This window comes from Paenibacillus alkalitolerans (genome assembly GCF_016482785.1).
GTDB classification, from domain to species: domain Bacteria; phylum Bacillota; class Bacilli; order Paenibacillales; family YIM-B00363; genus Paenibacillus_AE; species Paenibacillus_AE alkalitolerans.
In genome coordinates this window covers 57,672-101,585 of the sequence record NZ_JAEMXM010000020.1, presented here as the reverse complement: position 1 = coordinate 101,585, position 43,914 = coordinate 57,672, and the positions used below count along the sequence as shown (strand labels likewise).

Genomic DNA, 43,914 nt, shown 5'->3' with positions numbered 1-43,914 from the left:
CGGTGTTGTTTCAAAGTGAAACACGGTGATGCACGGATGAAACATGTTGTTAACTCTGTAACCGGATAAAGTTTCAGCTGCATGGGCGGATAAGCATCTTCTGACTCTGCAGCCGAGCAAATAGTTCCGCTGCACGAGCGGGTGAAGATAAAGAACCTCCAGTCCCGCTAATCAAAGGCGGTTTTGGAGGTTCTGCTCATTAACCGTAATGCAGGTAATCGTGTTAATCGTCGTTCTGACCGGCGAAGATCATTACAAACTTAATCAGCTCCAGGAGCGAGATTAAAGCGGCGGCGACGTACGTTAATGCGGCGGCGTTCAATACTTTTGCCACGCCCCGTTCTTCTTCGTTGCTGATGAAGCCTTCGGAAACCATCAGCTCGCGCGCCCGGGAGCTTGCGTTGAATTCGACCGGAAGCGTCACGAGTTGGAACGCGACCGCAGCCGAGAAGAAGATGATGCCGGCGAGAATGAGTCCGGACAACGACATGAGGAAGCCGGCAATCAACATTATCGGCGCCAACCCGGAAGCAAAGCTTACAAGCGGGAACATCCGGTGGCGAAGCACGAGCATAGGATACGCAAACTTATGTTGGATGGCATGGCCGACTTCATGGCACGCAACGGACACGGCGGAGATGGAGCTGTAATCGTATACCGGCTCGGACAATCGCACTACGCGGTGAATCGGGTCGTAATGATCCGTGAGTCTGCCGCGCACGCGTTCGATTGCGACATCGTGCAGACCGTTATGGTCCAACATGCGGCGAGCCGCTTCGTACCCCGTAATTCCGCTGTTTACGGAAACTTCCGTCCACTTGTTGAATGTGCCCTTTACTCGGAACTGAGCCCAGAGCGCTACTCCGAATGCGATGAAGATCAGAAAATCCATGGGGTGAAACAATATCATGGTGACTATCCCTCCGTATTAATTTAGTTATACCAATGGGCCTTTACCCAATAAAAACAACAACGCTTCAATACATGCCGCGGTCTGCGGGGACAGCGATTTCAACAAACTGCGCGCCTGGTTCGGCTTTAAACTCTCGATGATCGGCGCGATTTCTTTCGCTTCCTGTTCCAACTGCCGCATATGCAGCTGCAGCGCGGAAAGCCGTTCGGTCATTCCTTCGTCGGCCGTCACTTTGCCCAGCTGCGCGAGGTGCTCCTTTATTTCTTCTAACGTAAGCTTTTGCCGTTTCAACCATTCAATACGTTTAATGCGCTGTAAAGTTTCAATTCCATACAGACGGTAATTGGTGTTTGAACGTTTGGCCGGATGGATGAGTCCGAGTTTGGTATAATAATCGATTGTACGGGGACTGACCTCGGACAACGTCGCTAACTCGCCGATTTTATAAAGCTTCGTATCCCCCACCGCCGATTCACCTCACAAAGAAGTTATTCGTTCTTTCACTTTAACATAAGAATTTATAATTTTTCAGACGTAAAAAGGTAAATTCTTATGTTGCAAGAAAAACTTCCTCTAAAGGACGTACCCGCTTCAATGAATTACTTCGATAGAAGTTTTTCTTAACGATAAAGAATTTATAAGTTTTCTGCTTCAGCAGGAAATGAGTAAATTCTTTACCAAGAAAAACTTCCTCTAAAGGACGTACCCGCTTCAATGAATTACTTCGATNCACTTTAACATAAGAATTTATAATTTTTCAGACGTAAAAAGGTAAATTCTTATGTTGCAAGAAAAACTTCCTCTAAAGGACGTACCCGCTTCAATGAATTACTTCGATAGAAGTTTTTCTTAACGATAAAGAATTTATAAGTTTTCTGCTTCAGCAGGAAATGAGTAAATTCTTTACCAAGAAAAACTTCCTCTTACTCGCGGTCGCTCATCCTTGAATTACTTCGATAGAAGTTTTTCTTATATAATGATAGCGAATCCGAAACCATACAGTCAAACGTTACACTGCAAGATTGTATGTTAGATTTTTTCACACAGTTCTTGAAAACCCGCTCCTCCTTATTCTCATGTTACTTTATTAATGCTGGTATGTTATAGCAAGAAAAAAACTGTTGTCAAATTGACATGGCCTGATTATAATGACATTAAGCATTTCACGTTGTGTTAAGTAACTTAACGCAAGATAATTCAGGGGGAGTGGTCACGAGTGTTAAAAAAGGTACTTCTTGCGGCAGCCGTATTCACGATGTTGTTCCCGACACTGGCTTTTGCATCTGAAGGGCCGTCGGCGGCAACGCTGAATATGGGGTTGAACGCAATTTGGGTCATGCTGGCGTTTATCCTCGTATTCTTGATGCAGGGCGGATTTATTTTATTGGAAACAGGTTCGACACGAATGAAAAACGCCGGCCATGTGGCTGGTAAGACGATTTTCACGGTAGGACTTTGTACCTTGGTATTCTGGGCGGTAGGTTACGGTCTTATCTACGGAACAGGTTTTGCGGAAAGCGGATTGAACGCCTTCATCGGTTGGGGCGACTTCTTCTATGCGCCGCCGGTATCCGCTGAAGAAGGGCTTCCTTCTACGATTAACTTCTTGTTCCAGCTTGCATTTGCCGCGGTTTCTCTCTCCATCGCATGGGGCGGTTTCGCGGAACGCGCCAAATTGTCGGTTTACGTAGTGTTCTCGGTATTGTTTACCGCACTTATTTATCCTGTAATTGCGCACTGGATTTGGGGCGGCGGTTGGTTGTTCGGCCACAAGCAAGACTTTGCGGGCTCCACGGTGGTTCACTTGACGGGCGCTTGCGCTGCATTGGCGGCAACGATCTTGCTTAAGCCGCGGATCGGGAAATATAATAAAGACGGCACGGCCAATGAAATTTTGGGACACAACCAAGTGTTCACAGCTCTCGGCGTATTGTTGCTTTGGGTAGGCTGGTTCGGATTCAACGCGGGCAGCACGCTCGGCGTAGGCGACGGGTTCTTCGGTTACGTAGGGTTCACGACAATGATCGCCACTGCGGGCGGTGCCGTTGCATCGCTGTTCATCTCTTGGATGCTTTCCGGCAAAGGCGACATCACTACGATGCTGAACGGTTCTCTTGCAGGTCTCGTAGCAATCACGGCGTCCTGTGCATTCGTTGAACCTTGGGCCGCAGTAGTGATCGGTTTGGTTGCAGGATTGCTGGTTTACGGCAGCATGAAGTTTTTCGAAAAGATGAAAATCGACGATCCGATTTACGCTCTTTCCGTGCACGGTGCGGCAGGTATTTGGGGCACGCTCTCCAACGGCATCTTCGCATCGCCCGAGCTTGTTGAGAAAGTGGGCATCGGCGAGGCGGGATTGATCTATACCGGCAGCTTGAATCAATTGTGGGTTCAATTTTACGGTGTTGCCTCTTCCGGACTTTACGCATTCGTAGTATCCTTCATCCTGCTCGCGATTATCAAAGCCGTTATCGGGCTTCGCGTAACGGAAGAACAAGAAATTATCGGCCTCGATTTGAGCGAACACGGTGCGTACGGATATCCGGAGCACATGAGTAAGCAAGGATCGATCGGAAGCTAATCGATACAACAATTAAGGAGATGGCGTCGTGGAACAACGTTGGGACGAGTTTGAGCGGCGGATTGAGATGTCGAACGGGACGGACCAATTATGCCAGCTCAGAAGCGAGTTCCACGGTTCCTTCGGCGCCTCTTTCATGACCGAGGATATCGAGAACTCGATGGAGCGGTTGAACGCTATCCATGATGCGTTCATAAGAAAAGCCGTTTATTTAGCGGAACAATCTGTCGGATGGAAAGAAGGAGACCGCGATAAAGCGGTCTCTTACGTGTTGCTGTTATTCGGAAGCGGCGGCAGGCAAGAGCAAACCTTCTCCAGCGATCAAGATAACGGCATTGTGTATGAGGCCGCGCCGGGAGTTGCCCATGAAGTGGCGGAACAATATGTGGCTGAACTCGGCGACGCTATTCAACGCCAATTGGAAGCGATCGGCTACCCGCCTTGTGACGGCAACGTCCTGGGAAGCAATGTGTTCTGGAGAAGAACAACATCCGGATGGGGGGCGACTTTGAGGGAATGGGCGGAGCTGCGGAGCTTCGAGACGGTCCGCAACCTGCTGATCGCGGCGGACGCAAGACCCGCAAGCGGAAATTCGGAACTTGCAAACCGGTTTATATCGGAATATTCGGCCATGGTGCAGGAATATCACAGGGTCCTTCTGCCGCGAATGCTGGAGAGCACGTTGCGCCATAAAGTGCTTATAGGCGTGCTCGGAAATTTATTGACGGAACGGTACGGCGCCGATTCGGGCGGGATCGATATCAAATACGGTATATATATTCCGATGGTCAACGGAATCCGTTTGCTGGCTTTGCAAGAAGGTATTGAAGCGACATCGACACTGAAACGCATTCGTGAATTGAAGCGCCGCGGGGCCATACGTTCCGTAACTGCGGACGATTGGGAATCCGCATTTCTTTCCGTTCTTTCGTTTCGTACCATGGTGCCTACACAATCGGAACATGGCTTCTACACGAACCGCGGCAAAATGCCGGCGAAATTGTTAACGAAGCAAGTCAAGAAAGAACTAAAGCGAACGCTGCGCATTGGCGCCCAATTGCAAAAGCAAGTCAAGCGGGCGTTCGGTTCGGAGGGTCGATTATGAAACCGCCCAAACGGCCTGAAATGGGAATTTGGTCTTTATATAAGATGGGTGGTCTGACTCCTGCGTTGAACTCAATGATCAACCCGCAAAACGCGCAGCAGATGGCATTCATTCGTCATGTCATGAAACAACAGCGCAACGATTTTATTATGGAAGAGCCGTTATCCGGGTTGGATGTCGTTGTGTTTGATTTGGAGACGACCGGATTTCATCCGAACGGCGGAGACGAAATATTATCGTTCGGCGCGGTTGCGGTGAAGGGAGACCAACTTCAAGAAGAAGAGACGTTTTACACCGTTGTGGATCCGGGGCGAGGCATTCCCGGTCACATTGTGGAGCTGACGGGAATCGACGAAGCCGCGGTTGCCGGCGCCCCGTCGGTGATGGAGGGGCTAAAGAGCTTTTTCGAATTTGTGAATAAACGAATGTTGGTTGCCCACGCGTCCGGTCATGACAAAAAGTTTTTAAACGCGGCATTGTGGAGAACGTCCAAAGTACACATGACGCATCGTGTGTTGGATACGATGATGATCGCCAAATGGCTTGAGCCGGACCGCACCGACTACTCGCTGGACGCATTGATCGCCGCGCACGGGATACCCGCGGGAAAGAGGCATCATGCGCTTGAGGACTCGCTCATGACGGCGCGGCTGTGGGTATCGTTCATGCGCCGCATACAAGAGCGCAACATTCATACGTTGGGCGACTTGTACGCGTATTTAAGCCAAGGCTAATACGAAGAACCTCCCGGACATGCTGAGAACCGAAACATCAGCCGCCGGGAGGTTTCGTTGTTTAACCGGATTTCGCAAGATTTTTCTCCGGCTTGATCAAAAAGAACACAAGCCCTAAGGCAATTCCGGATAAGACGGATAACAAAATGAACACAATGTTGTCGCTCTTCTCCATTAACCAACCGATCAGCGGCGGACCGGCGGCTACGCCCAAGAAACGCAAGCTGTTGTAAATGGAAGTAATCATGCCGCGCTGGCTTTTATCGACCGAGCCTGTGATCATCGTGTTCAGGCAAGGCAGCAGCAAGCCCGTTCCCACGCTGCTAAGCGTGATCAACGCCATAAAAATGTACAGCTGATTTTTGTTGAACACCAACGTCAAGCCTAATGCGACGGTTGCCAGAGCAAGCCCTATATTCATTAACCAACGCATAAGCAAGCCGTTCTTCTTAATGACGCTTCCGGTCGTATACGATGTGATGACAAGACCGGCGAGAGGGATGGCCAGCACGAGCCCTTTCATGACTCCGTCTATGTTGTATGGCGGATTCTCCAATATTTCGGACAAATAAAACAATATCCCGAATAACGTAAACAAGCCCAAGCTGCCGACTAAGAAAGATGTGATGAGCCAGCGGCCTTTTTTCTTCAAGATTTGACCGATGGTTTGCAAATATTTGCCGAGCGGTTGTTTTTCCGTTGATTTACGCTCCGGCTCCTTGATTAGAAAAATGACGGCCAACAACGACAAGGCGCAAAAAAACGGAAACGCAAAAAATGCGGCATACCACACGATGAGCGCAAGTGCGGAGCCGAGTATCGGCGAGATGACTTTCCCCGTGCCGTTGGATGCCTCGGTCAAACCGAGCACCTGGCTTTCCGTTCCGCCTTTGTACAAGTCTCCGACGAGAGCCATCGCGATCGGCGCGGTTCCGGCCGCGCCCAAACCTTGCAGAGCGCGGGCTCCGATCACGATCGGGTACGATTCCCAAACGGCGCCGAACCCTGCGAGAATGCCCGCCCCGCCGTATACGATCAGCGAAGGAATGATAATCGCCTTGCGCCCGAACTGGTCGGATAAGTACCCCACAACAGGTATAAAAATACCCGCTGTAACGGAAAATAAAGTAATTACGAGACTGCTTTGCATTTTGGTAATCCCAAGCTTTTCCTGCATTTCCGGAAGTACCGGAACAAGCATGGAATTTCCGAGAACGAGGACGAGCGGGATGGAAGCGATGGCGATAAACTCCCAAATCCGCCGGCCTGAGGCTTCCTTTTTTCCGTCTCCTTCCTGATTTGTTTCCGAGCGTGCTTCCCGGGAGTGATCTTCCATATCGCTTTCGAACGATATGTTCAGCTTGCGCGATTTCGTCTTCTCCAAGTGTAATCGACTCCTCTGAAGGTCTACAAATAATGTTCCCTTAGAGAAGACGTACATACGATGTAACGTGTTGGAAAAAACCGAACGGCAACGGGGTTGAGAAATGAAGCGGGAAATGGGTACAATAGAAAGAAGGAAAAGGAGTCTGGCATAATGAAAAAAACAGTCGTCATTTTCATAATGGTATTGGCGCTCGCGGGCATTGCGCTCGTTCAACAGTTCGCGACCGCCCGTATTTCCGCACTGCCGACGGAGGAAGCTCCGAAAGTCGGATACTTGGCCCCCGCATTCGAATTGTCGACGTTGGACGGCGGCGTCTTAGGCGTAAACCGCGGGAAGAGGGAGAAGGCGCTCCTGATCAATTTCTGGGCGTCTTGGTGCGATCCGTGCAGGCTGGAAGCGCCGTTCTTGGCGCAGCTGCATGAAAAGTACGGAGATAAGCTCGATATTTACGGTGTAAATGGACTTGAGTACGACGATTTAAACAGCGTTCGCGCGTTCGTGAAACAGTACGATCACCGCTTTCCCGTGTTGTTGGACCGGAAAAGCGACGTATTCGATCTTTATAAAGTGCCCGGTTATCCGACCAGCTTCCTCGTTGACCGGAACGGGGTCGTCAAGGATGTTGTGATCGGGCTGCCGGACCACGGGGAATTTGAGAAGAAAATCCGGAAGCTGATTGATTAGATTACGATGCGCTTGGACAGACAATAAGCTCAAAAATTAACCTTATTTGCAGGAATAAGGTTAATTTTTGAGCTTATTTCAAATCCGGCAACCTGTTTTTATGGCCAATACAGAGGAATAGGCGCAAATATTGACCTTAACTCCTTCAATACATACCGAAGTCCTTGTGATAAGGTCAAATATTGATCTTATTCACATGAATAGGGTCAATATTTGACTATTCATGTGAGCTGTCATTTTGTTAGTGATTCACAATGCCGACGCGGTCCCGGGAATCGTCATTCGGTTCCGTGACGACCGCTTCTTTGCCGAGTATGGCGTAGCGCAAGCTGTCGACCAACGCTTCCCAGCTCGCTTCGATGACGTTCTCGCTGACGCCGACGGTGCTCCAAGTCGCGTCATAGTCGGACGATTCGATCAACACCCGAACCTTCGCGGCTGTTGCGTCCTGATCGTTGATCACTCGCACTTTATAATCCGTCAGGTGAATGTTCCGGATATCGGGGAAATACTTTTCAAGCGCCTTGCGAAGCGCATTGTCGAGCGCATTGACAGGGCCGTTTCCTTCCGCGGCGGTATACACGGTCTCCCCGTTCACATTAATTTTCAAGATGGCTTCCGACACGACGGGATTGTCGCCCGATTTCTCCATCAACAATTTAAACGATTCCAACGTGAATATATCTTCCTGCTGCCCGATCGAACGGCGAATCAACAGCTCCAGCGAAGCGTCGGCGCCTTCGAAATGGTATCCTTGATGCTCCATCTCTTTAATGGTCCCGATGAGCCGTTTGGTTGCGTCATTTTGCAGATCGAAATCAAGTCCCATCTCCTGCGCCTTAAACAACAAATTGCTTTGTCCGGCAAGCTCCGAGACGAGGACGCGCTGGCGGTTGCCCACCAATTCCGGTACGATGTGCTCGTACGTCTTGGAATGGCGAAGCACGGCCGATACGTGGATGCCGCCTTTGTGCGCGAATGCGGCGCTGCCGACATAGGGCTGGTTCACCGGCAGATGAACGTTGGCGATTTCGCTTACGAACCGTGCCGTATTCGTCAGCGATTGCAGCTGCTCCGGAGTAACGACGTTGTAGCCGAGCTTCAACTGCAGGTTCGGAATGACCGAGCAAAGATTGGCGTTACCGCACCGTTCGCCGAGACCGTTGAAGGTGCCCTGCACTTGACGCGCGCCAGCCTGTACAGCGGCCAACGAGTTGGCGACGCCCAATTCGCAGTCGTTATGCGCGTGAATGCCGATCGGAGCGGCGACGTTCGCAATAACATCAGCCACGATCGCCGACACTTCACCGGGCAAGGAGCCGCCGTTCGTATCGCAAAGCACGATCCAATCGGCACCCGCGGCTTCCGCGCGCTTAATCGTAGCCAGGGCGTATTCGCGGTTTTCTTTGTAGCCGTCGAAGAAATGCTCGGCATCGTAAATAACCTCCAATCCGCTGCTTTTCAAATAACGGACGGAATCGAAAATCATGCTTAAATTTTCTTCCAGCGTGGTTTGCAGCGCGGTCGTCACATGGAAATCCCACGATTTCCCGAATATTGTCGCAACGCTGACACCGGACTCGATAATGGCATTTAAATTCACATCGTCTTCCGGAGCGACGCCTTTGCGGCGGGTGCTGCCGAAAGCGGTGATTTTCGCGTGTTTCAAAGGGAGCTTCGCGGCGCGGCGGAAAAACTCGATGTCTTTCCCGTTGCTTCCAGGCCATCCGCCTTCAATATAATGAATGCCCAATTCGTCCAACTTGACGGCGATTTTCAACTTGTCTTCGACGCTTAGACTGATTCCTTCCCCTTGTGTTCCGTCTCGTAACGTCGTATCAAATATGGTAACGTGTTGCGGCATCCCTGCTTCCTCCCATAACAAAGAATTCTCTCTATAAGAATATTCCTAATATTATAGCACGGGAACGCTTGCAGTAGAACCGGGTATTGCAAACATTTTGTGTAACCCCGCCCGTTGTCTTGACCTGCTACTGTGCGCCTAGTATGCTTGAAGCATGCACTTATATATATAGTAGTGGAGGAATGAGTACCATGCCAAGCCAACCTCAAAAACATCTTGATCCGGTGCCTAACCCGCATCCGGACCGCGAATATGAAGTGGAAATCGAATGCCCCGAATTCACCGCGATATGTCCCGTGACGGGCCAGCCGGATTTCGGAACGATTACGTTCAAATACGTGCCCGGACCGTACATTTGCGAATTAAAGTCGCTCAAGCTTTATATTTGGAGTTTCCGCGACGAGGGACATTTCCATGAAGACATCACGAACCGCATGCTGAAGGATTTCGTTGAACAAATCAAGCCGAGAAAGCTGTCGGTAACCGGTAAGTTCAACGTGCGCGGGGGCATTTACACGACTGTAAGAGCCGAATACGCACAGGAAAAATAAGAAAAACTTGTTCGAAGTACATGCAAGGAAGCCAGACCGCGATTAAAGGAAGTTTTTCTTGCAACATAAGAATTTGGTTTTCCGTGCCGGAATATTATTGATTCTTATGTTTAGATCCGTCCGAACCGGAGGGTGTGAGTATGAAAGGAGAAGGCGGCAGCAAATACGAAGCGTCCGGGAGCGCGTACCCGAAGAGCGGCAGAGTGGTGCTTCATATCGATATGAACGCATTTTATTGCTCGGTGCACGAGTCCGCGGAGCCGGACAAATACCGCGGCAAACCGCTGGCGGTGGCCGGAAGCGTCGAGCTGCGCAAAGGGATCGTCGTTACGTCCTCGTATCCCGCTCGCGCGCGCGGCGTGCGGACCGGCATGACCGTTCGCGAAGCGCAGCGGCTTTGTCCCGGACTCATCTTGCTGAAGCCCGACTTCGAATTGTACCGCCGGTTTTCTCTCCGCTTTCTTGAAATCGCGGGAGATTACTCGCCGCTTGTGGAGCCCGTATCGATTGACGAATGTTATGTCGACATATCGGGCTCCAAGTCCTTCGGCACGCCTCTGGAAATCGCAACGGAAATACAAAGACGCATCCGCGAAGAGCTCGGATTGCCGTGCTCGATCGGAGTCGCGCCGAACAAGCTGCTTGCCAAGACGGCGTCGGACATGAAGAAGCCGAACGGGCTTACCGTGCTCCGGCTGCGCGACGTGCCCGCCGTGCTGTGGCCGCGGCCGTGCGCCGAGCTGTACGGCATCGGCGCCAAAACAGCCGCAAAGCTGGAGCGGCTCAACATACGCACGCTCGGCGAGCTTGCGGGAAGCGACGAGCGGCTGCTCGCCGATCAGTTCGGCGTAACGGGCAGCTGGCTCAAGCGCGCCGCGAACGGTTGGGACGAGTCTCCCGTAGTTGCGGAACGCGAGCAAGCGAAATCGGTCGGACATACAGTGACTCTGCCTCAAGACGTTACCGATCCCGACGAGGTGAAGAGAGTGCTGCTCAATTCGCCGCAAAGGTCTCTTCGCATCCACCGTTCAAATTACGATCCGCAAGCCCGACATGCGTACGATCACACGCTCGCAAACACTTCCTGCCCATACGGACGATATGAAGGAAGTGTACAAAGCGGCGTGCAGTCTGTACGACCGTCATTGGCCGGACCGAAAGCCGATCCGGCTGCTTGGCGTCGCCTGCCAAAACTTGCGCGCTAAGAAAGAGACGCCTCTGCAGATGGATTTGTTCGATTTCGAAGAGCAGCCGCGCAAGGAACAGCTTAATTCCATAATGGACCGCATCCGCGACAAATTCGGGGAGAACGCCATATTGACGGCGGGCATGCTCGGGGACGACCCGTCCACGCGAATCCGAAACTATAAAGAGCGCGGCACCTCTTTGCAAATGGACCATCTCGAAAGGAACGATATATGATGACATTTCCACGAGTTGGACGAATGTTTTGATAACCCTAGAATTTATAAGTTTCCGAAAGGAAACGTTAATTCTAGGGTTGCAAGAAAAACTTCCGCTTTATGACGTACCCGCTTCCTTGAATGTACTTCGATGGAAGTTTTTCTTACTTTCTCTTAGGCAAACTGGGTGTGCAGTCTTAATTTTCGCCGGGTTTTCGGCATTCCGTTTGAATTTTCGCGATGGTTGTATTATGATGAATCGTGAGGATTTGCAACCAAGGGATGAAATTTAGAGGAGGAAATTATTCATGGCCAAGTATACGTGGGTAGATAAAGAAACTTGCATCGCTTGCGGCGCTTGCGGAGCGACTGCGCCTGATATCTACGACTACGACGACGAAGGTTTGGCGGAAGTCATCTATGAAGGCGACGGCAACCGCGGCGTAACCGAAATTCCGGAAGATTTGTACGACGATCTTCAAGACGCTTCCGACGGATGCCCGACGGATTCCATCAAAATTCAAGACAACCCGTTTGAAGTCTAATCGACATCTAAGACACAGCGCCTTCTCCCGAAATACCGGGGGAGGGTTTTTTGTTGTCTTTATTGTTGAGAAAACAATACTTTCGGACTAAACCTGCTCCCTGCATGTCATTGACAATTGCGGGGAGCCTTTTTTCGACATTTTTTTTATTTTCCTCATATATTTTTTGTTGTTTTTAACCATTTTTCAACTTACTATGGTAATGTTGGATTATTCGTCCTACTACGGAGGAACTAATGAAAAGCATACGCCTTTACGCTTTGACCGTTAATGCTGTGGTCGTAGCACTAAGCTTGTGTCTTATTCTCTTAAACGTATTGGAACCGCTTAAAAACGCCCTGTACGATTTCGATTTGGAGCGGACGAATTCCGGTGCGCCGGATGAACGGATTATCGTCGTGGCAATCGACGAATATTCGATCGAAGCGATCGGGCAGTTTCCATGGCCGCGCGAAATTTACGGCGCTTTGATAGAAAGTATGAATCAATCCGGAACCGAACCAAGCGTCATCGGCTTCGATATATTGTTCGATACGCAAAGCTCCCCCGGAAGCGACGCGGCGTTCGCCGATGCGCTGTCCCGTTATGACAACGTCATTTTGCCGTCTACGGCGGTGACGGAGAACGAGCTGAGCCGAACGACAACGGTGGAAGCGGACGGACTCATTCCGGCGCATGACGTTATCCATCCGATTCCGGCGTTCTATGAAAATACGCATCACGCTCACATCAACGCGGTGCTGGATACGGATAAAGTTATCCGCCGCACGTGGCTGCAGCTGCAAACGCCCGAAGACGGCGTATTGAACTCGTTAGCGTTCCAAGCGGCCAAGATGGCCGGAGCGGACGTCGATCACTACTTGAACTATCATCCGCAAACGGAAATATGGATCGATTACGAAGCGGAGTCGTACGATTTCTTGACGGTTCCGTTCGTTGACGTTCTGAACGGAAATTTCCCGCCCGAAAACTTCAAGGATGCCATTGTGCTTGTCGGGTTCACGGCGATCGGCCTCTCAACGGACGACATCGGCTCGGTGCCGATCGAGACAGAGATGAAGCTCGTCTACGCCCACGCGAACATCATCAACCAGCTCCTCAACAATACATACATAACATACTATCCGGATTGGGTTGTCCTCGTTGTAAGCTTGGTTTTGCTGGCAGCAGTCGTGTTTATTACTTGGCGGTTCAAAACCGTCGCCAGCTTATCCGCCGTACTTGCGGGCAGCATAGCGATTATAGCCGGCCAGCACTATCTGTTCCGCGGCACGAACATTTTCATAGACACGGTCCATCCCGCAGCCGTTATGTTCCTTGCTTACATATCCAACATCGCGGTGAAGGCGTATTTCGAGACAAAGCATAAAAATTTCATCACAAAGCAATTCGGGCGGTACATCTCTCCGGATTTGGTGAAAGAAATCGCCAGCAGCGAGCAAGAGATCCAACTCGGCGGCATCAATAAAGAGCTTTCGGTTCTATTCCTCGACATCCGCGGCTTTACGACACTTTCGGAAAAATTGAAGCCTGAAGAAGTCGTCGACTTCCTTAACAGCATGTTCAACCTCATAACGGAAAAATGTCTCGAAAACAAAGGGACGATCGACAAATTTATCGGCGATGCGGCCATGCTGATGTTCAACGCGCCGCTCGATTTGCCGAACCATGAATACTGTGCGGTAAAGACGGCTTATGACATTCAGAAGGGGATGGAGGAGGTACGGCGGAACATTTTCGAAAAATTCGGGGTTACCGTCAATGTCGGCATCGGCATCAATACGGGCGAGGTGGTCGTCGGCAATATCGGCTCGTACATCCGCGTCGATTATACGGCGATCGGCGATAACGTCAACATAGCGGCGCGAATCGAATCCAACACCGTTGCGGGTCAGATTCTCGTTTCGGAAACCACCTACGAGCGCACGAAAGATTTGTTCGAGTATAACTGCGTCGGGGAACGGATGATGAAGGGCAAGACGGTTGCGGTGAAGCTGTATGAGGTATTGGGTTTGAAAAATGACGCTGCGGCAGCGGAGGCTGCGGCGGGTCGGCAATGAATACTCCCACCACTTACAGAAGTGGGAGTCCTCTCGGCTGATTATGATAGATAGGAGACGTAAATAGAATGAAGAATCTCAAGAAATTAAGTGCGTTAATCGTTGCCGCATCGTTGGCGGCCGGCTCTTCCAACGTATTTGCAGCCTCTCCCGGCGAAGGTCTTCGCGGAGCGGACGGCGGAATATTGTCGCAAGTCACGACATATGCCGGCAGCGGCGAATTTGCGGAGGCGAACGGAGCGGCGTTGTCCGCATCGTTTCGCGCGCCGGAACGGATCGCGGTTGCCAAAGACGGAACGGTGTATGTGAGCGATACGGTCAATCACATTATTCGCAAAGTAAAAGACGGCCAGGTGACGACTTACGCGGGAATTACGCTTACGAGAGACGAAGCGGGACTGCCCGAAGGCACGCTCGTTGACGGCAAAGCGGAGGCGTCCCTATTCCAGAAGCCTGCAGGACTTGCATTGGATGCTCACGGCAACTTGTATGTCGCCGACTCCGGAAACCACGCGATCCGCAAAATTTCCGTTGACGGAACCGTAACTACGGTTGCCGGCAACGGTGTGTTGGGCACAGTGGACGGCAAAGGCGCCGAAGCCCGCTTCTTCGGGCCGCAGGATGTCGCGGTTGCGGCAGACGGAACGATATACGTTGCGGACTCGCTCAACCATCTAATTCGTAAAATTGACGCAGACGGAACGGTCTCCACATTGAATGCGGCTTCGACACGCGCGGTGGAGGTTGTACCCGGCGCCGTCGAAGCGGCAGGCGATTATAAGGACGGGGCGTTGGATCAAGCGAAGTTTAACGAGCCTTCGTCCATCGAGTTGGATGCCAAAGGCAATTTGTACGTAAGCGATAGCGGCAACGGGTTGATCCGGTACATAGATGTCGCTGCCAATACGGTAACGACGGTAGCGGGCACCGTGCGGAATCCGATGTACGAGAAGGGTAAGCTATACTCGGCGGATGGGTATAAGGACGGCAGTGCGCTTACGGCGGAGTTTCATTTTCCCAAGGGCATTGCGCTTACCAAAGAAGGCGGCCTTGTCATCGCGGACACATTGAATCATGCAGTGCGTTACCTGCACAATGGTACAGTGACAACGCTGGCCGGCAGCACGTCGGGCGATTTCGGCAAGACGAACGGCATCGAAGGAAACAATTTGCTGCATGCGCCGTCCGATGTGGCCGTGCTGTCGAACGATGATATTTTGATTGGGGACAGCTACAACAATGCAGTTCGGTTATACGCATTGTACAGACAACCTGACGGATTGAAAAATGACGGCACGATTCACGTTACGTTCAACGGGGCGCTTCTACAGTTCGATACACAGCCGGAAATTGCGGATAACCGGACGATGGTGCCGTTGTCCGTTGTCGGAAAGTCATTCGGATATGAAGTGAGCTTCGATAAAGGCGTCATCCGGATGAAGAAGAACGGTACGACATTGGAGCTCGTTCCGGGCAAGACGGAGATAAGAACGCAAGTTGGCGACGGCGAAGCGGAGGTAAGGGCGATCGATGCGGCTCCTTACATTAAAGGGGAAAGAACCTATGTGCCGATCCGTTTCTTCAGCGAAGAGTTCGGTCTTGACGTGGAGTGGGACAAATCGACCCGGACGGTCATTCTTCGAGAGAAAACGTTGTAGGAAACCATAGGGATTGAAACGGGAGAGGGAGTAGTAAGGTGAAAAAGGCACGTAATTCGCTCTTAAGAGTGTTATCTCAGATTGTATGTGCTGCAATGGTTATGAGTTTGGCGCTCAATTCATTCACGGAGTTCGCAGCGGCGGCCAGCGACAGTTCCCGCATCGCGCAAATCGTTAGTCTGACGGGCGATGTATTTGTGAAGAAATCGGGCGGTTCGAAAGAGTTTAAGGCATACAAAAGCATGGCGCTGAATCAAGGGGATCATTTGAGAACCGGCAAGGGTTCCAGCGTAGTGTTAAAAGTGTTGGACCATGAGGACGAAGTAACGGTGGGCGCGAATGCATCGTTATATTTGTCAAAGTTAAAGTCCAGCGACGGCGGCAAAAAAACGAACTTGTCCGTATGGTCCGGTTCCGCTTACGTGAAGGCGGGCAAGCTGAAAGATAAGGATACGTTCGAAATCGAGACACCGACGGCAGTCATGGGCGTCAGGGGTACGAACTACATATTCAGCGTGGATCCGCGGTCGCTGTCTACGAATATTGTAGTCGCTTCAGGAATCGTAAGCGCAACGACAGCCGAGTCTGATGAGGAGACGCCCGAACAAACGGTACTTATCTATCCCGCGCAGCAAGTAGACTTTGTTTTCAATACGGAAAGCAATAGGGTGCAATCCGCGGTTTCCATCGTGGATCCGGCACAATTAGTGAGTTCGGTCAGCCCTTCGGTAACGGCGGCGCTGCTGCAGAATGCGGCTGACATTAACGCTGAGAACCAAGAACTATTGGCGAGCTTGAATAACGGACAAGCCAATCTCCAGCTTGGCGTGACGAATAGTCAAGAGTTCGACCTTTACGCCGGCAACGTCGGGCGACTTGCCGATGTAATTGCGACGCAAGCGGTGCAGCAAGGCGTACTTTCGCCGCAGCAAGTCAGTCAGATTTCTCAGCAAACCGGCGTTACGTTAAGTACGATTGCTGCTCCGCTCGATTTAACGCAGCTGCAGCAACAGCAGGCGCAGCAGGCGAAGCAGCTGCAGCAGCAAATGATGCAGCAGCAAGAGCTCCTGCAGCAATTTTTGCAGCAGCTTCAGCAGCAAAATTCGGAGCTGCTGAATCAGGCCGCTTCCCAGAAGCAAATGCAGCAGCAGCAAAACGCGGCGGCGTTGAAACAGCAGCAGCAAGCCGCGGAGCAAAGCTATCTCAACGGCTTGTCGGATGCGGAAAAGCAGCAGTTTAATCAGAATAAGGAACAGTTGAATCCGCCGTCGTCACAACAGCCGAATACGGGAGGAAATACCGGAGCGCCGCCTGTCAATGCGCCGCCGGAAGTCGAGTTGTTGTCCTCCGGCAGTGTAACCATCGGGTCTGACGTTTCGGCAAAGAGCAATGAGCTTGGCACATTGTACTTGGTGAAAGAAGGCACAAGTGCCGGGAAGGACGCTTTTGAAGCGGCAATAGCGGCTCATCGCGGTTCGAAGGCAGCCGTGACCGCTCCTGCGCAAAGCGTGTCGCTCCCGACATCAGGTTTAGAAGCAGGTAAATACGTTGTTTATGCGGTGGACAATCAGGGTGCGATCTCGAGCGCATCGCCTTCGATTTCTTTGATCGAGGCTAACGTTCCGCCGGTCGTGGAAGTATTGTCTTCTGCGAATGTAACGATCGGGTCTATTGTGCTTGCAAATAGCAATAAAGCGGGAACATTGTACTTGGTTCCTGTTGGTACAAGCGCGAATTTGGATGCTCTAAATGCGGCCGTAAGCCAAGGAACTGCGGTTAAGTCGACGGTTGTTTCTCCAAATACGAATGTAGAGATCGCAACGGCGGGACTTGCTCCCGGACAGTACGTCGTTTATGCGGTCGACAACTTCGGAGCCCTTTCTGCAAAATCGTTCGAAATAACGCTGCACATTGCTGAGCCTGGCCAACCTTTAAGTATTGCTTTTACGGATATGAATCCTATGAAAGAGCAAATATCGGGTGAAATATCCATTCATCGTGCAGCGGATGAAACAAACGTAACCGCCTACTCTGTGTATTGGGGAAACGCTCAAGGAAACATCATGGTTTCAACGCCGATAATTACTGTTAATAAGCCTAGTGAAAGTGGAGCTCTCATAGTTGCACATATATCAAATATTACAATTCCTTCAGGCGCGGAGAAGTTGTTGGCGTACTCTTTTAATGGTTCCGTGCGTTCTAATGCAGGTTCCGCTGTCAAGCTGATAGACGACGTGCCTCCGGTCGTATCGGTGACGTCAACCGGAACGGTAACCATCGGCACTTCGGTCACTGCGCGAAGCAATGAGATAGGTTCCTTATATTTAGCAGCTGAAGGAATCGGCGCAACATTGCCGGAACTTCATGCGGCAGTAATCGAAGGGAAGGCGAATATGGCAGCGGTCCTTGCGGCTGACACCGATGTAACGATTTCGACGACGGGACTGGTTGAAGGGCATTATGTCGTTTATGCTGTTGACGTACATGGAGGTATTTCCGCCAAATCGCCGGTGCTGTCGTTACAGTTGCCTGTCCCGACGGTTTTATATCTCGGCTATTCGCCGATTGCGGTCGGACAAGATTGGCATGTCAAAGCATCCGGCACTGATAAGTTATATATAGTAAACAAACAATACTTGACGGATCATAATGTCCAATCTCCGACCGCAGAAAATCTTGACAGTTATGTTGCAAACGGCGGGGCAATTTCTTACCGGACCACAGCTGAAGGCGTTCAGAGTATTCCTGGCTCCGCTATCTCTTCATTGGCTACAGGTGACTACGTTATTTTTGCAGTAAAAGGTACAAAAGTTTCGGAACCGACTCAGGCGATTTCATTAGTAAGCGCTGAATCGATAGGAGGATATATTTCCGGAACAATCAACCTTCCGAAAGCGGTAAGTTCAGAGGTCTTGGTGATGGTTGAAACGGCTTATGAGGTATCATCCAGCTATACTATTTTACGGTTTGTTCCTAACGACACGTCCGAGACTTACACTTTGCCGGTGCCGTTAGGCGATATGGCTTATGAAGTAAGATATCATTTGATAACAATAAATAGTGAAACATCAAGCTGGCTTAGCGATGGTTCCATCGGATATCATTACGCCGGCGTCGAAAATGCCGACGCGACGATTGAACAGGCGGTTCGTATCAGCGGCTTGTTAAGCTTTAACGCATCGAATCGCAATACGACTCAAGAATATACCGTACAAATTACGGCAATCCCGATGGATGGCAGTCTTGGAATAATTGCGCCGGTACAGTTGAAGATGCAGCCCGGCAGCAGCAGTTTATATTCAATAAACGTACCGGCTGGAACTTATCAAATTAGGTATAGCATAGTAGAAGAGACTGGGAGCGGTTATTTCTACTTGAAGGATTTCCCTTATTACACTAAGGATTATCATTGGGCGGGGAAAATTACCGCATTGTCTGACCAGACCGTCAACTTGTTTATCCCGCCGTACCAAAAGGATATAACGGGGATAACATCTTATGCAGGTTCTCCGATCTCCGTAAGTGTCGGTTGGAGTAATGCGCGCCCGCAATTTGGCACAGATATGGAATACAAAATTAAACTGTATGATGTTCAGAACACTACCGTCACGCTTGCGACCTATACGTTTATCCCGGCGGATCAAGCTCAAATGGATTATTCGCTGGATATCCAGCCTTCGCAGCTTCTTGCTTCAGAGCGCCAATACCTGTTGGCGGTGGAAGGTTATAAGAGCAGCGATCCATATAAAGAGGTGCCTGTCGCTATCGGGTGGGCCACATTGTATACGTATAAGTTTGCAGAAATTCAAGGTGTGAACGTATATGCAGAAAGCGCAATAGTTGCATGGTATTCAACACAGAATGCCGTTTCATATCGTGTTGAAGCGTTATCGACGGAAGCCGGCAGCGAAGGAACGGTGGTTTCGAGCGGGGAAACAAGCGGCTTGAGTTACGAGCTTACCGGGTTGACGCCGATAAATACTTATAATATCAGACTGAGCGCGTTAGGTGCAGCGGGGACCGTTCTTGCAACGGACATCAAAACAGTCACGATGTATCCAAAAGTGTCCGGTTTCGCGTTCGATAGTGCTACCAAGACGTTCAGTTGGGATTATTACCCTGACGCAAGCAGTTATTCGGTGTATATAAGCGGACCTGACTTTTCCAATGCTTTTTGGATTACCGGAACTTCACTTTCGGTATCATCTTTAACCGCAGGCAATGTTTATAGCGCGACGATCAGAGCACTGGATGCATCAAACAATAATTTAGCATTTCATAAAATAACGTTTACAGTTGCTCCTTTATTGCAATAAAACTAAAAATAGCCGCTCAATTTTCGGATGCAGCACCGAACTGAGCGGCTTTTCTTGTACGTGTTTTTTGACCCTCAATTATTCGTAAACACAATGAGTGCGCCGAGAATGACGATCAACACGCCGAGAGCGATAGCGGCGATTTGCAGCGCTTTTTTGTTGCCTTCCTTATTCTTCTGCGTTTTGCGGGCGGGGGGAGTCGTTTTCCATTTGGCCATACATATCATCTCTCCGTAAAATACAAAATAATTTCTTGGCACACTCTATTGTAAACGTTTCAATTCCTCCCTTCAACGGCTTGTTTTTTGGGGCGGCACACCATTTTGAGGGAACGCTCTTTCTTTTTCATGGAAAAACTTTTACACTTGTACTATTGACTGCTTATTGTTGAAACGGGGAAAACATTCATGCTTTACACACGAATTGCGAAGCCGCTGCTGTTCCGGATGGATCCGGAGCGCGCGCATCACCTTACGATCGGCGGCTTAAGCCGCGCCGCCCGCATACCGGGAACGCTCGCGGCGATTCGCGCGATTTGCGGAGTTCCGCCGATGCCGGAACTTGAAACCGAGCTGTGCGGGCTGCGCTTCCCGCACCCGATCGGCTTGTCGGCCGGGCTCGACAAGAACGGCGCGGCGGCGGACGGCTTCGCCGCGATCGGCTTCGGCTTCGTGGAGGTCGGCACCGTAACGCCGAAGCCGCAGCCGGGCAACGACACGCCCCGGCTGTTCCGCCTCCCGGCGGACGAAGCCCTCATCAACCGGATGGGCTTCAATAACGTGGGGGCGGAAGCGATGGCGCGCAACCTGGAGCGCTCCAGCTTGCCTGTGCCGCTGTTCGTCAACATCGGCAAAAACAAAACGACGCCCAACGAGCTGGCGCACGAGGATTATACGGCGAATCTGCGCATCCTGTACGACTGCGGCGACGCGTTCGTAGTCAACGTCAGCTCGCCGAACACGCCGGGGCTGCGGAACCTGCAGCACGGCGACGAGATGCTTAAACTGCTCGAAGCGGTGCTGCGGGAGCGCGCCGAGCTGGCCGCGCAAAAACCGCATACTCCGCTGAAGCCGGTATTCGTGAAGATTGCGCCGGACCTGACGGAGGAAGAGCTCGCAAGCACCGTCCAAGCGGTGCAGACGGCAGGCGTCGACGGCATCATCGCCACAAACACGACGCTTTCGCGCGACGGCTTGACGCATCCTAACGCGAGCGAAGCGGGAGGCCTGAGCGGCAAACCATTGAAACAACGTTCTACCGAAATTATCCGCCAAGTGTACCGCCTCACCGGCGGAACGCTCCCGATCATCGGTTCCGGGGGAATTTTTACGGCGGATGACGCATATGAAAAGATACGGGCCGGGGCATCACTGGTGCAAGTGTACACGGCGCTTATATACGAAGGTCCGGGGCTTGTACGCGCTATTGCGGAAGGCCTCCATAACCGAGTAAAAGCAGACGGATACAAGCGCCTGTCGGAAGCGGTGGGGCGCGACGCATAAGTGCTGAAACTCCCGGCCGCAGCGACACAGTTTGACGGCTATTGGAGGGTTACGGCAATGGACGGAAGAGACTGGGGCAAATTTCTGATTCCGTACGAGCAAGCGGTGGAAGAATTGAAGGTGAAATTCAAGGCGATGCGCGTGGAGATGAAGAAGCGCGAGGAATATTCGCCGATCGAGTTCGTCACCGGCCGCGTGAAGAAGGTTTCAAGCATTCTCGACAAGGCCAAAAGACTTGATGTGCCGATGGACAAAATCGAAGAAGGCATCGAAGATATCGCGGGCATACGGATCATGTGCCAATTCGTCGAAGATATCGAGCAGATGGCCGAATTTATCCGCGAGCGGAAAGACATGAAGGTTGTGTACGAGAAAGACTATATCCGCAACAACAAGCCTAGCGGATACCGCAGTTATCATATGATCTTGGAGTATCCCGTGCAGACGGCCCTCGGAATGAAAGCGATACTCGCCGAAATCCAAATCCGGACGCTCGCGATGAACTTCTGGGCGACGATCGAGCACTCGCTAAGCTATAAGTTTAAGAGCAATTTGCCGGAGCACATCCAAGACCGCCTGCAAAACGCCGCCGAAGCCGCCTTCCGCCTCGATGAGGAAATGTCGTCGATCCGAGAAGAAATCGTGGAGGCGCAGAAGCTGTTCGAGGATCAATCGGCGCTCGTGACGCAAGTGTTAAACGATATTCAAGAGATGTATTTTTATAACATGGCGAAAGAAGCCCAACAGTTCCAAGTGCGGTTTAACGAGCTGTGGGGATTGGAGGATGCAAGGCTGTTAAGAGAGCTATCCGTGGAAATTCAATCCGCCCTTGCGATCGCCAAGAAAGAGAGAGGCTCAACGTGACTAATTCCCGCTATGACCCGTTATATGTGGCATTCGTTTACTATTTTAATGTGGAAAGGGATTACTTCGAATGCCACGAGGTGATGGAGGCTTTGTGGTTGGAAGAGGGGCGCGATCCGCTCTATCAAGGCTTGCTGCAGGTGGCCGTGGGGCTGCATCATCACCGGAACGGCAACATCGACGGCGGGGTTAAGCTGCTGACGGCGGCGATCGCCAAGCTGGATAACCGGGAACCGCTCGTTCTCGGCATTAACCTCGCACAGCTGTTGGCCGACACTAAAGAGCATCTGGCGAAGCTTGAGCGGCATCATGAGAAGGCGTTTCCTTTTCGCGATTTGGACATAAGCATCGTCGATCCGGACTTGGCGCAGCTTGTCGCTTCATTCCGGCCGGACGCCGATCACGGCGAATAAATACGACTGCCCTCCCAACACATACGTTGGAGAGGGCAGTTTATTTTTTTTTTTTGAACAAATTGAGCTAATCTCGATCATTGTCCCAACCTAAATGGAAATTTTGTCCTTCATACATAATATCCCATTTTCTGAGCACGTTATTATCACCAACCACTAAAAAGGAGATAATTCCGATGTTACAGGACGCGCCATCCTTGCACCCTGGAGGAAACATACCTCAGAATTTATTTCAGATTCCGTATGCTCCTCCTGACTATCGGTTCAACGTACGTAAGGAAACGCTTTACATGAGGGACATCATCTTTAATAAAAGAGGTTTCCTCGATGGCTATGGCTATATCGTTGATTACAGGAATAAACTCCCGACATCACTTGGCGAAGCAACTTTATTTACTGCAATCGCGGCAGTGGCGTTAGCAACCGGGAACTACAGCCAAGATACCTGGGAGTCAATTAACGCAAACAAGAAACTCAAAGCATTATTATGGACTCTAAAAGAACAAAGTTGGGGAAATGAAGATGTTGGCTTTAAAAAGCATCCGATCCGCCATCCATTAAAACAGGAGTTCTCAAAAAATCATGATTTCCTACGAGTGAGCCCGCTGACGAAAGATAGCTTTGGAGCTATAGTAGCGGCATGTTATTACAGCTACATATGTCCAAATAGTGATGATGAGGTACGAACGATTGCTCGTGATTTAATTAAAAAATGGGGAGATTATTTAAACGATCCGCAATCCCAGTGGAGGACACACTATAACTACATACCAGGTGAATTTGAATTTGATACAATTGGCGGGAAAAAATACTATAAGCACATTTTTGAGGAGGACGGAGGACGGGTCATGTTTAAGGGCCCGGAGTCTTTCCAATTATTGCCTCACGAGATTATAGCTTTACAAAACGTTGCGGAAACAATGGGTATCTGGACAAATCGTTGGAACATTTGGTTACGAGGCATGCTTCCCGATCTCAAGAAGACGATTTATGATATCGCTGCTCCCTATTTTGCAGAGTTTGCAGCAAATGGTCTCGAATATGTACTGGAGAAATTAGTGTTTGAATATCCCTATAGCATTCAATTAGGTCCCGATAATTGGAAACAAGGAAAAGTGGAAGGAGTCTTTAAGGTCGGTGTGCCGGCAAATCAACGCAGAGCAGTTGTGGATAGATTCAAGATGTTGGTAATAAAGTACATCCGCCATAGTGTTTTACTTGACGATTATAGAACTTCTCAAGCGGTATACTTCTTAGAACAAATGATTGAAAAGGTTCTTGGTTCTTTTGCAATCCTGCAACGAGACAAATGGCGATCGATACTGAACCTGGCTATGAGACGCGTACTCCCTTGGTTAGACGGTTCAATTTGGGTTGAAGCCGTTACTTTCTTGGGAACTCAACAGTTGCTCAAAGCAACGGGCGAGAGTGAGATTAGTTATACAGTCTGGTCCTTTGCCGTGGAGTGCGAGACTCGGTTCGAATTAAGGCCCCTTTTGAATCCATCCGTACAAGAATTTTTTCAGTATTTGAAGTTTGTCGGGAATCCGAACGGTCTATGGGCGTGGTTATCCGATGATGTATTCACATTACGCCAACAACTCACACGATTTGAAACTCATGATACTTGGCACTGGTGGGAGTTTGCTTATGGGCCAACTAAATATAATGACTGGGTGGATAAACCGGATCGGGAATCTCCCGATGGCAGGGAATCCTCTCGCCTCGATTACTTGGTTCTGGACGGACTGGCGGAGAAAGGTTCTCCGCTAAGACCAACAACGATCATCATTCCGGATGACTGGTTGCACATGTTTATGCGATCAGCAAGAGATGCACTGCTTGAGTTTTTGAAGGGTATAAAGGATGACTTCCGTGATCTTGGCATTTATGCTAGAAAGACAGTAAACCATGCTGGGGAGACCCTGAGGGAAATATGGAACGACTCCCTCGAATATACATCTGAATTATTTCGATTCAAGCAATTAGTTAGTAAAGCCGTGTTGGATCGCGCAGGGAAATTCCTGTATAAATTCAATATACTCCCGAACGGACAAATGGTTGTTGAGCATTGGAATAAAATTGAAAAGTATTGGAAAGGTGTTTGGTCAGATGCAACCGGAACGGCCGATAAGATGATCGAGAGGTTTAAAATCTCTTTTGGAGACATAACAACTCAGGAGTTCTGGAATACGGAGTTTCAAGAATATTGGAAACGCGTTTGGTCAGACTCCAGTATGGCACGCGATAAATTAATGCAAGTAATGGAAATTGGTTGGGATCAAAAGTTATTACAAGAATATTATAATCGTGGAAATTATAAATATTGGAAAGGGGTTTGGTCCAACAAGATTGGAACGGCCGACAAAATGATTGAACGGATTAACGTTTCTCTTGACGATTTGACTTACAAAGAATGGTGGAGTCCTGCTCCTGGCATAAAGTATCATTTGAATGTCACGTCAGCCGGTAACCCGCTTAAAAATTATTTGGAGTACATTGGCGGCAAAAAAGAACTTGAGATTTGGGATGAAGCAGGGAATTGGGGGAAGTCGGTTTTCAACGCTGCCAATGAACTTATTTCGAGCGTGGGCAGCATACCGCCACTAAATGTTCCATCGTGGTGGCCTCCTAAGAAACATCTACCTTTCTAAGAGGAGCTTCTTTGCAGGTTATGATGGGAATGAACATATGAGGCATAAACCCTTAATGCAAACACACTGGTTGCATTAAGGGTCCGCCAATAACGGGCTTACAATATCGTAACCGGAGTCATGTACATAGTTGTTGCAACGGGTATAAAGGTCCCTCTCCTTATTCCAACGTTTTCGGATCAAGGCGCTGATTCCAATCTCTGCTCACTTTCCACTCGCCGTTTTGCCGGACAAAAAAGCGGCAGCAATAACTAACAAAAACGCCAAAGATAATCTCCTCAAAAAAGAAACCCCTCCTTTACTTATTATAAGGAGTGTATTGGTAATTATGGGATAATGTTGTGCAAAAATTACACACCGCCGCCGTACGTGCCGTCGATGTGGGCTTTAATTTCGTCCAGGCTCTTGCCGTCTTCGGCCATATTGACGGCGTCGCGGATTTCCATCATGCATACTCCGCACAACGCGCCATGGTCGGTCCATGTGACGCCGTCCGCATTTTTCTCCGCAATAAAGCACCGATATAAGGAATCATGCGGATCATTGTACTCCATGCAGCCGCAATAACAGTTAAGCTCCTTCAACACGTCCGCATGAGCGTCCGCCTTAGCGTACAGATCCTTCGTCGTGGGGGAGAACGATTCCAGGAAAGATGGAAGCACGTCGGCGGAAGCCGTCGTTTCGAAATTGTCCGGAATTTGCGCGTGTCCCGTATGCCCGCCGTGCCCGGCATCATTGCCGCCGCCGGTGCAGCCGCCGAGAACGAACAGGCCGATCAATACAATGCCCGCCACACTCCATAACTTACGATAATGCATCGCTTTTCGAATCATGACGTCGTTTTGTCCTTATATTTCTCAAAGAAATCTTTGAACGTCTTTTCCGTGTTGATGTCGTTCCCGTCCACAAGGCCGCCTTCGATCCGGTCCTTCTCGACGCCGTCCTCGTAGTACACAAGCGTCGGCGTATACACTATGTTATACTTGGAAAAACCGTCCTGATACACCTCGAGGTTGAATTGCGGAACGTCCACGCCGGCTTCGGCGATGATCGGGTTCAGCTTCGGCGTCGTCTCCATGCAGTACGGGCACGTCGAAGAGAAGAAGTAAACAAAGAACGAATCTTTGTTTGCGATCCGTTGATCCAGCTGCTCGGGCAAAACGATGTTCTGATAATTCGGATCGTCGAGCGTCTTCCGGGTGGCGTCGGACAATTGCGAAGCCGGCACGCCGTACACATTGTCGCTGCTGGCGACGTTCGATTGGGCGTTCACGAAGGCAAGCGCCGCCACCAATACGGCGAATACGGCTAAATAAATAACGAGTTTGCGGGTAATAATCGGTTTGGATCGGGATCTGGATTTCATAATTGCGTCTCACCTCGTATGGTTTGTCTCAAATTACTACAATTATACTATATGTTCGTTAATGGCACTATGAACGAATCGTGACAATCGGCATAAGCGAAGGAACGATCCATATGGCGAAAGGAAAACTACGGCTGGACAAAATGCTGGGCCACATAGGATACGGTACGCGGACCGAGATTAAGCAGCTCGTAAAAGCGGGACTCGTAACGGTGAACGGCAAAGTTGCGAAAGACAGCGGACTTCAAGTGGATCCGTATAACGACGAAGTGAACGTTGACGGGGAACGGGTACGCTACAGAGAATTTATTTACATATTGATGAACAAGCCTGCGGGCGTCGTCTCCGCGACGGAGGACTTGCGCGACAAGACGGTCGTCGATTTGTTGGCGGCGGAGCATGCGGCGTTCGAGCCGTTTCCGGTCGGGAGGCTCGACAAAGACACGGAGGGGCTGCTGCTGCTGACGAACGACGGCCGGCTGGCGCACCGGCTTCTGTCGCCCAAGAAGCACGTGCCGAAGACGTATTACGCGAAGGTGGCGGGACGGGTGACGGACGAGGACGGCGAGGCGTTCGCGCGCGGAGTGAGGCTGGACGACGGGTATGTAACGCTGCCGGCTGAGCTGCGCGTGCTTTCCGTCCGGCAAGCTCCGGGCTCCGAACCCGAATGGACGTCGGAAATCGAGCTCACGATTACCGAAGGCAAGTTTCATCAAGTGAAGCGTATGTTTGAATCGGTTGGAAAAAGGGTCACGTACTTAAAGAGGATATCGATGGGCAGCCTGCGGTTGGACGAGCGTCTCGCATTGGGCGAGGTGCGGGAGTTGACCGGCGAAGAATTGGAAGGCTTGCTCAATTACGGCGGCAAGGAGGCAACCGAAGGTTGTCCGCGAAGGTAATACCGAAGCAAGGAGGGGTGACGCTTGGATATGAGAAGCGTCTGTGTGTTTGCCGGTTCCAATCCCGGGAACCGGCCTGAATACGCCGAGGCGGCTGCGCGGCTCGGCGCGGAAATCGCGGCCCGCGGCCTGACGTTGGTGTACGGAGGCTCCAACATGGGGCTGATGGGCCGTGTGGCGAATGCGGCGCTGGAGAGCGGCGGACGCGCCGTAGGGGTTATGCCGCGGGAGCTGTTCCGCGGCGAAATGCGGCATGCCGGCCTCACGGAGTTTCACGAGACGGCCGACATGCGCGAGCGCAAGGCGAAGATGGCGAGCCTTGCGGATGCGTTCGTAGCCCTGCCGGGGGGCTACGGTACGTTCGAGGAGCTGTTTGAAGCGGTCTCCTGGCTCCAGCTCGGCATCCATGCGAAGCCCGTGGGCCTTGTGAATACGGCGGGGTTTTACGACCCGCTCGTTGAATTTATCCGGCGTGCGTCGGACGCCGGATTTCTCCCCGCTGCACAAACCGCACTGCTCGTCGTCGATGAGGATCCGGTACGGCTGATGGACCGGCTGGCGGCGTTCGTCCCGCCGCCGAAGACGAACAAGTGGGTGGAAATGGACGGCAATAACTTCAAAAAATGAAATGAACCGATGGGAGACAGTCATTTTTTCATAAGTAACTTCATTTCTTGAAACTAAGCCCCCTTTGTCGCATCATGCAGCGGTGAAGGGGTTTTCGAATGACCGTCCGCAAAAAAGGAAACGCTACAATATGTTACTCATGTTCAGCCAACTCAACACGTCGGAGGGTGCGAACCGTGACCAATATTGTACTGCGACCCGATCTGAAGACATCGGGAGGAGAAATTCACGACATTCTCATTAACGGGCGGTACGCCGGCAACATTACCCTTGTGTACCGCGAAGGCGATCGTGTCGGCGGCTCCGTGCAGCTCGACCGAACGTCCATCTCCGCCGGGGAGAAGAAGCAAATCGACCGCTATGTCCGCAACTACATTCAAGATGTCATAATGGCGGTACGCGCCGCCGATTGCGACGTAGTTGTAACGAACAGTCCGTACGACCATATTATTTCGACCGGCACGGACGAGCTCGGCCAAGCGAAAGTGATGGATGACGCGGACGAGACCGGTTACGCGAATGATTACGATTTCGACGACTACGACGACGATATGGACGATGCGATGTTGTTCGATTACGACGACGACGAAATCGGCGATGAAGACGCGGAGGATCTTGACCGCATCGAAATGAGACGAAATAAAATAGCTAACATGGAAGAGGACGCGCCCGATGAACGCGATGCCGCGTATTATGAGCTTGTCATTGTCGGGGAACAGCGAAACAAGGTAGAGTATCATGTATACGACCACGACATGGATTGGGTGGCGGAAGCTTTCTTCCAGCTTCGCGGAACCGAATGCTTCGGCGAAATCGACTTTAAGTTCCGCCCGAGCGACGAAGAGATTGAAGCGGTGACCGATCTGATTGTGTCCGACTTTGACGAGGAAGCCGTCGACGAGTTCCGGATCAGCGTTAAACACAAGGGCGAAGAGCTGGAACAAATCGAATTGACGCACGAAGATTTGCTCGATACGCCTGAGATCGAAATCGGCCGGGGAACGCGCGATGAAGATTTCATCGTGTCGCTTGCGCGCGACGACGGTGACATGTTGACTTATGAAATTTACGACCAAGCGCGGGGCGGCTTGCCGATCGGCACCGCGACGGTCGATATCGCCAGCCGCCAGCTGTCCGGCTTTATCGAGTTCCGGGAAGCGTGCACGGATGAAGAACGGGAAATAATCGCCACGCTGTTGATGCGGGAATTGGATAAAGAGAAGGAGTACAAGGAATTGAACTTGTCGGTGCTGCACCAGAATCGGAAAATCGACGAGCTGCATTTCGAAAGCGAGCAAGTGCATTGAAGAGAGCATCGGAAGGCTTGCCGGAGGTATAGTGAAACATGCCCCGGCAAGTCTTTTCTTTTGTCCGAAGTTAATGTATATTATCCGAAGTAAACAAGGGGAGGGACAGCCATATGGGCGATAAGAAGTATTTTGTGGTATTTTTGCCGATGCTCGATGAGCAGAAAAGCGCGGAGCACCGTGAGGCGCATCTGGACTATTTGGCGAAGCTGCGGGACGATGGGAACATTTTCTCCTATGGACGGTTTTTGGACGGTTGGGGCGGCATGGTCATCTACATCGCGGACAGTGAGGAACAAGTGAAGGATTGGGTGCTGAACGACCCATACATTGTACATAACGCGCGCCGTTACGAAATTCGCGAGTGGGGGATGATCAAGGGTAACGTGAATTAAATAAAATAATCCATCTTTAGCCCCGTTTGGCTCCCGGCCAAGGGGGTTTTTTTTCGCGTATGCAGCGGAAAAGAATTTCCGTTGGAGCGCGTACTGGACAATTTCTTCTACTGTAGCGACAAAAAACTTCCGCTACGTACAAATCAAACTCGCGATATGGTCGTTAGGAGACTCACAGCGGAAAAATATTTCCGCTCTACATGCGTAAATCTTATGATTCTGTTTCTAGAGGAAAATAATTTCCGCTATACGGCGCATAACTCAGGGGGTTTCGCCGATTAGCCGAAAGTATGTGCATTTGTCGGTGTGCCTGCAAATTAGTCAATCATAGTTGGTTAATATATCGACTAGAGTCACAAACTTTTAACGACGGTTCATGTGAAGTGTGTATTTAGTAAAATTTTACGCAAATAACGATTGATTTTTAGTAAAATTAGCGGTAAAATAAATTACGTAAACGGTAAACGCTTTCAAAAACGGTTTGTCATGAGAATTATAAATTTACGTAGGGGGAACAAACACATGTCAAAAATGACGAAGTTGTTCACATTGCTTCTTGCGCTGCTGCTCGTTCTGTCAGCATGCACGGGGGGCGGCGGCGGCAAGCCGGAGGCCGGCGGGGGAACCGGCGACGAGAAAGTGGAGCTAACCGCGTGGGCTTGGAACGTTAACGTAGGCGCATTGAACGAAGCGATGGCCATGTATCAGAAAGATCATCCGAACGTCAGCATTAAAGTCGAGGATCTCGGGCGTCTGGACGTATACGACAAACTGTCGACAGGCTTGGCTGCCGGCGGTGCCGGTCTTCCGGACATCGTGCTCGTAGAAGACGACCGCATTCAAGGTTACCTCGAAGCGTTCCCGAAAGGGTTCGTCAACTTATCCGACAAAGGCTTCGACGAGAAAGCGAACCTGTTCCCGGACTTCAAGAAACAGTTGACCTCCAAAGACGGTAAATATTACGCTTTACCGTTTGACGCGGGCCCGACGGGCATGTTCTACCGCACTGACCTGTTCCAGCAGGCAGGCGTGGACGCTTCCCAAATCGAGACGTGGGACGATTTCTTCGCCGCCGCGCAAACGATCAAGAGCAAGACGGGCGCTTATGCGATCCCGGCCGACAAATTTAAAGACGACGCCAACTTCCGCATGATGATGAACCAGCTTGGCGTGTACTATTTCGACAAAGACGGCAACATCGATTTCAACAATCCGGAAGTCGTCAAAGCGATGGCCATGCTGAAAAAATTCGGCGACGCCGATCTTGTGAAAGACGTCAACGGCTGGGACGGTATCGTGTCCGCGACGATCGACGGTTCTGTGGCGACGATTCCTTTCGGCGCATGGTATTACGGAACGATCATCGATCAGGCGAAAGACACGGACGGCAAGTGGGGCGTGTTCCAGCTGCCGGCTTTTGAGAAAGGCGGAAACCGCGCGGCGAACCTTGGCGGCAGCAGCTGGATGATTCCGGCCGATTCCAAAAACGCCGACGCAGCGTACGGTTTCATGGAATACTTTGCGACAACGGCTGACGTGCAGGTTATGGCCATGGATAAATACGGCCTGTTCCCTTCGCTCTCAAGCGCATACGAGAACGAGTTGTTTGACAGCGAAGTCGCGTTCTTCGGCGGCCAAAAAATTTGGAAGCTGTTCAGCGAAGAGATGGCGGACATCCCGACTCCGTATTACACGAAGGACTATGCTCTCGCATTGGACGAAGCGGTGAAAGCGCAGGCGGACGTCTTTAACGGCAAAGATCCGGCGGAGGCGCTTAAAGAAGCGGCCGACCGTCTGGCAGGCCGCACGCAACGCCAAGTAAATTAACGGTTGACGGAAATGTCGCGAGAGGTTTGGGCAGCGTCCCGAATCTCTCGTTCCTTTTCGACGACCGGCCCTGGGGAGGACCTGTAATGAGAACAAAGGTGCACGTGCCTTATTTGTTTTTGTCGCCGGCGATCGTCCTGTTCGCCATCTTTATGGTCTATCCGATCGTCTATTCGTTTCTGCTCAGCTTCCAAACGGGCCAGGGGAGCGAAATGACGTTCGGAGGCTTGGACAACTACCGGCGTCTGTTCGGCGATGAAATATTTTGGACCGCACTGAAAAATACGTTTGTCATCCTTATTATCCAAGTGCCGGTGATGCTGTCCCTCAGCGTCATTCTGGCGTCGTTCCTGAACTCGGTGAAGCGCGCGAAAGGCTTGTTCCGCGTATCGTTCTTCATGCCGGCCGTCACTTCGCTCGTGGCGTATTCGATCATTTTCTCGATTATGCTCATGAGTGACGGCATCATCAACCAACTGCTGATGTCTCTCGGTCTGGGCGCGGCGCCGTGGCTGTCTCACCCGGTCTGGGCCAAAGCGGCGCTTATTCTGGCGATGACCTGGCGTTGGACCGGTTACAACATGGTCATCTATTTGGCCGCGATGCAGAACATTTCCGAATCGCTTTATGAAGCGGCAAGCCTTGACGGAGCGGGCAAAATCCGGCAGTTTTTCACGGTGACGATCCCTCAGCTGAAGCCGGTTCTGCTGTTCACGGCCATCTTGTCCACCATCGGCACGCTGCAATTGTTCGACGAGCCGTACACGCTTACCAAAGGCGGTCCGAGCGATGCGACGCTCACGATCGGCATGTATTTGTACCAGACGGGCTTCCGGTACTATGATTTCGGCTACGCCTCGACGCTGGCTTATGTGATCGTGCTGCTGATCGCAATCCTGTCGTTCATACAATTCAAAGTGACGGGGGATGAATGATATGGCGCTGAAAAACCGGATCTCTTCATTGTTGTTGTATGCCGCGCTGTTCATCGGAGCTCTCGTCTCTTTATTCCCGTTCTATTGGGCGGTGATCGCTTCTACGAACGAAAGCGGCAAAGTGTTCGCCAAGCCGCCGGTGCTTTTGCCGGGAAGCAAGTTTATCGAAAATGTCGTCAACTTGAACGAGTCGATCCAAATCGGCCGCGTCATGTTCAACTCGCTGTTTGTCGTTATCGTGTTTACCGCCCTCAGTTTGACGATCTGTACAATGGCCGGCTACGCTTTTGCGAAATTCCGGTTCAAGGGCCGCGACGCGTTATTCACGACGTTTCTTTTGTCCATGATGGTGCCGTTCCATGCGCTTATCATTCCGCTGTTCAAGATGATGGCCGCGCTGGACTGGCTTAACACGTATCAGGCGCTTATTTTGCCGAACCTGGCGTATCCGTTCGCGATCTTCCTCATGCGGCAAAACATGCTTGCGGTTCCGGACGCGATCATGGAGGCGGGGCGGATCGACGGGGTCAGCGAGTGGGGATTGTTTACGCGCATCATTTTGCCGTCGATGAAACCGGCATTGGCCGCCACGGCCATCTTTCTGTTTATGTACCAATGGAACAACTTCCTGTGGCCGCTCGTCGCCGCTTCCACGAAAGACATGTACACGCTGCCGGTCGCGCTGTCAACCCTGTTCGGGTTGTCGCGGATCGACTACGGGCAAGTGATGGCCGGCGTAACGCTCGCTACGGGCCCGATTATTGTTTTCTTCCTGCTGCTGCAGCGGCATTTCATTTCGGGCATGCTCGGTACGGCGGTCAAAGAGTAGAGAGAGTTAGTCGCATCGGATAGGAGGAGAAACAGTCATGTATTTGGGCGTCGATTATTATCCGGACTATTGGCCCGAACATTTAATAGATGAAGATATGGAAGGTATCGTGGGGCTGGGCGCCAACATGGTGCGCATCGGGGAATTTGCATGGCACCGGATGGAGCCGCGCGACGGGGAGTTCGATTTTTCCTTCTTCGATTCCGTAATCGCAAAGCTGAAAAACAAAGGACTAAGCATTATGTTCGGTACGCCGACGGCCACGTTTCCGGCATGGCTCGCGAAGAAGCACCCGGCGATTTTGTCCGAGGACGAAGCGGGTAACCCCAGAGCATTCGGCGGGAGGCGGCAGTACTGCTTCAATTCCGCGGAATATCGGCGTTACAGCGCAAGAATCACGGAGAAGCTGGTGGAACATTACCGGAACGAGCCGGCGATCGTCTCGTGGCAGGTCGACAACGAATTCGGCCACGAAGGAAGCGACATGTGTTATTGCGGGCAATGTCACGCGGCGTTCCAGAGGTTCCTGAAGGACAAATACGGCTCGATAGACAAGCTGAACGATACGTACGGCACCATCTTCTGGGGCCAGACATACAACGATTTCGATGAAATTCCGGTTCCGAAGAAGACGATCACGACGCACAATCCGTCTCTCCAGCTCGATTGGGCACGCTTTCGTTCCCGGTCCGTCAACGGATTTGCCGAGGAAATGACGGGAATCGTACGGAGATGCAAGGGCGATCATCAGACAGTCATGACCAACGTGTCGGGCGGCTTCTTTGGCAAATGGTTCGACCATGCGGAGCATACGAAGCCTTTCGATTTCGTGTCTTACGATAATTATCCCGTGTGGGGCGGGCTGGCGGAACCGATTCCGCCTTACGCGATCGCAATGTCGCACGATTTCAACCGCGGCTTGAAGGGCAGGAACTACTGGATCGTAGAGGAGCTGATGGGGGCGCAGGGCCACGATGTGATCGGCTATCTTCCGCGGCCGAATCAAGCCCGGATGTGGTCGTTCCAGGCGTTCGCCCACGGCTGCACCGATATGTTGTATTTTTGCTGGCGGGCGATGACGCGCGGGGCGGAACAATTTTGTCTCGGCATTGTCGACCATGACAACGTCCGGGGGCGCAAATACGACGAGGTTCGTTCGGTGTTTTCGGAAATCGCGCCTTACGCGGAACTGCTGCAAACCGAAATCCAAAGTGATATCGCGGTACTGTACGATTACGACAACATTTGGTCGTGGCGGTTCCAGAGGCAGAGCGAAGCGTTCGATTTTACCGCGGAGCTGCTTCGGCTTTACGCGCCGTTTTACCGCCTGAACTGCCGGATCGATGTCATACCGGCGGACAGGGACTTTTCCCGGTATAAGGTTTTGCTGCTGCCGGCTTTTCAAATGATCGACGACGGGCTCGCCGAGCGGTTGAAGACATTCGCCGCCAATGGAGGGACGGTCGTATTCTCGTTCCGCGCCGGCTTGAAAGACAAGAATAACAATTTGCGTCTCGGGGCGGCGCTTCCCGGTCCCGTAGCGGATCTGTGCGGTGTCCGGATCGAAGCTTCCGAGGCTCTTCCGAAGGACAAGATGGTGCCGGTCGTGGCGGCCGCGGCGGGGAATGCAGCGGCGGAAAGCTTGCTGCCGGAACGGTCCGCCTGCGCGGTGTGGCGGGATCTGCTCATCCCCGTAACGGCGGAAACGCTGTACCGGTTCGACGATCCTTTCTTCCCCGAAGCGGCCGTTACCCGCAACCGTTACGGCGAAGGGGAAGCGTATTACATCGGGGGCGGATTGGCGGAAGAGACGCTTGACGCCATAGCCCGGACGATTGTCAATCGAAACGGCATATGTCATATTGAGAGTGAGCCGGGCGTGGAAGTTTACGTCCGGGAGGACGGAGAGGCGAGATACTGGTTCGTGCTTAACCATACGGCGGAGGAGAAGTCGTTCCGCGGGTTGACATTGAAGCCTTATGACAGCATGATCGTGCCTGCGGACGAAGAGGGTCCGGCAGGCCGGAGATGAAGTGCGGGAAGGGGGACGGATTTTGGCTACGATCAAAGAGATTGCTCAAATGGCGGGCGTGTCGTTAGCGACCGTATCCCGCGTTCTGAACTACGATCCGAGCCTGTCGGTTTCGGACGAGACGCGCAAGCGGATCTTCGAAATCGCACAGCAGCTCAATTACAAGACGCCTCGCGAGCGCAACGGGTCGGTTATGAAGGAAAGACTCCGGATCGGGCTCGTCAGTTGGTACACCGAGCAAGAGGAGCTGCTGGATCCTTATTACCTGGCGGTCCGGCTTGGCGTGGAGCGCGAATGCTTCCAGCGGCAAATCGAATGCGTGAGGCTGTTCCTGCATGATTCCGGGGAGTTGGAATGGAACGGCGAACCGTTGGATGGAATCATCGCCATCGGACGGTTTGAAAAGGAAGACATCGAGCGGTTCCCGGGCGAGATGGAACATTTGATTTTCGTCGATTCATCGCCCGACGACAACCGGTTCGATTCGGTCGTTCTCGATTTCCGGAAATCGGTAGGCGAGCTGTTAGCCTATCTGGCCGGCCTCGGACATCGTGAGATCGGCTATATCGGCAGCCGCAACTGCGTCCAGAACAGACGGGTGAAGGACGACCGGGAGATCATATTCCGGGAATGGTTGGAGCAACGCAATATGTACAATCCTTCATACGTGTATACGGGTGAGAAATTATACGCCGAGGACGGGTACCGGTTGATGAAACAAGCGCTTGCGCAGGAACGGCGTCCGACCGCCTTCTTCGTCGAGAACGATTCGATGGCCGTGGGCGTGCTCCGGGCGGTTCACGAAGCGAAGGTAAAGGTGCCGAGGGACATTTCCGTCGTCGGGTTTAACGATATCGCGATTTCCGCCTATTTGCAGCCGCCGCTCACGACGGTGAAGGTGCACATGGAGTTCATGGGGGAGACGGCGGTGGAGCTGCTCATCGAAAGACTCGCCGCCAAGCGGCAAATCGCCAAGAAAATCGTCCTGCCTACCGTGCTCACGGTTCGCGACAGCTGCGCGGCGCCGGCAGAGGATGCGTAACATGGCTCAGGATGTTCGTTACGGGCTTTTCGAAGGCCAGAAGGTGCTCCCGGCCGTCCGGCAAATCAAAGAATTGGAACGGCTGCTTACAACCCCGTTCGTCTATATCGTCTTGTTAGGCGGGCGGGTCGGCCAGCTGAAGACGATGGTGGATCTGGCGGCCGGCAGCGGCAAGAAGGTGCTCCTTCACGCCGATCTGATCGACGGGCTGAAGAACGACGAATATGCGGCCGAATTTCTGTGTCAGCATATCCGCCCCGCAGGTCTTATCTCCACCCGGACCGCCGTCATTCAGAAGACGAAGCAAAACAAGCTGCTCTCTATCCAACGGATGTTCCTTATCGATTCCGGCGCGCTGGAGACAAGCATCGGGCTGGTGGAGAAGACGGAGCCCGACTTGATCGAGGTGCTGCCGGGCATCCTTCCGCATTTGATTGCCGAGGTGCGCGAACGCACAGGCATTCCGGTCATCGCCGGAGGGCTGATCCGCACGTTCGGGGAAGTGGAAGCGGCGCTGGCGGCCGGAGCGGCGGCCATTACGACGTCGCGTGCGGATTTGTGGAGATAGTGGAGATCATCGGTCGGGAGGTACTGTGACGTCATGAAACCGTATATTCTTGCTGTGGATCAAGGCACGACAAGTACGCGGGCGATGCTGGTCGACCGGGACGGGCGTATCGTGCGCATCGCGCGGGAAGAAATTCCGCTGCATTATGAGCGGCCCGGATGGGTCGAGGTCGACGCGGAACGAATATGGGAGTCGACTGTAAATGTCATTCGCGAAGCGTTACAGCAAGCAGGGGTAAGCGCAGAGGAAGTGGCGGCGGCCGGCATTACGAACCAGCGCGAGACGACGGTCGTCTGGGACAAGGCGACCGGCAAGCCGATCCGCCGGGCGGTCGTCTGGCAGTCCCGGCAGACCGCCTCATTGTGCGCGGAGCTGAAGGAGGCGGGGCATGAGCCGTTATTCCGAAGCAAAACGGGACTTCTTCTCGATCCGTATTTTTCGGGCACGAAAATCGCATGGCTGCTGCGCGAGACGGAAGGGGCGAAAGAACGCGCCGAGCGGGGAGAGCTTCTGTTCGGGACGATCGATACGTGGCTCGTCTGGAAGCTTACCGGAGGACGCGTTCATGTGACCGATCCTTCCAACGCCTCCCGGACGCTTCTGTACGATATTCACCGGTGCCGGTGGGACGCCGAATTGCTGAGCATTCTTGACATTCCGCGCGCGATGCTGCCGGAAGCGAGATCGTCTTCGGAAGTGTATGGCTGTACGGAGCCTTCGCTGTTCGGGGCGGCATGGCCGATCGCTTCCGTCATCGGCGACCAACAGGCGGCGCTGTTCGGGCAGGGCTGCCATCAGCCGGGAAGCGCGAAAAATACGTACGGCACCGGCTGCTTCATGCTGATGAATACGGGAAGCGAGGCGAAAGCGTCCAAACACGGCCTGCTGACGACGGTGGCTTGGCAGTTGGGCGGAGTAACGGAGTACGCCCTTGAGGGAAGCGTGTTTGTGGCGGGCTCGGCGGTTCAATGGCTGCGCGACGAGCTGGGCTTGATCGATTCCGCGTACGAAAGCGAAGCGCTCGCATCGGAGGTCGAATCGACCGGCGGCGTTTACTTGGTGCCGGCGTTCGTCGGCCTGGGGACGCCGTACTGGGATTCGGACGTTCGCGGCGCCGTCTTCGGGCTGACGCGCGGAACGACGAAGGCGCATCTTGTCCGGGCAACGCTGGAGTCGCTCGCGTATCAGACGAAGGACGTACTGGACGCGATGCAAGAGGACGCCGGCATGAAGCTGCGGACGCTGCGAGTGGACGGCGGAGCCGTCGCCAACGACCTGCTCATGCAGTTCCAGAGCGATATGCTCGGCGTGACGGTCGAGCGGCCGTCCGTGAACGAATCGACCGCACTCGGGGCAGCTTACTTGGCAGGTCTGGCCGTCGGATTCTGGAGCGGCCGGGAGCAAATCCGCAACCTGCGGGAGACGGAGCGGCGTTTCGAGCCGCAGATGGCGGAGCGCAGGCGCGACGAGCTATACGAAGGGTGGCGGCGCGCGGTGCAGTCGGCTATGGCGTTCAAGCGCATCGTATGATAGAATAAACCTAAGTTAATATCGGTTTGAGAATCGGAGAAACCACGACAACAACTTCCGCAACCCCGCAAGGGTACCGGAAGCGGCTGATCGTGGTTTTTATTTTCGAGGAGGAGCTGTTTATGAATCATTCCTTTTCCGCTCTGCATAGAAATGCCGCGTTGGCTTCGATGTCGGGCGAACCTGTCGACCTTATGATTATCGGCGGAGGCATTACCGGGGCGGGAATCGCGCTGGACGCGGCATCCCGCGGATGGAGGACGGCGCTGGTCGAGCTGCAGGATTTCGCGGCGGGCACCTCGAGCCGTTCAACAAAGCTCGTCCACGGCGGCCTGCGGTACTTGAAGCAGTTCGAAGTCGGCGTTGTCGCGGAAGTCGGGCAAGAGAGGGCGATCGTCTATGAGAACGGACCGCATGTAACCACGCCCGAATGGATGCTTCTGCCCATGTATGAAGGAGGCACGTTCGGGCCGTTGATGACTTCGGTCGGTTTGCGCGTTTACGATTTCTTGGCAAAGGTGAAAAAGAGCGAACGGCGCAAAATGCTCGACGTGAAGGAAACGCTGGCCAAGGAACCGCTGCTGAAGCGGGAGGGGCTGAAGGGAAGCGGGTATTACGTCGAGTACCGCACCGATGACGCCCGGCTTACCGTAGAAGTATTGAAAAAGGCGGCGGAATACGGGGCAATGGCGGTCAATTATGCGGGTGTGGAGTCATTTATATATGAGGGGGGACGGTTGGTTGGAGCGGTTATCCGCGACGCGATCGGCGGAGTCGGCTATGAAGTCCGCGCCCGCCATATCGTTAACGCGACAGGCCCGTGGGTCGATACGCTAAGGGAGATGGACCGCTCGAAGCAGGGAAAGACGCTGCGGCTTACTAAAGGCGTTCATCTCGTGTTCGATCAGCAGCGTTTCCCGCTGCGGCAAGCGGTATATTTCGATACGCCGGACGGCCGGATGGTGTTCGCCATTCCGCGGGACGGAAAAACGTACGTCGGCACGACGGATACCGATTACGCCGGCGATACCGCACACCCGACAATGACGAAGGAAGACCGCCGTTATTTGCTTGACGCGGCTAACTCTATGTTCCCCTCGTTGAAGCTTGCGAAAGGCGATGTCGAATCAAGCTGGGCCGGCCTCAGACCGCTGATCCGGCAAGAGGGCAAAGATCCGTCGGAAGTATCCCGCAAGGATGAAATTTTTGTTTCTCCATCGGGTCTTATTTCTATTGCGGGCGGCAAACTGACCGGCTTCCGGAAGATGGCCGAGACGGTCGTCAACCGGGTGGACGAAATGAGGATGAAAGACGGTCTTCAACCGGCGGCCCCGTGCCGTACCCGGGCGATGCCGATATCCGGCGGCGACGTCGGAGGTTCGGAACGCTTCGAATCATACGTCCGGCAGCAGACTCCGCTGGGTGTCGCGAGCGGACTGACCCAGGATGAAGCGTCCCGGATCGCTCGCAGGTACGGGTCGAACGCCGGCAAGCTCTATCGGCTTGCGGCCGGGCACCCGGCGTTCGCCGACAGGCACGGATTGCCTCTCGGCTTGGCTGCCGAGCTGCTGTATGCCATCGAAGAGGAAATGGCGGTGAAACCCGAGGATTTCTGGATCCGCCGGACCGGGCGGCTATTCTTCGACAGGCCCGGGGTTATCAGATGGAAGGACGCCGTGTCGAACGCGATGGCGGAGAAGCTCGGCTGGAGCGAAGAACAGCGTTTCTTGTACGATGAGGACATGCACCGGTACTTGGAAGAGGCGGTGAATCCGGACTTCGGGGCTGGTCCCGCGACCGGTTCCGCGTCCGCCCCCGTGTCCGGCTCCGCCGCCGGCAGGGAAATAAAGGAAGTACAGGGCCTAATGTAATCGAAATGCATCATCCGGGAAAAAATAAAGGAACCCTAGGGTCTTATTAGCTCGAAAACCGGTTGTTTCCCGACTGAATCGAGTGAATAGAGCCCTCAGGTTCCTTTATTTTATGTGACCATAGCCAAAATACCCGTTTAAGGGACCGTACTTCCCTTATTTTTCGACGGTCCGCACCGGCCAACCAGACCGCTTACGCCAGCCGGCCTGCAAGCCGATTAGATCTTCATCACGCCGCCGGTGGATGCGGAGGTGACCAGCTTCGAGTAACGCGCCAGGTAGCCTGTGCGCACCTTCGGCTCGAAGCCTTTCCACTCGGCGCGTCGCGCCGCAAGCTCCTCGTCGCTCACTTTCAATTCGATGCGGCGGTTGTTCAAGTCCAGCTCGATGATATCGCCGTCGTGAACGAACGCGATCGGTCCGCCTTCGGCCGCCTCCGGGGAGATGTGGCCGATCGAGATGCCGCGCGACGCTCCGGAGAAGCGGCCGTCCGTAATAAGGCCGACCTTCGCGCCGAGGCCCATGCCGACGATTTGCGACGTCGGCGCAAGCATCTCGGGCATGCCGGGTCCGCCCTTCGGCCCTTCGTACCGGATGACGACCACATGCCCCTCTTTCACTTTGCCGTTCGCGATGCCGGCGAGCGCCTCTTCCTGCGAATCGAAGCAGATCGCAGGTCCGCTGTGGTAACCGCCGACGGACTTGTCGACGGCGCCGACCTTAACGATCGCTCCGTCCGGAGCGAGGTTGCCGAACAACACCGCAAGTCCGCCCTTCTCGCTGTGCGGGTTGTCGATCGGCCGGATAACGTCGAAATTGGCGATCGGCGAATCCTTCACATTGTCGCGGATCGTGCCGCCCGTCACCGTAATGCGGTCCGCGTGGATCGCTCCTTCTTTCTTGAGAAGCTCGTTCAACACCGCGCTTACGCCGCCCGCGTTGTGCACGTCTTCGATGTGCCAGTCGGACGCAGGCGCAATCTTCGCGAGATGCGGCACGCGCGCAGCCACTTCGTTGATTCGTCCGATCGGATAGTCGATGCCCGCCTCGTGCGCAAGCGCCAACGTATGAAGCACCGTATTCGTCGACCCGCCCATCGCCATGTCCAGCGCAAACGCGTTGTCGATCGCTTCGATCGTCACGATGTCGCGCGGCTTCAGATCCATCTGGATAAGATTCATGAGCTGGCGCGCCGATTGCTTGACGAACTCGCGGCGCTCGGGAGCAACCGCAAGGATCGTGCCGTTGCCCGGCATCGCAAGTCCGAGCGCTTCCGCCAAGCAGTTCATCGAGTTGGCGGTGAACATGCCGGAGCACGATCCGCACGTCGGACAACCGAACTGCTCAAGCTCTTGCAAGCCTTTCTCGTCGATCTTGCCCGCCTGGTACGCTCCTACTCCCTCGAATACCGAAGACAGCGAAATCGAACGGCCGTCGCTCGTCTTTCCCGCTTTCATAGGTCCGCCGCTGACGAACACGGTCGGAATGTTCACGCGAAGCGCGCCCATCATCATGCCCGGCGTAATTTTGTCGCAGTTCGGTATGCAGACCATGCCGTCGAACCAGTGCGCCGAAACGACGGTCTCAAGCGAATCGGCGATAATTTCGCGCGACGGCAGCGAATAACGCATCCCGATGTGTCCCATTGCAATACCGTCGTCAACGCCGATCGTATTGAATTCGAACGGCACGCCCCCCGCTTCGCGAATCGCTTCCTTCACGAGCATCCCGAACTCTTGCAAGTGCACGTGACCCGGCACAATGTCGATGTATGAGTTGCACACCGCTATAAACGGTTTGTCAAAATCTTCTTCCTTCACTCCTGCCGCGCGCAGCAAGCTTCGATGCGGCGCCCGGTCGAACCCGCGCTTGATCATGTCTGAACGCATTTTCCGATTTGCCATCCGGATCTCTCCCCCGTATCCTTTTCTCAAATAAAGTGTTTCTATGAGTTTATCACATGTATGTCCGTTTCGGCATCTTTCTCAAGCAAAAAACCGTCCGGAACACCGCAAAAATGTTGGAAGGAAGCATTCCGCGTGCATTGTAGATATAATTTCCGGCATGCTATAATAGAATGTATTTTTGATAACATAAAGGACGTTCTTACAAACAAGTAATTTGACTGAAGGTGATCTTATGAGCTACGACATTCCGCGGAAAGTGCAGCAGCTGGGGATCGACATCCGGCCGGAGCAGCTCAAATACCATAATAAACGAGTGCGCCTCTCCAAGCGGTTTTCGTTCGACAGTGCGCATCATTTGTTTTGCTATGAAGGCAAGTGCAAAAGCTTGCACGGCCACACGTACCATCTTGAAGTAACGATGATCGGGCGAACCGACGATCGCGGCATCGCGATCGATTTCGCCGACATGAAGCGGATTGCGAAGGACCGCGTCATCGACGTGCTCGATCACCGGTATATCAACGAAGTGCTCCCGCCGATGAATACGACTGCCGAAAATATGGTCGTCTGGATGTTCGAGGAAATCCGGGGTGCGCTGTCGGCCGAAGGCTGGTCCCCGCGCGTGGAGTTGGAGAAAATCAGGCTGTGGGAGACGCCGACAAGCTTTGCCGAAGTGACGAAGGATATGATGGAGGAGCAAGATGAGTAAGCGGGAGGAGGCAAAAGGTTCCGCGCGACGCATCCCGATGGTGGAGATATTCGAAACGGTGGAGGGAGAAGGAACCCGCGCAGGCTTCCCTACCGTCTTCGTGCGGTTGTTCGGCTGCAATCTCCGGTGTACTTGGTGCGATACGAAGTACTCTTATCCGCCCGCCGAAGCGGAATATACGATGACGATCCCCGAGATCGTCGCCGAGGTTGCGCGGTACCGGTCGCGCAATCTATGCTTCACGGGAGGGGAACCGCTGCTATATGGCGAAACGTCCGCATCGCTGCTCCGCGCGTTGGCCGCAATGGAACAGCTGACGGACATCCACGTCGAGACGAACGGCGCGATCGACCTTGCACCGTTCTTGTCCGGCGTCGATTCCCCGAAAGTGCGGTACGTATGCGATTGGAAGCTGTCCGACTCTGGCGAGTCGCAGCGGATGATCGCCGGCAACCTCGCGCTGCTTCGGGAATGCGACGAGCTGAAGTTCGTCATCGGCAGCGAGCGTGACTTCGAAGAAGCTGTTCGCGTGCTCGAACGGTATCCGACGAAGGCTTTGCCGCTCTTCAGCCCGGTATGGGAGACGATGCCGCCGCGGCGGCTGGTCGAGCTGATGCTTGCGCGCGGCTTGTCCGGCGTGAAGCTGAACATGCAGCTGCACAAAATCATTTGGGATCCCGCGACGCGAGGCGTGTAATAGAGGAATAGGGACCCGCGATGCCGGGTGTGTAGCAGAGGAATAGGGACCCGCGATGCCGGGTGTGTAGTAGAGGAATAGGATCCCGTGACGCGGGGCGGTTTAAGAGAGAGATGGTTCCCCGCAAGGCGGGGTGTAT

Annotated in this window: 35 protein-coding genes and 1 pseudogene; 28 read left to right on the top strand and 8 right to left on the bottom strand. The window is 52.9% G+C overall.

The genetic code is table 11. The features are described from left to right. Nucleotides 1–223: 223 nt before the first annotated feature. Both JET16_RS23435 and JET16_RS23430 read right to left on the bottom strand, forming a co-directional pair. Entirely contained in the window at nucleotides 224–910 is a 687-nt protein-coding gene (locus JET16_RS23435) for a zinc metallopeptidase (RefSeq protein ID WP_199621067.1), read from the bottom strand. Nucleotides 911–937: 27 nt separating this feature from the next. Next, on the bottom strand, nucleotides 938–1,378 hold the full coding sequence (locus JET16_RS23430; RefSeq protein WP_199621065.1) for a MerR family transcriptional regulator: 441 nt from the start codon (nucleotides 1,376–1,378) through the stop codon (nucleotides 938–940). Nucleotides 1,379–2,129: 751 nt separating this feature from the next. Between JET16_RS23430 and JET16_RS23425 the strand changes: the two genes are divergently transcribed. From JET16_RS23425 to JET16_RS23415, 3 genes are read left to right on the top strand one after another with little or no spacing between them, the layout of a single operon-like run. Next, nucleotides 2,130–3,494 (top strand): ammonium transporter, encoded by a 1,365-nt coding sequence (locus JET16_RS23425; RefSeq protein WP_325176762.1) that lies wholly within the window; start codon nucleotides 2,130–2,132, stop codon nucleotides 3,492–3,494. A 28-nt stretch (nucleotides 3,495–3,522) separates the two neighbouring features. Beyond that, nucleotides 3,523–4,599 (top strand): DUF294 nucleotidyltransferase-like domain-containing protein, encoded by a 1,077-nt coding sequence (locus tag JET16_RS23420; protein WP_199621063.1) that lies wholly within the window; start codon nucleotides 3,523–3,525, stop codon nucleotides 4,597–4,599. Beyond that, nucleotides 4,596–5,333 carry an exonuclease domain-containing protein gene (locus tag JET16_RS23415; protein ID WP_199621060.1) on the top strand — a complete coding sequence of 246 codons (738 nt, stop codon included), beginning with the start codon at nucleotides 4,596–4,598 and terminating at the stop codon, nucleotides 5,331–5,333. Before JET16_RS23420 ends, JET16_RS23415 begins: the two co-directional genes overlap by 4 nt. Before the next feature lie 61 nt (nucleotides 5,334–5,394). Here the strand turns inward: JET16_RS23415 and JET16_RS23410 are convergent, their stop codons facing one another. After that, complete coding sequence (locus JET16_RS23410; protein WP_199621058.1) at nucleotides 5,395–6,717, bottom strand: MFS transporter; 1,323 nt, start codon at nucleotides 6,715–6,717, stop codon at nucleotides 5,395–5,397. A gap of 153 nt (nucleotides 6,718–6,870) precedes the next feature. On the opposite strand from JET16_RS23410, the gene JET16_RS23405 reads away from it, so the two are divergent. Further along, entirely contained in the window at nucleotides 6,871–7,404 is a 534-nt protein-coding gene (locus tag JET16_RS23405; RefSeq protein WP_199621057.1) for a TlpA family protein disulfide reductase, read from the top strand. Between the two features lie 241 nt (nucleotides 7,405–7,645). On the opposite strand, the gene cimA is transcribed toward JET16_RS23405, so the two are convergent. Then, entirely contained in the window at nucleotides 7,646–9,268 is a 1,623-nt protein-coding gene (gene cimA, locus JET16_RS23400) for a citramalate synthase (protein ID WP_199621056.1), read from the bottom strand. Between the two features lie 191 nt (nucleotides 9,269–9,459). On the opposite strand from cimA, the gene queF reads away from it, so the two are divergent. From queF to JET16_RS23370, 6 genes and pseudogenes are all read left to right on the top strand, one after another. Further along, nucleotides 9,460–9,819, top strand: coding sequence for a preQ(1) synthase (gene queF / locus JET16_RS23395; RefSeq protein WP_199621055.1), 360 nt, complete (start codon nucleotides 9,460–9,462; stop codon nucleotides 9,817–9,819). A 140-nt stretch (nucleotides 9,820–9,959) separates the two neighbouring features. Then, nucleotides 9,960–11,241, top strand: a pseudogene (locus JET16_RS23390) (DNA polymerase IV). A gap of 289 nt (nucleotides 11,242–11,530) precedes the next feature. After that, on the top strand, nucleotides 11,531–11,767 hold the full coding sequence (locus JET16_RS23385; protein ID WP_199621054.1) for a ferredoxin: 237 nt from the start codon (nucleotides 11,531–11,533) through the stop codon (nucleotides 11,765–11,767). Nucleotides 11,768–12,003: 236 nt separating this feature from the next. Beyond that, entirely contained in the window at nucleotides 12,004–13,827 is a 1,824-nt protein-coding gene (locus tag JET16_RS23380) for a CHASE2 domain-containing protein (protein WP_199621053.1), read from the top strand. A gap of 68 nt (nucleotides 13,828–13,895) precedes the next feature. Continuing rightward, complete coding sequence (locus tag JET16_RS23375; RefSeq protein ID WP_199621050.1) at nucleotides 13,896–15,485, top strand: stalk domain-containing protein; 1,590 nt, start codon at nucleotides 13,896–13,898, stop codon at nucleotides 15,483–15,485. 38 nt (nucleotides 15,486–15,523) lie between these two features. Beyond that, the gene (locus JET16_RS23370; protein ID WP_199621049.1) at nucleotides 15,524–19,801 is read left to right on the top strand and encodes a FecR family protein; all 4,278 of its coding nucleotides are present in this window, start codon (nucleotides 15,524–15,526) and stop codon (nucleotides 19,799–19,801) included. A 74-nt stretch (nucleotides 19,802–19,875) separates the two neighbouring features. Here the strand turns inward: JET16_RS23370 and JET16_RS23365 are convergent, their stop codons facing one another. Beyond that, nucleotides 19,876–20,019: a hypothetical protein gene (locus tag JET16_RS23365; protein ID WP_199621048.1), complete on the bottom strand. Its 144-nt coding sequence runs from the start codon at nucleotides 20,017–20,019 to the stop codon at nucleotides 19,876–19,878. Between the two features lie 189 nt (nucleotides 20,020–20,208). On the opposite strand from JET16_RS23365, the gene JET16_RS23360 reads away from it, so the two are divergent. From JET16_RS23360 to JET16_RS23345, 4 genes are all read left to right on the top strand, one after another. After that, on the top strand, nucleotides 20,209–21,303 hold the full coding sequence (locus tag JET16_RS23360; protein WP_199621047.1) for a quinone-dependent dihydroorotate dehydrogenase: 1,095 nt from the start codon (nucleotides 20,209–20,211) through the stop codon (nucleotides 21,301–21,303). A 57-nt stretch (nucleotides 21,304–21,360) separates the two neighbouring features. Next, a complete protein-coding gene (locus tag JET16_RS23355) occupies nucleotides 21,361–22,167 on the top strand; it encodes a GTP pyrophosphokinase (RefSeq protein WP_199621046.1) in 807 nt (268 codons plus the stop codon). Beyond that, nucleotides 22,164–22,580 carry a DUF309 domain-containing protein gene (locus tag JET16_RS23350; RefSeq protein WP_199621045.1) on the top strand — a complete coding sequence of 139 codons (417 nt, stop codon included), beginning with the start codon at nucleotides 22,164–22,166 and terminating at the stop codon, nucleotides 22,578–22,580. The genes JET16_RS23355 and JET16_RS23350 overlap by 4 nt, the downstream gene beginning before the upstream one ends. Before the next feature lie 176 nt (nucleotides 22,581–22,756). Further along, nucleotides 22,757–25,234, top strand: coding sequence for a hypothetical protein (locus JET16_RS23345; protein WP_199621092.1), 2,478 nt, complete (start codon nucleotides 22,757–22,759; stop codon nucleotides 25,232–25,234). A 350-nt stretch (nucleotides 25,235–25,584) separates the two neighbouring features. Here the strand turns inward: JET16_RS23345 and JET16_RS23340 are convergent, their stop codons facing one another. Both JET16_RS23340 and JET16_RS23335 read right to left on the bottom strand, forming a co-directional pair. After that, complete coding sequence (locus JET16_RS23340; protein WP_199621043.1) at nucleotides 25,585–26,067, bottom strand: PCYCGC motif-containing (lipo)protein; 483 nt, start codon at nucleotides 26,065–26,067, stop codon at nucleotides 25,585–25,587. After that, the gene (locus JET16_RS23335) at nucleotides 26,064–26,600 is read right to left on the bottom strand and encodes a thioredoxin family protein (RefSeq protein WP_199621041.1); all 537 of its coding nucleotides are present in this window, start codon (nucleotides 26,598–26,600) and stop codon (nucleotides 26,064–26,066) included. Before JET16_RS23335 ends, JET16_RS23340 begins: the two co-directional genes overlap by 4 nt. 113 nt (nucleotides 26,601–26,713) lie before the next feature. Between JET16_RS23335 and JET16_RS23330 the strand changes: the two genes are divergently transcribed. The 12 genes from JET16_RS23330 (at nucleotide 26,714) to JET16_RS23275 (ending at nucleotide 40,462) form a co-directional block, all read left to right on the top strand. Then, nucleotides 26,714–27,499 carry a pseudouridine synthase gene (locus tag JET16_RS23330; RefSeq protein WP_199621037.1) on the top strand — a complete coding sequence of 262 codons (786 nt, stop codon included), beginning with the start codon at nucleotides 26,714–26,716 and terminating at the stop codon, nucleotides 27,497–27,499. Between the two features lie 30 nt (nucleotides 27,500–27,529). Then, nucleotides 27,530–28,126: an LOG family protein gene (locus JET16_RS23325; RefSeq protein ID WP_199621086.1), complete on the top strand. Its 597-nt coding sequence runs from the start codon at nucleotides 27,530–27,532 to the stop codon at nucleotides 28,124–28,126. Nucleotides 28,127–28,302: 176 nt separating this feature from the next. Next, complete coding sequence (locus JET16_RS23320; protein ID WP_199621034.1) at nucleotides 28,303–29,433, top strand: hypothetical protein; 1,131 nt, start codon at nucleotides 28,303–28,305, stop codon at nucleotides 29,431–29,433. Nucleotides 29,434–29,546: 113 nt separating this feature from the next. Then, nucleotides 29,547–29,828 (top strand): YciI family protein, encoded by a 282-nt coding sequence (locus JET16_RS23315; protein WP_199621031.1) that lies wholly within the window; start codon nucleotides 29,547–29,549, stop codon nucleotides 29,826–29,828. A gap of 522 nt (nucleotides 29,829–30,350) precedes the next feature. Then, nucleotides 30,351–31,655, top strand: coding sequence for an ABC transporter substrate-binding protein (locus tag JET16_RS23310; protein WP_199621028.1), 1,305 nt, complete (start codon nucleotides 30,351–30,353; stop codon nucleotides 31,653–31,655). A gap of 86 nt (nucleotides 31,656–31,741) precedes the next feature. Then, nucleotides 31,742–32,590, top strand: a complete 849-nt coding sequence (locus tag JET16_RS23305) for a carbohydrate ABC transporter permease (protein ID WP_199621025.1) — start codon at nucleotides 31,742–31,744, stop codon at nucleotides 32,588–32,590. A gap of 1 nt (nucleotide 32,591) precedes the next feature. Further along, on the top strand, nucleotides 32,592–33,419 hold the full coding sequence (locus JET16_RS23300) for a carbohydrate ABC transporter permease (protein ID WP_233532126.1): 828 nt from the start codon (nucleotides 32,592–32,594) through the stop codon (nucleotides 33,417–33,419). A gap of 37 nt (nucleotides 33,420–33,456) precedes the next feature. Beyond that, complete coding sequence (locus JET16_RS23295) at nucleotides 33,457–35,451, top strand: beta-galactosidase (RefSeq protein ID WP_199621022.1); 1,995 nt, start codon at nucleotides 33,457–33,459, stop codon at nucleotides 35,449–35,451. Between the two features lie 22 nt (nucleotides 35,452–35,473). Then, a complete protein-coding gene (locus JET16_RS23290; protein WP_199621019.1) occupies nucleotides 35,474–36,493 on the top strand; it encodes a LacI family DNA-binding transcriptional regulator in 1,020 nt (339 codons plus the stop codon). Between the two features lies 1 nt (nucleotide 36,494). After that, on the top strand, nucleotides 36,495–37,061 hold the full coding sequence (locus JET16_RS23285; protein WP_199621017.1) for a glycerol-3-phosphate responsive antiterminator: 567 nt from the start codon (nucleotides 36,495–36,497) through the stop codon (nucleotides 37,059–37,061). 33 nt (nucleotides 37,062–37,094) lie between these two features. Beyond that, nucleotides 37,095–38,591 carry a glycerol kinase GlpK gene (gene glpK / locus JET16_RS23280; protein WP_199621015.1) on the top strand — a complete coding sequence of 499 codons (1,497 nt, stop codon included), beginning with the start codon at nucleotides 37,095–37,097 and terminating at the stop codon, nucleotides 38,589–38,591. A 122-nt stretch (nucleotides 38,592–38,713) separates the two neighbouring features. Beyond that, nucleotides 38,714–40,462 (top strand): glycerol-3-phosphate dehydrogenase/oxidase, encoded by a 1,749-nt coding sequence (locus tag JET16_RS23275; RefSeq protein ID WP_199621013.1) that lies wholly within the window; start codon nucleotides 38,714–38,716, stop codon nucleotides 40,460–40,462. A gap of 218 nt (nucleotides 40,463–40,680) precedes the next feature. On the opposite strand, the gene ilvD is transcribed toward JET16_RS23275, so the two are convergent. Beyond that, nucleotides 40,681–42,366 (bottom strand): dihydroxy-acid dehydratase, encoded by a 1,686-nt coding sequence (gene ilvD / locus JET16_RS23270; protein ID WP_199621012.1) that lies wholly within the window; start codon nucleotides 42,364–42,366, stop codon nucleotides 40,681–40,683. A 235-nt stretch (nucleotides 42,367–42,601) separates the two neighbouring features. On the opposite strand from ilvD, the gene queD reads away from it, so the two are divergent. Next, the gene (gene queD / locus JET16_RS23265) at nucleotides 42,602–43,078 is read left to right on the top strand and encodes a 6-carboxytetrahydropterin synthase QueD (protein WP_199621011.1); all 477 of its coding nucleotides are present in this window, start codon (nucleotides 42,602–42,604) and stop codon (nucleotides 43,076–43,078) included. Then, the gene (locus tag JET16_RS23260) at nucleotides 43,071–43,775 is read left to right on the top strand and encodes a 7-carboxy-7-deazaguanine synthase QueE (RefSeq protein WP_199621008.1); all 705 of its coding nucleotides are present in this window, start codon (nucleotides 43,071–43,073) and stop codon (nucleotides 43,773–43,775) included. Before queD ends, JET16_RS23260 begins: the two co-directional genes overlap by 8 nt. The last annotated feature ends 139 nt before the right edge of the window (nucleotides 43,776–43,914 follow it).

Coding starts and splice junctions, on each gene's coding strand:
- JET16_RS23305 (WP_199621025.1), top strand. CDS start 31,742: ATGAGAACAAAGGTGCACGTGCCTTATTTGTTTTTGTCGCCGGCGATC.
- queD (WP_199621011.1), top strand. CDS start 42,602: ATGAGCTACGACATTCCGCGGAAAGTGCAGCAGCTGGGGATCGACATC.
- JET16_RS23310 (WP_199621028.1), top strand. CDS start 30,351: ATGTCAAAAATGACGAAGTTGTTCACATTGCTTCTTGCGCTGCTGCTC.
- JET16_RS23260 (WP_199621008.1), top strand. CDS start 43,071: ATGAGTAAGCGGGAGGAGGCAAAAGGTTCCGCGCGACGCATCCCGATG.
- JET16_RS23365 (WP_199621048.1), bottom strand. CDS start 20,019: ATGGCCAAATGGAAAACGACTCCCCCCGCCCGCAAAACGCAGAAGAAT.
- JET16_RS23325 (WP_199621086.1), top strand. CDS start 27,530: ATGAGAAGCGTCTGTGTGTTTGCCGGTTCCAATCCCGGGAACCGGCCT.
- JET16_RS23275 (WP_199621013.1), top strand. CDS start 38,714: ATGAATCATTCCTTTTCCGCTCTGCATAGAAATGCCGCGTTGGCTTCG.
- JET16_RS23355 (WP_199621046.1), top strand. CDS start 21,361: ATGGACGGAAGAGACTGGGGCAAATTTCTGATTCCGTACGAGCAAGCG.
- ilvD (WP_199621012.1), bottom strand. CDS start 42,366: ATGGCAAATCGGAAAATGCGTTCAGACATGATCAAGCGCGGGTTCGAC.
- JET16_RS23315 (WP_199621031.1), top strand. CDS start 29,547: ATGGGCGATAAGAAGTATTTTGTGGTATTTTTGCCGATGCTCGATGAG.
- JET16_RS23295 (WP_199621022.1), top strand. CDS start 33,457: ATGTATTTGGGCGTCGATTATTATCCGGACTATTGGCCCGAACATTTA.
- JET16_RS23340 (WP_199621043.1), bottom strand. CDS start 26,067: ATGATTCGAAAAGCGATGCATTATCGTAAGTTATGGAGTGTGGCGGGC.
- JET16_RS23300 (WP_233532126.1), top strand. CDS start 32,592: ATGGCGCTGAAAAACCGGATCTCTTCATTGTTGTTGTATGCCGCGCTG.
- JET16_RS23405 (WP_199621057.1), top strand. CDS start 6,871: ATGAAAAAAACAGTCGTCATTTTCATAATGGTATTGGCGCTCGCGGGC.
- JET16_RS23415 (WP_199621060.1), top strand. CDS start 4,596: ATGAAACCGCCCAAACGGCCTGAAATGGGAATTTGGTCTTTATATAAG.
- JET16_RS23345 (WP_199621092.1), top strand. CDS start 22,757: ATGTTACAGGACGCGCCATCCTTGCACCCTGGAGGAAACATACCTCAG.
- JET16_RS23435 (WP_199621067.1), bottom strand. CDS start 910: ATGATATTGTTTCACCCCATGGATTTTCTGATCTTCATCGCATTCGGA.
- JET16_RS23285 (WP_199621017.1), top strand. CDS start 36,495: ATGGCTCAGGATGTTCGTTACGGGCTTTTCGAAGGCCAGAAGGTGCTC.
- JET16_RS23385 (WP_199621054.1), top strand. CDS start 11,531: ATGGCCAAGTATACGTGGGTAGATAAAGAAACTTGCATCGCTTGCGGC.
- queF (WP_199621055.1), top strand. CDS start 9,460: ATGCCAAGCCAACCTCAAAAACATCTTGATCCGGTGCCTAACCCGCAT.
- JET16_RS23375 (WP_199621050.1), top strand. CDS start 13,896: ATGAAGAATCTCAAGAAATTAAGTGCGTTAATCGTTGCCGCATCGTTG.
- JET16_RS23380 (WP_199621053.1), top strand. CDS start 12,004: ATGAAAAGCATACGCCTTTACGCTTTGACCGTTAATGCTGTGGTCGTA.
- cimA (WP_199621056.1), bottom strand. CDS start 9,268: ATGCCGCAACACGTTACCATATTTGATACGACGTTACGAGACGGAACA.
- JET16_RS23360 (WP_199621047.1), top strand. CDS start 20,209: ATGCTTTACACACGAATTGCGAAGCCGCTGCTGTTCCGGATGGATCCG.
- JET16_RS23330 (WP_199621037.1), top strand. CDS start 26,714: ATGGCGAAAGGAAAACTACGGCTGGACAAAATGCTGGGCCACATAGGA.
- glpK (WP_199621015.1), top strand. CDS start 37,095: ATGAAACCGTATATTCTTGCTGTGGATCAAGGCACGACAAGTACGCGG.
- JET16_RS23335 (WP_199621041.1), bottom strand. CDS start 26,600: ATGAAATCCAGATCCCGATCCAAACCGATTATTACCCGCAAACTCGTT.